At 67.9% G+C, this 57,671-nt stretch carries 51 protein-coding genes and 1 tRNA gene (1 of these 52 running past the window's edge); 33 read left to right on the top strand and 19 right to left on the bottom strand.

Annotation, left to right across the window (positions count from 1 at the left end; translation table 11 throughout):
- The 5 genes from FXO18_RS15240 to FXO18_RS15220 form a co-directional block, all read right to left on the bottom strand.
- Window positions 1-2,172: the 5' portion of a multifunctional oxoglutarate decarboxylase/oxoglutarate dehydrogenase thiamine pyrophosphate-binding subunit/dihydrolipoyllysine-residue succinyltransferase subunit gene (locus FXO18_RS15240; RefSeq protein ID WP_149362002.1), read on the bottom strand. It extends 1,506 nt beyond the left edge of the window; only the first 2,172 of its 3,678 coding nucleotides appear in the window; it begins with the start codon at window positions 2,170-2,172; the stop codon falls past the left edge of the window.
- Window positions 2,173-2,303: 131 nt separating this feature from the next.
- Window positions 2,304-6,059 carry an ABC transporter ATP-binding protein gene (locus tag FXO18_RS15235; RefSeq protein ID WP_235900714.1) on the bottom strand — a complete coding sequence of 1,252 codons (3,756 nt, stop codon included), beginning with the start codon at window positions 6,057-6,059 and terminating at the stop codon, window positions 2,304-2,306.
- 20 nt (window positions 6,060-6,079) lie between these two features.
- Window positions 6,080-7,096, bottom strand: a complete 1,017-nt coding sequence (locus FXO18_RS15230) for a glutathione S-transferase family protein (RefSeq protein ID WP_149362098.1) — start codon at window positions 7,094-7,096, stop codon at window positions 6,080-6,082.
- A gap of 123 nt (window positions 7,097-7,219) precedes the next feature.
- Window positions 7,220-7,927, bottom strand: coding sequence for a GNAT family N-acetyltransferase (locus FXO18_RS15225; protein WP_149362001.1), 708 nt, complete (start codon window positions 7,925-7,927; stop codon window positions 7,220-7,222).
- A 13-nt stretch (window positions 7,928-7,940) separates the two neighbouring features.
- Window positions 7,941-9,086: an acyl-CoA dehydrogenase family protein gene (locus tag FXO18_RS15220; RefSeq protein ID WP_149362000.1), complete on the bottom strand. Its 1,146-nt coding sequence runs from the start codon at window positions 9,084-9,086 to the stop codon at window positions 7,941-7,943.
- Between the two features lie 61 nt (window positions 9,087-9,147).
- Between FXO18_RS15220 and FXO18_RS15215 the strand changes: the two genes are divergently transcribed.
- Window positions 9,148-9,951, top strand: coding sequence for an enoyl-CoA hydratase/isomerase family protein (locus tag FXO18_RS15215; RefSeq protein ID WP_149361999.1), 804 nt, complete (start codon window positions 9,148-9,150; stop codon window positions 9,949-9,951).
- Here FXO18_RS15215 and FXO18_RS15210 read toward each other — a convergent pair.
- The 4 genes from FXO18_RS15210 to FXO18_RS15195 all read right to left on the bottom strand — a co-directional run bounded on the left by FXO18_RS15210 (window position 9,934) and on the right by FXO18_RS15195 (window position 13,463).
- Window positions 9,934-10,722 (bottom strand): hypothetical protein, encoded by a 789-nt coding sequence (locus tag FXO18_RS15210; RefSeq protein WP_149361998.1) that lies wholly within the window; start codon window positions 10,720-10,722, stop codon window positions 9,934-9,936. The two genes, FXO18_RS15215 and FXO18_RS15210, sit on opposite strands and share 18 nt — an antisense overlap.
- A 91-nt stretch (window positions 10,723-10,813) precedes the next feature.
- Entirely contained in the window at window positions 10,814-11,728 is a 915-nt protein-coding gene (locus FXO18_RS15205; RefSeq protein ID WP_187774396.1) for a patatin-like phospholipase family protein, read from the bottom strand.
- Window positions 11,729-11,855: 127 nt separating this feature from the next.
- Window positions 11,856-12,521: a phosphoribosyltransferase gene (locus tag FXO18_RS15200; RefSeq protein WP_149361996.1), complete on the bottom strand. Its 666-nt coding sequence runs from the start codon at window positions 12,519-12,521 to the stop codon at window positions 11,856-11,858.
- A gap of 174 nt (window positions 12,522-12,695) precedes the next feature.
- On the bottom strand, window positions 12,696-13,463 hold the full coding sequence (locus FXO18_RS15195; protein WP_149361995.1) for a hypothetical protein: 768 nt from the start codon (window positions 13,461-13,463) through the stop codon (window positions 12,696-12,698).
- A 201-nt stretch (window positions 13,464-13,664) separates the two neighbouring features.
- Between FXO18_RS15195 and FXO18_RS15190 the strand changes: the two genes are divergently transcribed.
- Entirely contained in the window at window positions 13,665-15,422 is a 1,758-nt protein-coding gene (locus FXO18_RS15190; RefSeq protein WP_149361994.1) for a DEAD/DEAH box helicase, read from the top strand.
- A gap of 53 nt (window positions 15,423-15,475) precedes the next feature.
- Here the strand turns inward: FXO18_RS15190 and FXO18_RS15185 are convergent, their stop codons facing one another.
- Together FXO18_RS15185 and FXO18_RS15180 are read right to left on the bottom strand one after the other, a co-directional pair.
- Window positions 15,476-16,591 carry a glycosyltransferase gene (locus tag FXO18_RS15185; protein ID WP_149361993.1) on the bottom strand — a complete coding sequence of 372 codons (1,116 nt, stop codon included), beginning with the start codon at window positions 16,589-16,591 and terminating at the stop codon, window positions 15,476-15,478.
- A 75-nt stretch (window positions 16,592-16,666) separates the two neighbouring features.
- Window positions 16,667-17,449: a hypothetical protein gene (locus FXO18_RS15180; RefSeq protein WP_149361992.1), complete on the bottom strand. Its 783-nt coding sequence runs from the start codon at window positions 17,447-17,449 to the stop codon at window positions 16,667-16,669.
- A 164-nt stretch (window positions 17,450-17,613) separates the two neighbouring features.
- On the opposite strand from FXO18_RS15180, the gene FXO18_RS15175 reads away from it, so the two are divergent.
- Entirely contained in the window at window positions 17,614-19,308 is a 1,695-nt protein-coding gene (locus tag FXO18_RS15175; protein ID WP_149361991.1) for a hypothetical protein, read from the top strand.
- Window positions 19,309-19,330: 22 nt separating this feature from the next.
- Here the strand turns inward: FXO18_RS15175 and FXO18_RS15170 are convergent, their stop codons facing one another.
- From FXO18_RS15170 to FXO18_RS15160, 3 genes are all read right to left on the bottom strand, one after another.
- Complete coding sequence (locus FXO18_RS15170) at window positions 19,331-19,954, bottom strand: Type 1 glutamine amidotransferase-like domain-containing protein (RefSeq protein ID WP_149361990.1); 624 nt, start codon at window positions 19,952-19,954, stop codon at window positions 19,331-19,333.
- Between the two features lie 27 nt (window positions 19,955-19,981).
- Window positions 19,982-20,704 (bottom strand): AMIN-like domain-containing (lipo)protein, encoded by a 723-nt coding sequence (locus FXO18_RS15165; protein WP_149361989.1) that lies wholly within the window; start codon window positions 20,702-20,704, stop codon window positions 19,982-19,984.
- A 77-nt stretch (window positions 20,705-20,781) separates the two neighbouring features.
- Window positions 20,782-21,645: a DUF4349 domain-containing protein gene (locus FXO18_RS15160; RefSeq protein WP_187774395.1), complete on the bottom strand. Its 864-nt coding sequence runs from the start codon at window positions 21,643-21,645 to the stop codon at window positions 20,782-20,784.
- 97 nt (window positions 21,646-21,742) lie between these two features.
- Here FXO18_RS15160 and FXO18_RS15155 point away from each other — a divergent pair, with 97 nt between their 5' ends.
- The 7 genes from FXO18_RS15155 (at window position 21,743) to FXO18_RS15125 (ending at window position 29,673) form a co-directional block, all read left to right on the top strand.
- Window positions 21,743-22,822 (top strand): CobW family GTP-binding protein, encoded by a 1,080-nt coding sequence (locus tag FXO18_RS15155; RefSeq protein WP_235900712.1) that lies wholly within the window; start codon window positions 21,743-21,745, stop codon window positions 22,820-22,822.
- Window positions 22,819-24,324: a hypothetical protein gene (locus tag FXO18_RS15150; protein ID WP_149361986.1), complete on the top strand. Its 1,506-nt coding sequence runs from the start codon at window positions 22,819-22,821 to the stop codon at window positions 24,322-24,324. Before FXO18_RS15155 ends, FXO18_RS15150 begins: the two co-directional genes overlap by 4 nt.
- 549 nt (window positions 24,325-24,873) lie before the next feature.
- Window positions 24,874-25,209 carry a Clp protease/crotonase-like domain-containing protein gene (locus FXO18_RS15145; protein WP_149361985.1) on the top strand — a complete coding sequence of 112 codons (336 nt, stop codon included), beginning with the start codon at window positions 24,874-24,876 and terminating at the stop codon, window positions 25,207-25,209.
- Between the two features lie 249 nt (window positions 25,210-25,458).
- Window positions 25,459-26,592, top strand: coding sequence for a Re/Si-specific NAD(P)(+) transhydrogenase subunit alpha (locus FXO18_RS15140; protein WP_235900711.1), 1,134 nt, complete (start codon window positions 25,459-25,461; stop codon window positions 26,590-26,592).
- A gap of 30 nt (window positions 26,593-26,622) precedes the next feature.
- Window positions 26,623-26,940, top strand: coding sequence for an NAD(P) transhydrogenase subunit alpha (locus tag FXO18_RS15135; RefSeq protein ID WP_149361983.1), 318 nt, complete (start codon window positions 26,623-26,625; stop codon window positions 26,938-26,940).
- A complete protein-coding gene (locus FXO18_RS15130; protein WP_149361982.1) occupies window positions 26,940-28,373 on the top strand; it encodes an NAD(P)(+) transhydrogenase (Re/Si-specific) subunit beta in 1,434 nt (477 codons plus the stop codon). The genes FXO18_RS15135 and FXO18_RS15130 overlap by 1 nt, the downstream gene beginning before the upstream one ends.
- A 79-nt stretch (window positions 28,374-28,452) precedes the next feature.
- Window positions 28,453-29,673: an MFS transporter gene (locus tag FXO18_RS15125; protein ID WP_149362097.1), complete on the top strand. Its 1,221-nt coding sequence runs from the start codon at window positions 28,453-28,455 to the stop codon at window positions 29,671-29,673.
- A gap of 25 nt (window positions 29,674-29,698) precedes the next feature.
- Here the strand turns inward: FXO18_RS15125 and FXO18_RS15120 are convergent.
- From FXO18_RS15120 to FXO18_RS15110, 3 genes are all read right to left on the bottom strand, one after another.
- Window positions 29,699-29,771, bottom strand: a tRNA-Arg gene (locus FXO18_RS15120).
- Between the two features lie 137 nt (window positions 29,772-29,908).
- Window positions 29,909-30,574 carry a DUF305 domain-containing protein gene (locus tag FXO18_RS15115; RefSeq protein WP_235900710.1) on the bottom strand — a complete coding sequence of 222 codons (666 nt, stop codon included), beginning with the start codon at window positions 30,572-30,574 and terminating at the stop codon, window positions 29,909-29,911.
- On the bottom strand, window positions 30,571-31,464 hold the full coding sequence (locus FXO18_RS15110; protein ID WP_149361981.1) for a DUF3105 domain-containing protein: 894 nt from the start codon (window positions 31,462-31,464) through the stop codon (window positions 30,571-30,573). The genes FXO18_RS15115 and FXO18_RS15110 overlap by 4 nt, the downstream gene beginning before the upstream one ends.
- A 229-nt stretch (window positions 31,465-31,693) precedes the next feature.
- Here FXO18_RS15110 and argS point away from each other — a divergent pair, with 229 nt between their 5' ends.
- The 8 genes from argS (at window position 31,694) to prfA (ending at window position 42,163) form a co-directional block, all read left to right on the top strand.
- Window positions 31,694-33,346: an arginine--tRNA ligase gene (argS, locus tag FXO18_RS15105; RefSeq protein ID WP_149361980.1), complete on the top strand. Its 1,653-nt coding sequence runs from the start codon at window positions 31,694-31,696 to the stop codon at window positions 33,344-33,346.
- A complete protein-coding gene (gene lysA, locus FXO18_RS15100; RefSeq protein ID WP_149361979.1) occupies window positions 33,343-34,764 on the top strand; it encodes a diaminopimelate decarboxylase in 1,422 nt (473 codons plus the stop codon). Before argS ends, lysA begins: the two co-directional genes overlap by 4 nt.
- The gene (locus FXO18_RS15095) at window positions 34,761-36,089 is read left to right on the top strand and encodes a homoserine dehydrogenase (RefSeq protein WP_149361978.1); all 1,329 of its coding nucleotides are present in this window, start codon (window positions 34,761-34,763) and stop codon (window positions 36,087-36,089) included. The genes lysA and FXO18_RS15095 overlap by 4 nt, the downstream gene beginning before the upstream one ends.
- A complete protein-coding gene (gene thrC, locus FXO18_RS15090) occupies window positions 36,089-37,189 on the top strand; it encodes a threonine synthase (protein WP_187774394.1) in 1,101 nt (366 codons plus the stop codon). The genes FXO18_RS15095 and thrC overlap by 1 nt, the downstream gene beginning before the upstream one ends.
- 8 nt (window positions 37,190-37,197) lie before the next feature.
- Complete coding sequence (thrB, locus tag FXO18_RS15085) at window positions 37,198-38,145, top strand: homoserine kinase (RefSeq protein WP_235900709.1); 948 nt, start codon at window positions 37,198-37,200, stop codon at window positions 38,143-38,145.
- A gap of 393 nt (window positions 38,146-38,538) precedes the next feature.
- Window positions 38,539-40,614: a transcription termination factor Rho gene (gene rho, locus FXO18_RS15080; RefSeq protein ID WP_235900727.1), complete on the top strand. Its 2,076-nt coding sequence runs from the start codon at window positions 38,539-38,541 to the stop codon at window positions 40,612-40,614.
- Window positions 40,615-40,743: 129 nt separating this feature from the next.
- Window positions 40,744-40,971 carry a 50S ribosomal protein L31 gene (rpmE, locus tag FXO18_RS15075; protein ID WP_149361975.1) on the top strand — a complete coding sequence of 76 codons (228 nt, stop codon included), beginning with the start codon at window positions 40,744-40,746 and terminating at the stop codon, window positions 40,969-40,971.
- 112 nt (window positions 40,972-41,083) lie between these two features.
- Window positions 41,084-42,163, top strand: a complete 1,080-nt coding sequence (gene prfA / locus FXO18_RS15070) for a peptide chain release factor 1 (protein WP_149361974.1) — start codon at window positions 41,084-41,086, stop codon at window positions 42,161-42,163.
- Window positions 42,164-42,257: 94 nt separating this feature from the next.
- On the opposite strand, the gene FXO18_RS15065 is transcribed toward prfA, so the two are convergent.
- Window positions 42,258-42,728, bottom strand: coding sequence for a hypothetical protein (locus tag FXO18_RS15065; RefSeq protein ID WP_149361973.1), 471 nt, complete (start codon window positions 42,726-42,728; stop codon window positions 42,258-42,260).
- A 108-nt stretch (window positions 42,729-42,836) separates the two neighbouring features.
- On the opposite strand from FXO18_RS15065, the gene prmC reads away from it, so the two are divergent.
- The 14 genes from prmC to FXO18_RS14995 all read left to right on the top strand — a co-directional run bounded on the left by prmC (window position 42,837) and on the right by FXO18_RS14995 (window position 55,495).
- A complete protein-coding gene (prmC, locus tag FXO18_RS15060; RefSeq protein WP_149361972.1) occupies window positions 42,837-43,721 on the top strand; it encodes a peptide chain release factor N(5)-glutamine methyltransferase in 885 nt (294 codons plus the stop codon).
- A 66-nt stretch (window positions 43,722-43,787) separates the two neighbouring features.
- Window positions 43,788-44,453 (top strand): L-threonylcarbamoyladenylate synthase, encoded by a 666-nt coding sequence (locus FXO18_RS15055; RefSeq protein ID WP_149361971.1) that lies wholly within the window; start codon window positions 43,788-43,790, stop codon window positions 44,451-44,453.
- Between the two features lie 16 nt (window positions 44,454-44,469).
- Window positions 44,470-45,789 (top strand): serine hydroxymethyltransferase, encoded by a 1,320-nt coding sequence (locus FXO18_RS15050; RefSeq protein WP_149361970.1) that lies wholly within the window; start codon window positions 44,470-44,472, stop codon window positions 45,787-45,789.
- 101 nt (window positions 45,790-45,890) lie between these two features.
- Window positions 45,891-46,982 (top strand): glycosyltransferase family 4 protein, encoded by a 1,092-nt coding sequence (locus FXO18_RS15045; protein WP_187774405.1) that lies wholly within the window; start codon window positions 45,891-45,893, stop codon window positions 46,980-46,982.
- A 43-nt stretch (window positions 46,983-47,025) separates the two neighbouring features.
- Window positions 47,026-47,571 (top strand): hypothetical protein, encoded by a 546-nt coding sequence (locus FXO18_RS15040; RefSeq protein WP_328593445.1) that lies wholly within the window; start codon window positions 47,026-47,028, stop codon window positions 47,569-47,571.
- A 291-nt stretch (window positions 47,572-47,862) separates the two neighbouring features.
- Window positions 47,863-48,648, top strand: a complete 786-nt coding sequence (atpB, locus tag FXO18_RS15035) for a F0F1 ATP synthase subunit A (protein ID WP_149361968.1) — start codon at window positions 47,863-47,865, stop codon at window positions 48,646-48,648.
- 99 nt (window positions 48,649-48,747) lie between these two features.
- Entirely contained in the window at window positions 48,748-48,990 is a 243-nt protein-coding gene (locus FXO18_RS15030) for an ATP synthase F0 subunit C (protein ID WP_149361967.1), read from the top strand.
- A gap of 2 nt (window positions 48,991-48,992) precedes the next feature.
- Window positions 48,993-49,553, top strand: a complete 561-nt coding sequence (locus FXO18_RS15025; RefSeq protein ID WP_149361966.1) for a F0F1 ATP synthase subunit B — start codon at window positions 48,993-48,995, stop codon at window positions 49,551-49,553.
- A 5-nt stretch (window positions 49,554-49,558) separates the two neighbouring features.
- Window positions 49,559-50,377: a F0F1 ATP synthase subunit delta gene (locus FXO18_RS15020; RefSeq protein WP_149361965.1), complete on the top strand. Its 819-nt coding sequence runs from the start codon at window positions 49,559-49,561 to the stop codon at window positions 50,375-50,377.
- Window positions 50,378-50,489: 112 nt separating this feature from the next.
- Window positions 50,490-52,130 carry a F0F1 ATP synthase subunit alpha gene (gene atpA, locus FXO18_RS15015; RefSeq protein ID WP_149361964.1) on the top strand — a complete coding sequence of 547 codons (1,641 nt, stop codon included), beginning with the start codon at window positions 50,490-50,492 and terminating at the stop codon, window positions 52,128-52,130.
- 47 nt (window positions 52,131-52,177) lie between these two features.
- A complete protein-coding gene (locus FXO18_RS15010; RefSeq protein ID WP_149361963.1) occupies window positions 52,178-53,152 on the top strand; it encodes a F0F1 ATP synthase subunit gamma in 975 nt (324 codons plus the stop codon).
- Between the two features lie 5 nt (window positions 53,153-53,157).
- Window positions 53,158-54,606: a F0F1 ATP synthase subunit beta gene (atpD, locus tag FXO18_RS15005; RefSeq protein WP_149361962.1), complete on the top strand. Its 1,449-nt coding sequence runs from the start codon at window positions 53,158-53,160 to the stop codon at window positions 54,604-54,606.
- A 6-nt stretch (window positions 54,607-54,612) separates the two neighbouring features.
- Entirely contained in the window at window positions 54,613-54,981 is a 369-nt protein-coding gene (locus FXO18_RS15000; RefSeq protein WP_187774393.1) for a F0F1 ATP synthase subunit epsilon, read from the top strand.
- A gap of 67 nt (window positions 54,982-55,048) precedes the next feature.
- Complete coding sequence (locus FXO18_RS14995) at window positions 55,049-55,495, top strand: DUF2550 domain-containing protein (RefSeq protein ID WP_149361961.1); 447 nt, start codon at window positions 55,049-55,051, stop codon at window positions 55,493-55,495.
- Between the two features lie 18 nt (window positions 55,496-55,513).
- On the opposite strand, the gene FXO18_RS14990 is transcribed toward FXO18_RS14995, so the two are convergent.
- A complete protein-coding gene (locus FXO18_RS14990; RefSeq protein ID WP_149361960.1) occupies window positions 55,514-56,113 on the bottom strand; it encodes a cob(I)yrinic acid a,c-diamide adenosyltransferase in 600 nt (199 codons plus the stop codon).
- Between the two features lie 50 nt (window positions 56,114-56,163).
- Here FXO18_RS14990 and murA point away from each other — a divergent pair, with 50 nt between their 5' ends.
- Window positions 56,164-57,420, top strand: a complete 1,257-nt coding sequence (gene murA, locus FXO18_RS14985; protein WP_149361959.1) for a UDP-N-acetylglucosamine 1-carboxyvinyltransferase — start codon at window positions 56,164-56,166, stop codon at window positions 57,418-57,420.
- Window positions 57,421-57,671 lie beyond the last annotated feature (251 nt).

Here is a 57,671-nt window from a genome sequence, read left to right as displayed (position 1 = left end):
CGCGAGCTTGGCCACCCACACGCACGCCTCGGGATCATCGCCGTTGACGTGGAAGATCGGGGCGCCGATCATCTTCGCCACGTCGGTGCAGTACTCGCTGGAGCGGGAATGCTCCGGGCGGGTAGTGAAGCCAACCTGGTTGTTGACCACGATGTGCACGGTGCCGCCGGTACGGTAGCCGCGCAGCATCGAGATGTTGAGCGTCTCCGCGACCACGCCCTGCCCAGCGAACGCGGCATCGCCGTGCAGCATCAGCGGGACGACCGAGAAGCGGTCCGAGGACTCGCCCTCGTTGATCAGGTCCTGCTTCGCCCGCACGATGCCCTCGAGAACCGGATCGACGGCCTCGAGGTGCGAGGGGTTCGCGGTGAGCGAGACGGTGATGTCGTTCTCGCCGAACATCTGGATGTAGGTGCCCGATGCGCCGAGGTGGTACTTCACATCGCCGGAGCCGTGCGCCTGCGCCGGGTTCATGTTGCCCTCGAACTCGGTGAAGATCTTCGAGTACGGCTTGCCGACGATGTTGGCGAGCACGTTCAGCCGACCACGGTGCGGCATCCCGATCACGACCTCGTCGAGCGCATGCTCGGCCGACTGATCGATCACCGCATCCATCATGGGGATCACCGACTCGGCGCCCTCGAGGGAGAACCGCTTCTGCCCGACGTATTTGGTCTGCAGGAACGTCTCGAACGCCTCGGCGGCATTGAGCTTCGACAGGATGTACTTCTGCTCGGCGACCGTGGGCTTCTGGTGCTTGATCTCCACCCGGTCCTGCAGCCACTGCATCTGATCGGGCTCGAGGATGTGCATGTACTCGACGCCGATCTTGCGGCAGTACGAGTCGCGCAGCACCCCGAGGACCTCGCGGAGCTTCATCTTCTCCTTGCCGGCGAACCCGCCGACGGTGAAGTCCCGGTCGAGATCCCACAGGGTGAGCCCGTGGGTGCGCACGTTGAGATCGGGGTGGCTCTCGAGGGTCTCGACGTTGTAGCGCAGCGGATCGGTGTCGGCCATCAGGTGGCCACGGTGCCGGTAGGCGCCGATCAGCTGGAGCACCCGGGTGTTCTTGTCGATCGCGCCGGGCGGGATGTCGCGGCTCCAGCGGACCGGCTCGTAGGGGATGCCGAGCGCGGTGAAGATCTCGTCGTAGAACTCATCGGCGAGCATCAGCTGGTGGATCTTGCGCAGGAACTCGCCGGACTCGGCGCCCTGGATGATCCGGTGATCGTAGGTGGAGGTCAGCGTCATGAGCTTGCCGACGCCGACCTCGGCGATCTTCTCCTCGCTGGCGCCCTGGAACTCGGCCGGGTACTCCATCGCGCCCGCGCCGATGATCGCGCCCTGGCCCTCCATGAGGCGCGGGACGGAATGCACCGTGCCGATCCCGCCGGGGTTGGTCAGCGAGATCGTGACGCCCTGGAAGTCCTCGGCGGTGAGCTTGCCGTCCCGGGCGCGCCGCACGAGATCCTCGTAGGCGTGCCAGAACTGCAGGAAGTTCATCGTCTCGCACTTCTTGATCGCCGCGACGACGAGGGTGCGGGTGCCATCCTTGCCCGGCAGATCGATGGCGAGGCCAAGATTGGTATGAGCTGGTGTGACCAGATTCGGCTTGCCGTCGGTCTCCGCGTAGTGGCGGTTCATGCTCGGGTAGCTCTTGACCGCCTGGATGATGGCGTAGCCGAGCAGGTGCGTGAAGGAGATCTTGCCACCGCGGGTGCGGGCGAGGTGATTGTTGATCACCTGGCGGTTGTCGATCATCGCCTTCGCCGGCACCGCGCGCACGCTCGTCGCGGTCGGCATCGTCAGCGAGGAGTTCATGTTGCGCGCCACGGCTGCCGCGACACCACGCAGCACCTTGGTCTCCTCGCCGGACTCGGCGGGCTTGGACGCAGCGGGCTTGGATGCGGCCGGCTTGGTCGTGCCGGCCGTCTTCGGCGCTGGCTTCGATGCGGCTGGCTTCGAGGGAGCGGGCTTGGCTGGCTTGCTGGGCGCCGTGGACGCGGCGCCGGACGAGCTCGACGGTGCCTTGTTGTTCCCGCCTGGCTTGTAGTCCTTGAGGATGTCGTGCCATGCCGGGTCGACCGAGGAAGGGTCATCCTGGAATCGCTGGTACATCTCCTCGACCAACCACTCGTTCTGGCCGAACTGTGATAGTGAACTGCTGGTCACGGCCGTGCTCGCCTCGTTTCCCTTGTGGTCACCGAACTCGTCGCCCCCTGTATGGAGGGTAGTACCTTGCCGGGGCGCCTGCCTGATGGGCCCGCTGTTCGTGCCGTGCTGCGCACGCTAGTCCTTCCGTGCTACGCCGGGGTTACCGACTCCTCGATCGCATTGTCGTCCGCTGGTGAGGATCGTGCGGTTGATTGCGCGGATTCCCAGAGATCAGCGTAGTAGCCATGTGCTTGCAGGAGCTCGTGGTGGGTACCGGACTCGACGATCCGCCCGTCGTGGATCACCACGATCCGGTCCGCGCGGGCGGCCGTCTCGAGGCGGTGCGCCACGATGACGGATGTCCTCTCCGAGGTTAGCTGCTTGCTCGCCGTGATGACGAGGTGTTCGGACGCTGGATCGAGGGAGGCCGTGGCCTCATCGAGGAGCATCAGGTCGGGCCGGGCGAGGGCCGCGCGAGCGAGCGCGAGCAGTTGCCGTTCCCCGGCCGAGAGCCCGCGGCCCCGCTCGCCCACCGGCTCGCGCATGCCGCGGGGCAGCCCCGAGATGAAGCCGAGCGCGCCCACTTCCGCGGCGGCCGCCTCGATCTCGGCTGGTGATGCCGAGGGCCTCGCGAACGCGATATTGGTGGCGACGTCCCCGGTGAACAGGTGCGGCTCCTGCGGGACTATCCCGATCCGGGACCGGTACTCGGTGACATCGAACTCGCGGATGCTGGTGCCACTGGCACGCACCGTTCCGCTAGTGGGGTCATGGAAGCGCGCGAGCAGCTTGACGATGGTGGACTTGCCCGCGCCCGTCGGCCCTACCAGGGCCACCGTGGAGCCAGGCGTGATCTCCAGGTTGATGTCGTGGAGCACCTCGACCGGAGGATCGCTGCCGCCGTAGGCGAAGCTCGCATGTTCCAGCTCGAGGGCGCCCGCCAGGGCCTGCCCCACCGGCCGTGCCTGCCCGGGCGATCGCATCGGCACCGAAGGGGCGGTGGCGAGCAGGTCCCGGATGCGGACGAGGCCCACGCGAGCCTGCTGGTAGCTGTCGAATACCTGCGACAGTTGCTGGATCGGCCCGAACAGCAAGTTGAGGTACAGCACGAAAGCGGCGAGCGCGCCCGCGCTGAGGCTGCCATCGGCCACGCGCTGCGCCCCCACGAGCAGGACCACGGCGAGCGCGATATCGCTGAGGAAGGCGATGCCGGGGAAGTAGGTGGCGATGGCCCGCTGCGCCCGCATGCGCGACTCCACGTAGGCCCGGGACGACTGCTCGAACCGGGCGGCGGCAGCTTCCTCCTGCTGGTAGGCCTGCGCGGTGCGGATGCCCATGATGTTCTCCTGGAACTCCGCATTGACCCGGGCGATGCGCTCGCGCGAGACGCTGTACGCGGCGGAGGAGATGCGCCGGAAGACGACCGTCGCGGCGATCACCACGGGCAGGACGAGCAGAATGAGCCCGGCGAGCGAGGCATCAGTGATCACCAGCGCTACCGAGACCCCGCCGAGGGTCAGCAGGCTGACCGCCGCGGTGACCAGGCTCGTCTGCAGGAACGAGGAGAGCGCATCGATATCAGTGGTCATGCGGGTCATGATCCGGCCGGATCGCTCGCGCTCGTAGAAGTCGAGGCCCAGCCGCTGCAAGTGCGCGTAGCTGCGCACTCGCAGCCCGTAGAGCACGCTCTCCCCGGCGCGCGCGGCGAGCACCGCGACAGCGTGGCCCGCGGCCCAGCCGATGCCGACGAGCACGGATGCCCCGAGGGCGATGCCCAGCACGGTCGTGGCGCTGCCGGCGATGATGCCCTCGTCGATCGTCAGCCTCGCTACCGTCGGCAGCAGCATCGTCGCTGCCGAGTCGATGGCGAGCGCGATGGCCGCGGCGACGAGCAGCCATCGCACGGGCCGCAGCTGGTTGCCCAGCCGGAACGGTGGTTCGGTCGCGGTCACCTCGCCGAGGGCCTGCGGCAGCGGGGGCGGCGGGTCCGCGGGAGCGGGCAGGTCGGCGAGCGCTGCGGCGAGCTCGGGCCGGATGCGTGTGGCATCCGCGCCGCCGATCGGCTCGGGCCAGAGCTGGTGCTCGCTGGTGGCATCGCTCGGGCGATCAGCTAGCTCGTGCGCCATGAGCTGGCGGTAGCGGGCGCAGCGGGCCTCGAGCTCGGCGGCCGTCCCGACGTCGATCAACCGGCCCTTGTCGAGCACGGCAATGCGGTCGGCGAGGCGCAGCGATGAGCGCCGGTGGGTAATCGTGACGACAGTCCGCTGGCCGCCCCTGGTATCGAGCTGGTCGAGGATCTCGCGCTCGGTGACGGCGTCGACGGCGGACAGCGCGTCATCGAGCACGAGGATACGGGGCCGCGCGAGGAGCGCCCGGGCGAGGGCGATGCGCTGGCGCTGCCCGCCGGAGAGGGTGAGCCCGCGCTCGCCGATGGAAGTGCCGTAGCCCTCCGGCAGCTCCCGGATGAACGCATCTGCGCGCGCCAGCCGCGCGGCAGCGATGATGTCCTCATCGGAGGCATCCGGATCGCCCAGGCCGATGTTGCGACCGACGGTATCGGAGAACAGGAAGGGCTCGTCGAACACGATCGCCATGTGCTCGCGCAGCTCGCTGGTGGAGACCGTGGTCAGTCCAGCGGCTTGACCATCGGTGCTGGCCAGGGTGATCGTCCCCGTGGTGGGGTCGTAGAACCGGGGCAGCAAGGCGGCGAGCGCGGACTTGCCCGAGCCCGAGGCGCCGATGATGGCGAGCGTCTCGCCGGGGCGGACGTCGAGGGTGATCCCGTGCAGCACCGGTCGCCGGGGATCGAACCCGAACGTCACCGAGTCCATCCGGATGCCGAGCGGCCCGTCGGGCAGCGGCACCGGCCGCGCGGGCTCCGTGACGTGGGGCGCGGTGTCGATGACATCGAGCACGCGCTCGATTGCGGCGCGGGAGAGATGCACCATGACGAGGAACCCGCCGAGCAGCCGCGCGATGCCCGCGAGCGCCGAGAGGTACGCGGCGAAGGCGATGAGAGTGCCAATGGTGAGGGCTCCGTTGGCGGCGAGCAGCCCACCGGCCGCGAGCACCGCGACGAGCCCGAGCTGCGGGATCGCGGCCACGGTGGGGGAGAGGCGCGCGTTGAGGCGGGCCGCCCGCATCCGCTCGCCGTAGAGGCGCCCGCTGATCCCGCGAAGCCGCTCGACCATGCGCTGCTCCTGGCCGAATCCCTTGACCACCCGGACCCCGGTGACGGTCTCCTCGACGTGCTGGGCCACGTCGGCGGCGCGCTGCTGGGCCGACCAGGTCGCGGCGTAGAGCCGCAGCCGGTAGGCGCGGATGGCCAGCCAGGTGGCGGGCAGGATCGCCACTGCCACGAGGGTGAGCGGGATGGAGAGGTAGATCATGGCGCCGATGGAGAGGACGAGCTGCAGCAGTGCTCCGCCGGAGAGCGGGGCCATCGCGAGAAGCCCCTGCACCTGCTGGAGATCGCTGATCGAGCGGGAGACGAGCTGCCCGGTGCGGACCTCGTCCTGCCGCCTTCCGTCGAAGCGCTGGATGCTGCCGAGCAGATCACGGCGGAAGTCCTGCTGGACCTCCAGGGAGAGCCGGCCCGCCAGCACGCGGCGGGCGAACTGCGCCACGAAACGCACCGTGGCGAGGGCCAGGAGGGCTACGACGAAGGTGGCCAGCAGGGCTGTCGTGCCCTCGATGGCCCGGTCGATGACGTTCTTCGCCACGAGCGGCACCGCGACCTCGATGGCAGTGGAGATCGCGGTGGCCGCGGCGGCGCCGGCGACGAGGCCTGGATGCTGCAGGCATTGGCGCAGCAGGCGCCGCAGCCAGCCGGGCGCGCTGCCGGGAGCGGAGGGTGCGGTGGGGTTGCCCATATCAGGATCAAGGCTAGCGGGGGGTGCCGACATTCCCTGACCGTCGGGGATGCCTAGCCGATCGCGGGCACGCGCTCGGCGGCGCGCGGCGGGGGCGGCGGGGTGCCGTCGCCGAACGGCTGCCCGCCGAGCTGCTCGCGGTGGTGCGGCGACAGCCAGGAGGCCAGCTCGGGCCCCTTCGGCACGATCCGGGTGGGGTTGATGTCGGAATGGACGATGTAGTAGTGGTCCTTGATCTGGCCGAAATCGATGGTGTCGCCGAAGCCGGGGGTCTGGAAGAGGTCTCGCGAGTAGGCCCATAGCGCGGGCATCTCGGTGAGCTTGCTGCGGTTGCACTTGAAGTGCCCGTTGTAGACGGGGTCGAAGCGCACGAGCGTGGTGAAGAGCCGGACGTCGGCCTCGGTGATGGTGTCGCCGACGAGGTAGCGCTGCCGGGAGAGTCGGTCCTCGAGCCAGTCGAGGCGGGCGAAGAGACGATCGTAGGCCTTGTCGTAGGCGTCCTGCGTGCCAGCGAAGCCACTGCGGTAGACCCCGTTGTTGACGTCGCGGAAGACGAGGTCCATGACTTCCTCGAGCTCGTCGGCGTGGGCGGCGGGCAGCAGGTCGGGCGCGCCTTCGCGGTGGTGGGCCGTCCATTCGCGGGAGAAGTCGAGCGTGATGGTGGGAAAGTCGTTGGTGACGACCTGCCCGGTGGTGGTGTCGACGATCGCGGGGACCGTGATGCCACGGTCGTAGCCGGGGAAGCGGGCGAAGTAGGCCTCTTGCAGCCGCTCGATGCCGAGGACGGGGTCGACACCGCCGGGGTCGAGGTCGAAGGTCCAGCTGCGGGCGTCGTGGGTGGGGCCGCACAGGCCGAGGGAGAGGGCGTCCTCGAGGCCGAGGAGGCGGCGCACGATCAGGGTGCGATTGGCCCAGGGGCAGGCTCGCGCGGCGACGAGCCGGTAGCGGCCGGGCTCGACGGGGTAGCCGCTGCTCCCGTCCGCGGTGATGCGCGTGGCGATGTAGCGCATGTCGCGGCTGAACTCCTGGCCGTCGACGACGTATGTCGCGGCTGGCTCATCGGTGTGCATCGAGGTGCTGGCTGGTTCCGTACCCATTGCGGGACCTCTAACTGATTGAGCGGTCAACTAGTTGAATGGTACTCCGGAACCGGCCAGGGCGTCGACGCCCGAGCCTGGCAGCAGGCGCTGCGGCTAGCCGAGCTCGACGGTCGCCAGCGTCCCGAACTTGTCATAGCCGAGCGCCTCGGCGAGGTGCCATGCGTTCGCATTGGTCCGGTGCGCGCGCCACTGCGGCACGAGCCCGGCATCGAGCGCCACGTTCGTCGCGATCAACGACACCGTCTTGCTATAGCCACGCTGCCGGGCCTCGGGGATCGTCAGCGACGTCATGTTCGCCACGAAGCCCTGCCACTCCTCGTATGCCGCGCAGGACACCGGGCGCATCTCGTTGTCGAGCAACGTGAACCACTCCGAATGCTCGGAGAGCTCGGCCGCCTCCACATCGTCCGGCGGGCACGCCCGCACGACCTCGTTCACCATCTCCCGGTCGCGCGAGATCAACGGCGCCTCGCTCGGATGCATCGGCGGCGGCGGCAGGTAGTCCGGCGTGAACAGCAGCGTCTCCGCCCGCGCGCGCCGGGCTCCGCGATCCTTCGCGATCGAGAGCATGCCGCGCTCGCTGCCGAGCTGCTCGTCACTGAGATCGCGGGCCCGCTCGACAGCCCACTCCGGGCCGAGGAAGACGCTCTCCCCGAACACGGAGAGAAACGTCAGGGACCGCGCATCCGATGCCAGTGCGACATGCGATCGCCCGGGCGCGAGATCACGATCGCCGATGCCCAGCGATCGTGCCCACGCCACCTTCAGGATCGAGGCAACATGCGCAGAGGTAGCATCCATGGCTTCCATATGATCACAACCCGATGTCGCGTCCGATGAGTTCCTTCATGATCTCGTTGGTCCCGGCCCAGATCTTGGTGACGCGCGCATCCATCCACGCCCGCGCCACCCGATACTCGCGCATGAACCCGTACCCACCGTACAACTGCACGCAGTGATCGAGGACCTCGTTCTGGATTTCCGCCGACCACCACTTCGCCTTCGCCGCATCGATCGGCGTCAGCTCCCGCCGGGTGTGCGCGTCCACGCAGGAATCCACGAAGGCCTGCGTCACCTCGAGCTTCGTGGTGATCTCGGCGAGCAGGAACTTGTTGTGCTGGAAATGCCCGATCGGCTGCCCGAAGGCCTTGCGCTCCTTGACGTACTCGAGCGTCTCGTCGTAGATGCCCTTGGCATGCGCGGTGTTGCACACAGCGGCGCTGAGGCGCTCCTGCGGCAGCAGCTGCATCATGTGGATGAAGCCATTGTCGACCTCGCCGATGACGTTCGCCGACGGTACCCGGACATCGTCGAAGAACAGCTCCGCCGTATCTGACTCGGGCTGGCCGACCTTGTCGAGCTTGCGGCCCCGCTCGAAGCCCGCCGTGCCCGACTCCACGCCGAACAGGGTGATGCCCCGTGCCTTCTTCTCCGGGCTGGTCCGGGCCGCGACGATCACCAGGTCCGCGCTGTAGCCGTTGGTGATGAATGTCTTCGAGCCGTTGATGATCCAGTCATCGCCATCGCGGACCGCCGTGGTCTTGAGCGCCGCGAGGTCCGAGCCGCCCGACGGCTCCGTCATGCCGATCGCCGTCACCATCTCGCCCGTGCAGAACCGGGGCAGCCAGCGCTCCTTCTGCTCATCGGTCGTCAGCTCGACCAAGTACGGCGCGCAGATGTCGGAGTGGATCCCGAAGCACGACGCCATCGCCGCGCTGTGCCGGCTCAGCTCCTCGCCCAGCACCGCGTTGAAGCGGAAATCGCCCGCCTCGCCGCCGCCGTACTGCTCCGGCACCTCCAGGCCCAGCAGCCCGGCCTTGCCTGCCTCGAGCCACACCTCGCGCGGGATGGCCTTGTTGTCTATGAGCTCCTCGCTGCGCGGCTGGACGTAGCGAGCCACGAACTCCCGCGCCGACTCGCGGAAAGCCTCATGGTCCTCGTTATAGATCGTGCGCTTCATCTGGATCCTCCGTGCGGCTATGCTCCCGCCCACTCTACCCAAGGCATGCGACGATCAAGCGATGAGTGAGCATTCCCCCGAGCGAAGCGTCCAGCTGGCCATCGAGCACACCGCGAAGGGCGCGCACGTAGCCGTGCTAGCCCTCGACAACCCACCCCTGAACCTGTTCGAGCAGAAGGTGTTCGACGATCTCGCGGCACACATCGCGCAGCTCGTCGCCAGCCCGCCGCGCGCCGTCCTCATCCGCGCCGAGGGCAAGGTCGTCTCCGGCGGCGTGGACGTGCACCTGTTCGACGGCTTGTCCCCGGACGAGGCCGAGCAGCTCTGGACCCGCAGCTTCGCGAGCCTCTCCGCGCCGCTCGAGGCCCTGCCCTGCCCCGTGGTGTTCTGCGCCCACGGGCTCACCCTCACCGCAGCATTCGAGATCGCCCTGGCCTGCGACATCATCGTGGCCGGCCCCCGGGCGAAGTTCGGGCTCGTGGAGAAGGTCGTGGGCCTCACCCCCTCGATGGGCGGCCCCCAGCGCATCGCCGAGCGTGCCGGATCCGGCCGCGCCCGCGAGCTCGTGATGACCGGTGATCTCTACGACGCCGCGACGCTCGCCGAGTGGGGGGTGGTCAACATCGTCGATGACGAGCCGCTGCAGCGAGCCCGCGAGCTCGCGCACCAGCTCGCCGACGGCCCCACCCGGGCGCACGCGGCCACCAAGCAGATCATCTCCGCCTGGCGCGAGCGTGGCATCGAGCACGCGGACGCCGTCACCCCCCGGATCTCCGGGGAGCTGTTCGCGACCACCGACCTGCGCTCGGCCGTGCGCAGCTTCCTCGAGGACGGACCGGGAAAGGCTTCATTCCTCGGCGAGTAGCTCCCGGAGCGCCTCGTCATCGACGACCTCCATGTCGATGACCGTGTCAGCGGGCGGAGCGGGCCAGTGCCGCGGTGCTGGCCCGAACGCGCGATGCGCATGCACCACCAGGGACTTGCCCAGCGTGCGGTTCGTCGCCGCGCCGATCGCCGCGCCGATGCCGAACGGCGCGATGCGCCCGATCGTCATGAAGCCCCGGGTCTGGGCGAGCCGCATCAGCAGCCGCCGCGCGAGCGCCGCGTTCAGCTTGCCGATCGATGGCGCCGGGATGTAGTTCGCTACCGAGTCGGCCCACGAGCGACCCTTGCGCACCGCGGCCTTCTCCGCGAGGACCGATGAGGTATTGCCCAGCGCGATGCTCATCACCAGCGCGCGGCGCCGCTCGATGTCCTCGATGGGCATGCCGTGGACCTCCGCGAGCGCGAGCGTGTAGAAGGCGCTCGTCGCGAAGAACACCGCCGTCTCCCCGCCAGCGGCGGCCAGGGCCGCGATCGTGCCAACCCCCGGAACGGCCGCGGTAGCGCCCACGGCAGCGCCCGTGCCCGTCACCGTCCGCAGGTAGTGCTTGTCGATCCGGCCGATTATCTGGGCGGGGGTCTCGTCGGGATGCCGCTTGCGCAGGGTATTGACGAAGCTGGACACCACCGGGCCCGGCACGTGCACGCCCTTGTCCACGACCTTCATGGCGATGCGGCCAGTGATGCCGTCCGGCTTCCCCGGCGGCTCGATCCCATCGGGCAGGCGATCAGTGCGATCAGCACGGTCGTTCACCGTTGCTGCTCCTTCCATCCCAGGCCATCACCAGCAGTCCCTACACGGTATGCCAGTGCTCGCGGGGCCGCGAGCAGAACAGTGGCGCTGCTCAGGCGCCCGAAGGTCCAGCGGCGGGGGATGGTGATCCCGCCTGCTCCGCGACGGCTGGCCGCGCTGTGCCCACGAGCGCCCGGATCTCGTCGGCGACAGCCTCGGTGGCCTCCCGCCCCGCTTCGATCAACGCAGGGACGCCCGCGGCCTTCCAGCGCGAGTGCTTGGTCGTGTCCGGCATGATCAGCACATCCGGGGCCTCATCGTCGAAACCGCCCATGGCCTGCCGCAGCAATGCCATCGGCCGCATGGTGCGCTCCGGGGTCAGGCGCACCGTGATCACGCGGTCCGCGCCCAGCAGGCGAGCGCCCCACGTGGGCACGTTCGAGCTGAAGGCGCCATCGATCAGCAGCGCCTCCCCGATCCGGACCGGTGGGAACAAGCCTGGCACGGCGATGGTGGCGAGCAGCGCGGTGGGCACCGGGCCGGTATCGAGCAAGTACGGGGCGAGCGTGCGCAGGTCCGTCGCCACCGCGGCGAAGCGACGGGGCAGCGCCTCGATGTCCCGATCCTCGGCGAAGCGCGCGATGGCACGCTCGAGCACCTCCGGATCGAGCACGCCCAGCTTGCGGGGCACCGTGACACGGCCGAAGTCCCGCCAGACGGCGCTGCGGATGATCTTGTCGAGCAGCGAGACGGGCAATCCTGCCGCGTAGCCCGCCCCGATCAGGGCTCCCGCGCTCGTGCCGACCACGACATCGATCTGCACGCCCAGGTCCTCGAGCGCGGCGAGCACGCCGACGTGCGCTGCCCCGAACGCCGCGCCGCCACCGAGCGCGAGGCCGATCACGGGCGCCGATCCGGGGGGCCGCGAGGCCGCCCGGTGCGCCGCTGGGCGTGGCAGCGCGGCCCGGTGCGAGCGCTCGGCGGCGCCGAACGGTGCCGGCCAGGCCGCAGTGATCGGATCGCTCATCGTGGTCGCTTGCCTGTCCAGGTCGAGGGTTCGGGCGGTCCACCCCCGCGAGCGCGGGATCGACCGCGCCAGGGAAATGGCTGTATCCAGCCTAGTGCGTCCTGATGGGCCAGGCGCGGGGATCCCCCTAGGTGCTGCCGCGCCCTCCGTGGCGCGCGAGCATCCGCTGCACGTCGTGCTCGGGAACCTGGTCGAACCGGTCATACCAAGCGCCCACCGCGTCCAGTTGATCCGTCACCAGTGGGCAGACCACTTCTGCCCGGGCACGCTCGAGCATCGGAATGGCCTGGGAGGCTGCCACCGGCGCGGCAGCGATCACGCGCCGAGCGCCCTGGCGCGCCGCGACCTGGCAAGCAACGAGCATCGTCGCGCCCGTCGCGATGCCATCGTCGACGATGATGACGCAGCGCCCCTCCAGGCCGGGCAGCCCGGCCGGGGCACTGGTCGCGGCGGGGCGACGGAAGAGCGCGGCCCGCCGCTCGAGCTCGGCGAGCTCGAGCTGCCGCACCGCATCGATCTCCTCGCCGGAGAGCCTCTCCCGGTCGATCAGCTCGTCGTTGAGCACCATCGTGCCGTCCTCGCCCAGGGCGCCGAATGCCAGCTCGGGCTGGCGGGGGAGACCTAGCTTGCGCACCATGAGGATGTCGAGCGGCAGGCTCGCGCGCTCGGCAACGATCGCCGCGACCGGGACACCACCGCGGGGCAGGGCCAGCACGATCGACGCGTCATCGAGCAGGGGGCGGAGGGCATCGGCAAGGACATGCCCGGCATGGTCGCGATCGCGGTAACGCATGACCACTTCCTCGACGGCTGGGGCTCGGCGATGGCCAGGGCTCGGCGTGCTGTGGGCGTTGCTGTGGCTCCTTCCACCGTACCGCCCCGGCAGGCGTGCCTCCAGGGCCTCATGGCCAGCATCGTGCCGCGCGCGATGCCAGGGACCCGCGGCAGGTAGGGGACGGGCGCGCAGCTACCGGGGGCCCGGGCAAGCGTGCCAGCGCACGAGCGCGTGATCGAGGCTGGCCGGCTCGGCGCCGAGCTCCGCGGCGACCTCGCCGAGCAGGTGCGCGAAGCTGGTCCCGTCGGTCCCGGGCAAGCAGTGGGCCCGGAATGCCTCGCGTGCCCGTGACAGCGCATCGGGGGCGGGCGAGGCCAGGGCGAGGCAGTGCGCGAGCGCCTGCTCCCCGGCAGCGCCGAGCTCGGCGAGCCAGATCGCGGCGAGGGGCGTCCATCCGCCCGGGGCCGACGCGGCGCGGGCGAGCTCGGTGCTCGAACCGATTCCGGAGGCGAGCAGCGCATGAGCGAGGTGCAGGATCTCGGCCGCGCGGACCGCGATGCCGCCGGAGTAGCGCCGCCGGTAGTGGCCGACCTTGCCGATCCAGATGGTGGGCCCGCCCACCATCTCGAAGGTGGCGAGGAGCTCAGCGAGCCCATCGTTATCGGGCGCGTTGCCAGGCAGTGCCGTGGCGCGACGGAACGCCTGGTACCGCGCGGCGAGGCCCGCCGCGGTGGCGAAGCCGGTGCTGGATGCCTGGACCGACTCGATGAGGCAGAGCGCGAGGCTGCCCGCGTGGCTGCCCGCGTGGCGCTGGGTGACGGACCAGCAGGCCGGATCGCCCAGGTGCTGGAGGCAGGCGGCGGACAGGGCCTCGGCGCTGCTTCGGGGATCGCTGGTGGCTGCTCGCGCGGCTTGCTCCCCGATGCGCGAGCGATGGCCTAGGACTGGTGCAGCACTCATGGTTCCTCCCCGGACATGTGCCGTGATGCGCTTATAGTGATGTATCGCACCCCGGTGGAAGAGTGTTGCAGGTATCACCAGCTAGGGAAAGATAAATATTCCTCACCGCGCGCGGCTGGGGCGGTGAATCCCTGTGCTTGGCACTTCGCCTGGTGGAGCGTGGTCATCGGCGCGCCCTGGAGGCAGTAGACTATGGCGATAATGAGTAACAATGAATCTGGCGATATCACGTTCGCCGATCTGGGAATCGACGAGCGTGTGCTGCGCGCACTGAGCGACGTCGGATATGAAACGCCTTCGCCAATCCAGTTGGCGACGATCCCGCACCTCATCGAGGGGCGGGATGTGGTCGGCCTGGCACAGACCGGGACCGGCAAGACAGCAGCCTTCGCGACTCCGGTCCTGTCCCGGATCGCTGAAGAGGACGCATTTCCTCAAGCGCTCGTGCTGACCCCTACCCGTGAGCTAGCGATCCAGGTCGCTGAGGCGTTCGGCCGCTACTCGGCGCACATGCCCGGTGTGCGGGTGCTGCCGATCTATGGCGGCCAGGCCTACGGTGTCCAGCTAGCGGGACTGCGCCGGGGCGCGCAGATCATCGTCGGCACCCCGGGCCGGGTCATCGATCACCTCACCCGAGGCACCCTCGACGTCTCCCGCTTGCGCTTCGTCGTGCTCGACGAGGCCGACGAGATGCTCAAGATGGGCTTCCAGGAGGACGTCGAGCGCATCCTGTCGATGGCACCGCGCGAGCGCCAGTCCGCGCTGTTCTCGGCCACCATCCCGCGCGCCATCCGCGACATCTCCCGCAAGTACTTGAATGACCCCGCCGAGGTCACGATCAAGTCGACGACGAAGACATCCGACACGATCAGCCAGCGCTGGGTGCTCGTGTCCCACCAGCGCAAGCTCGATGCCTTGACGCGCTTCCTCGAGGTCGAGCCGTTCGACGCGATGCTCGTCTTCGTCCGTACCAAGCAGGCCACCGACGAGCTCGCCGAGAAGCTGCGTTCCCGTGGGTTCGCCGCGACCTCGCTCAATGGCGACATCGCGCAGAATGTGCGCGAGCGCATCGTGGGCGAGCTGCGAGCCGGCAAGATCGACATCCTCGTCGCGACCGACGTCGTGGCGCGCGGGCTCGACGTCGAGCGGATCTCCCATGTCGTGAACTACGACATCCCCACCGACAATGACTCGTACGTGCACCGCATCGGGCGCACGGGCCGCGCTGGCCGCAGTGGCGAGGCATTGCTCTTCGTCACGCCGCGCGAGCGCCGCTTGCTCAAGTCGATCGAGCGCTCCACCGGGCAGCCGATCGAGGAGACGCGGGTCCCCACGGTCGAGGATGTGAACGCCCAGCGCGTCTCGCGGTTCGAGGAATCGATCACCGAGCATCTCTCCTCGCCGGATGTCGCCGTGTTCCGGCGCCTGATCGAGAGCTACGAGAGCGAGCACGATGTGTGCCTCGCTGACATCGCTGCCGCGCTCGCCGTGCAGAACGTCGACGGCGACAACTTTTTCCTCAAGCCGGATCCGGTGGAGAAGAAGGTCCGCGAGGAGCGCTTCGACGACCGGGGCGATCGCCGTGATCGCGACGACCGGCCCCGCAGCAAGCCGCGCGTGGATCGTCGCGCGAGCGGCGGAGGGGATTTCGCCACCTATCGCATCAACGTGGGCCGCAAGAACAAGATCGCGCCCGGCGCGATCGTGGGCGCCCTCGCCAACGAGGGCGGGCTGCAGCGCGGCGATTTCGGCTACATCGATATCCGTCAGGACTTCAGCCTCGTCGAGCTGCCCGCGAACCTCCCGCGGGATGTCTTCGACGCCCTTCGCGATACCCGCATCGCCGGTGTCAAGATCGGCCTGCGCCGCGACGAGGGCGGATCCGCTGGTGGCGGGAATGAGCGGCCGCCCAAGCGGGCAGGTCGCGACGACCGGCCAGCGCGCCGCTTCCGCGACTAGGAATTCCGCGAGAAGGATAAAGCGCCAAGGAACTACCACTGATCCCCGTGCGGCTAGGGCATGCTCCCGAGCGGCACGGGGATCAGTGCATCCAGCATGGCGCTCGCTGACCGGGACCAGGTGAACTCCTCGGCCCGCGCGCGGGCGCGGGCGCGGGAATCCCGCTCCAGCAGGGTACCGAGCGCTGCGGCGAACGCGGCGTCATCGTCGGCGGCCACCATGCCGCTGCCCCCGGTGAGGATCTCTCGCAGCGCCGAGGACTCGGACGCCACCACCGGCGTGCCCGAGGCCAGGGCCTCGAGCGCGGACAGGCAGAACGTCTCGTGCGGCCCGGGCGCGACCGCGGCATCAGCCGTGGCGAGCAGCGCGGCGAGCCGGGCTGGGTCGCTGACGAATCCGAGGAACTCGACGGGGAGGCCGCGCGCCCGTCGTTCCAGCGCGCCACGGCGCGGACCATCGCCGGCCACTACCAGCCGAGCATCCACGCCCGCGCCGAGCAGTATGCGCAATGCCTCGATGCTGCGCTCGGCGTGCTTCTCGATCGACAGCCGCCCGCTGTGCACGAGCAGGGTCTCATTGCCGGGAGCGAGGCGCGCGCGCAGCTCCGGATCGCGGTTGCGCGGATGGAACCGCTCCAGGTCCACTCCGAGCGGAATGCGCCGCACGTTGCGGGAACCGATGCGATCGAACTCGGTCGCGGCGAACGCCGTCGTGCACACCACAGTGTCGAAGCTCCGCGCCATCGCGCGGTTGCCGGCATCCGCGATGCGCTGCGCGGGCGCCGCGGGCAGGACCTGGCCGACCAGCCGGTCGAGCCGCTCGTGCGAGACGACGACGCTGGGGATTCCTCGATCCCGCGCCCACTTGCCGAAGCCTCTCAGGGTCAGCCTGTCCGAGACCTCGATGGCGCCGGGCCCGAGCCCGGCCAGCACGTCGGCGACACGGCGGGGGTCGGCGAGACGGTAGCCGCCTGATGCTGGTAGCCGGAGCGAGGCGAGCGTGATGCGTCGCACGCCGTTGTCCAGCGTCTCCTGCTCATCGCGGGGGCCGGGCACGACGAGCGCCACATCGAGCCCCGCGGCCCGGTACTCGCGGCCCCACTGGTGCAGCGCGGTGCGGAGCCCCCCGGAGCGGGGACCGTAGAAGTTCGCGAGCTGAGCGATGAGCACGTGGGGAGCATGGCACCTCCAGGCAACGCGCGGGCAACGGCTGCGCGCGCCTGGTCCAAACTCCTGAGGAACTGATCAGTTCGTGGCGTGCTCGGCCCAACCGGCGGTGGGGGCCGGGACAGCGAACGCGCGATGACCCGTGCTCCAGCGATTGATCGCGAGCACGAGCGCCGGGGTGGAGGTGCCCAGCCGCTCGGCGAGGACCTCCACGAGGTGCAGCACCATGCCGGGCTGCCGTGCCCGCGCTGCCACCTCGTTTCCTTCCGGTGGGAATGCTCCGGCGAGGAACCTGTGGCAGTGGCGGAGCGCGCTGGCACTGTCGGCGGCATGGATCCCGCTGAGCAGCAGCAGATAGTCCCAGCTGTCGGTGAAACTGTGGCCGGCTGCTCCCCGCCATGCATTGACCACGAGCGAGCGGGTTGCCGCATGAGGAATCATCGCAGCGAGATCCGCGGTCCCATCGATGCGCAGGTCGTGGAACGCCGAGGCGGCCCGGTGGATGGAGCGTGCCTTCACGGCCTGCGCGGGGCTGGCGTGGCGCGTCCGGTACATCGCGACCTTTCCCGACCACGCAGTGGCACCACCGCTTTCCTCGAATGTCCTCAGCAATGCGCGCGTACCGTCGGGAACGCCTGGGCAACAGTGGTCGGTGGCCTGCTGCCGGGCACGGTAGGCACTGAAGTGCTCGGTCACCGCCAGCGTGGTGGGGTAGTGGCCGGCCGTGCATTGCACAGCGTCGATCACGCAGAGGGCAAGGCTTGCCCGGAACGTCGCGGGCGCGGTCCACCGCGTCGGCGATCCGAGCCGCGTCGTGCAGGTGAGCTCGAGGTGGTCGAGCGCCACTGCGGGGATCTCCATGTGGCCTCGCTCTCCAGTGATCGGAACATTTCCTCCAGAGTACGGGGATCGGGCATTGGCTGGCGACGGCCAGGCAGCGGGCAATTCCAGAGGCATTTCCCGGGGCGTGCTGCCGCGGTGTGTCCCTGGCGTCCGCGCGGCGCGCGGCGCGGTAGTTTGAGCGCGTGCTTGTGAGAAGAGGCCCCTCCCGGACTGTTGCTATCGTCGCTGCCAGTGCCATCGGCCTGGTGGCTGCGGTCGGCTGCACCGTCGACCTCGATGAGGATGATGCCCCTGCCGGGCTCGTGCAGCCCGAGGCTCTGCCCGATGAGGCTGATCCAGGCCGCTCGTTGCCGATCGTTGTCGATGACAGCGAGGCTGGCCTGGCCCGCGGCACCGCCCAGCAGTTCTTCGCCCGGGCACCGTTCGTCGTGGCCGCGCCCTTCGATGATCCTGCCGCATTGGTGCGCGCGGCATCCCTGGCGGTCGCGACGTCCGTCCCGATGCTTCCCGTCGACCCGGCCGATGGGGCCGCGGTGCTCGAGGAGGTCGAGCGGCTCGGCGCGAGCCATGTCCTCGCTGTCGGCGCCGTGCCGGATCTCGGCACCGCATCCATCATCGAGGCACCCGCGGACAAGGCCGCGATCGAGGAGATGATCGAGCGCGATCTCGGCGAGAAGGAGGTTGCGGCGACTGCCGGCGCGCTGGACGCGATCGCTGCGATCGACAGCGACGACGCCACGCTGCTCTCCCTTGCCGACCAGCCTCTCGCTGGGCCCGGGCCGACCACCGAGCCGCAGGCACTGCCCGAGTTCGGACGCTCGCAGCTCGACCCGCCAGTGCTCGCCCTTGTCTCGGCCCCGGCGAGCGAGGAAGGCCGCGAGTGGGCCGAGCACATTGCTGCAACCGCGACAGCCCGCGCGGCGGGAGCGACAGTCGTGCCGCTCGCGGTGCCCGACCCCCGGGCGAGCGCTAGCTCCGTAGCGGCGATCCGCGACCACGAGGACGCCACCGTGGTCGCGCTGGGCAGCGGGTTCGGCACGGTCGCCGAGCTCAACGAGCGCGTGCGCGCAGCAGTCTCGGTGCCGGAGCTTCCCGGCGGCGGGCAACTGGTGTTCCCCGGCAGGCGGATGATCGCGCTCTACGGCCACCCCGGCGTGCCGGCGATGGGGCTGCTCGGCGAGCAGCCCGTCGATGAAGCGATCGCGCGCGCGGTGGAGCTCGCTGAGCAGTACGAGCCGTTCTCCTCCGAGCCGGTGATCCCAGCGTTCGAGCTGATCGTCACCGTGGCATCGGTCTCCGCGGGCGCGGATGGAAACTACTCGAACATCGCCGAGGTCGCGCAGGTCCGGCCCTGGATCGACGCGGCCGCCGAGGCAGGTGTCTATGTGGTGCTTGACCTGCAGCCGGGGCGCACGGACTTCCTCACCCAGGCGCGGATGTTCGAGGATCTCCTGCGCGAGCCGCACGTGGGGCTCGCGCTGGATCCCGAGTGGCGGCTCAAGCCTGGCGAGGTCCACTTGCAGCAGATCGGACAGGTCGACGCGGCCGAGGTCAACGAGGTCACGGACTGGCTCGCCGACCTCACCGCCGAGCACGATCTGCCCCAGAAGCTCCTGATCCTGCACCAGTTCCAGCAACGCATGATCCTTGACCGCGAGAGCCTCGACACGAGCCGCGACGAAGTGGTACTGCTGATCCATGCTGATGGTCATGGTGTTCCGGGCGAGAAGATGAGCACCTGGAATGCCTTGAAGACAGGGCTTCCGGATGGTGTCTGGCTGGGATGGAAGAACTTCATCGATGAGGATTTCCCCACCTTCACCCCCGAGCGGACCATGCAGATCGGTCCGGCGCCCTGGTTCGTCTCCTACCAGTAGGTCCTAGTAGTCCCAGGCGGTGCTAGTCGTCGATGACGATGACCTCGGAATCAGGCAGGGCCCGGAAATCGATGCCCGCCCGGGCGTAGTGCTGCGCGAGGGCCTCGATCCGCTCCGGGTTCTCATGCCCGGGGGAGCGGTAGTGCGGAACGATCCGGAAGGGCACCAGGCCCAGGCCCGACCATGCCGCCGGGATGCCGCATTCCTGCACCACTTCGGCCGGATCGTCGCACCACTCGATGCCCTCCAGCGACGGTGCGGCGATTGTCGCGCCCGCGCTGTAGCCGCCGTAGACGATGCTGCCGGAGCGCACCAGATCAGTGATGATGCTGTCCGCGCCGCTCTGCGCGAGCCGTGAGCGCAGCACGAACGTGTTGCCGCCGCGCAGCCACACCAGGCTGGAGCGATCGAGGATCTCGCGCACGCCGCCGGGATCGCCGATGTGCTCCCGCAGGTCCAGCTCGCGGGCGGTGATCCCGATCGTGGCCAGCATCTCGATCTCGCTGCGCACGGCCCACGCGCGCGCCGCGGCGGGCCAGGCGTCCGCGGCGTTGGCGATCACTACGGCGTGCCGCGGTGCGGGCACCAGGCGCGCGAGCGCGGTGCCCGCACCGCCGAGGCGGTACGAGGCGAGGAACAGCTTCATCAGGGCCGCAGGGGCACGTTGACGCGCCTAGTCGCTGATGTCGAGGACAACGCGGGGCGGGTTGGTCAGGGTCATGGCGGTGAACTCGCGCTGGCCGCCACGCACGCCCACGAACATCTGCGCGACGCCCTCGTTGAAGGTACCGACCTCGATCTCGGCGACCGATCCGCTGCCGGGCCCACCGATCGTCTTGGGACCGGAGTACGGGTCGACGCCAGTGTCGAAGGGGTAGCCCCAGCCCGTCACGTTGAACGCCAGGATGGCGTCACCGCTCACGGCGATGGGATCGCCCGAGCCTCCCGCGTAGGCCGCATCGACGTAGCGGATGTCGTAGCCAGGCTGGTTGCCCTGGCCCGCGAGGTCCACGACGATGCGGGTGTATCCGTCGTGCTCGCCCACCCGGATATCAGTGACGCTGAGGAAGGTGCCGCTGCCGGACTGCTTCGAGACAGGGCCGAGCGTGCCCGAGAACGAGCTGCCCGGGTCCGGGGATGGGGAGGAGTTGTCCTCGGGAGGAGTCGGCGCCGGTTGCAGCGGGGTCTCCTCGATCTCCGGGCTGGTTGGCACGTTCTCGGTGGGATCCGCGTCCTCGTCGGGCAGGTCCGCGCCGGTCGAGGCGCTCTGCGGTGACAGTCCGGGCGTGGGCACGCTTGCTGGCAGGTCTGCATCGTTGCTGCCGCAGCCTGCGATGCCCAGGATCAGGATCGCTGGGACCACCAGGGCGGAGCGTCGCATGTGCCGAAGGTTCATGATCCTCATCGTAGGTGCTCGCGCAGGGCCGGATCCTGCCCGGAAGATAACGTTTTGCACCCGGAACCGGCGGATGGCTAGCCGGAGCGCCGGGAGAGCAGGCGCACCCCGCCATAGATGATGCCCGCGCCCGCCGCGAGGAAGACCACCCAGGGCAGTGCCAGGCCGATGCCGATGATCGCGGATCGCAGCGCCTCGAGCAGGGTCTCCCACCCCTCGCGGAGCCCGCCCGCGAAACCGGACGCCGGATCGGTCGCGGGACGCTGCGCGAGGTACAGGTCAAGCGTGGACAGCTCTACCTGGTCCGCGAGGTGCTCGCGCTGGGAGCGCAGCCCATCGAGCTGGGCCTGCCGCTCCGCGAGCGCGGTCTCCGCCGCGATCAGGTCCTCCGCGGAGGACGCGGTCGCCATGATCTCCTGCAAGCGCGAGACCGAGGTGGCGAGCGCATCGATGCGGGCATCGAGATCCACGACCTGGATCGTGACGTCACTGCTCGAGATGGTCAGCTCGCTGACGGTACCGAGCGCGCGCAGCTCCTCGATCATCGTGTCGAGGGTATCGGCGGGCACGCGCAGGGTCAGGCTGGCCGAGCCCTGGGACTGCCCGGTGGGCGGACGCTCGGTGCGGTGATCGATGCGGCCATCCACCCGCTCCGCGGCCTCGGCGGCCTGGCGGGACGCGGTGGCCGGATCAGGCACGAGGATCGTCATGCTGGCGTGGCGAATGACCTGTCGCTCGACGGCATCGGGCGCTTGCCGGGGAGCGAGTGGCCCACCGGCCATGCTCTCCTCGCGGATCTCCCCGTCACCGACAGGGAAGGGGGCCGGCGAGAAGCTGTCATCGGATTGCCCCGAGCATCCCGCGGCGAGCGCGAGGAGGATCACGGCAACAAGGAGCGGCATGATTCGACGCCTGCGTCGCGGCAGCGGATTGCTGGTCATATCGAACACGTTACGTCTGGCATGCCGTGTCGACCACGATGCCTCGACCATGGCGCCCGGTACCATCCCGTATCCGGGACGAGGATCGAAGAGGGGAGTGGCCGAGGTGGGAGCGTCTATTCCTGTCGTGGTGGTGGCGGGGTTCCTGGGCGCCGGGAAGACGACCCTGGTCAACCATGTGCTGAGGTCGGCGGGAGACCTGCGGCTGGGAGTACTGGTCAACGATTTCGGGGCGATCAACATCGATGCTTTTCTCGTCGCTGGGCAGGTCGACAACATGATGACCCTGACCAACGGCTGCATCTGCTGCGAGGTCGATAGCGATGACATCGAGGAGTCCCTGGCCAGCCTGGCGGGCATCGCGCCGCGGCTAGACATGATCCTGGTGGAGGCGAGCGGGGTAGCCGAGCCGGCCGCGCTCGTCCAGGTGGTCCGGGCAGCCGGTGATGAGCGGTTTCATTGCTCGTCGGTGATCGTCGTCATCGACGCGGCCGAGCACGGGCGTGTCGATCTCGTCCGCCAGGCGGGCGTCGCTGATCTGGTGCTGCTGAACAAGGCTGATGTGCTTTCCAGCGCCGAGCGCGACGATCTCCTGGCGAGGATCGCGGCCGCGTCGCGTGGCGCACCGGTGATCCCCACTATCCGGGGCGCTCTCGATCTGGACCTGCTCATCGACGCGACCGAGCGGCACGGGCAGCAGGAGCGCCGCCCGGACCTTCCGGTGCAGCTGACGCTTGATGCGTTGCTGCGCGAGGAATCGGGCGATCAAGCGGAGCAGCATGATCACGGGCATTCCCATCAGGTGCAGAGCACAGCGTGGACCTCATCGGTGCCGGTGCACCCCCGCTGGTTCATGGATCTGCTCGAGCGGCGGCCCGCGGGCGTCTACCGTGTCAAGGGCTTGCTGGATTTCGGGAAGTTCGGTGATGGCGAGTGCTATGTGCTGCAGGTCGTCGGGCGGAGCATAGAGATCGAGCGGCGCCCCTGGCAGGCTGGCGCGGTGCGACGGACCGAGCTCGTCCTCATCGGGCATGGCATGGATGAGCCCGCGCTGCTCGAGCAGCTCGATTCCTGCACCGCGACCGAGCCAGGCCCCAGCGATGAGCACGCGATGCTGCGGGTGCTGCGCTTCACCGATGTCCGCTTCACCGATGTCAACGAGGCCGGTTGGCCATGAGCACCGCTACGGCGCGATGGTGGCCCACCCATGTGCTCTCCGCGGAGGAGATCGCATCGGCGTGCGTGCGGACAGTGCCGGACATCGAGCCGTTCCTTCCGTCGTCGGTGGAGCCCGGCGAGCACATGCATCTGCCAACCGGCGCCTTCGCGGGGATCTGCCCGGGCGAGCTGGTCGCGCTGCGGATCGATGCGGCCACGGTGTCGCTGGTGCCGGTCGATCGGAGCCTGCTCCCCGCGCCGCCACCGGCCCTGCGGACGATCATGCGCCGCTTCGCGCGCGATCATGCGGGCCAGCCCGGTGGCCTTGCCGCCCTCGTGGAGCATGCCAGCGAGCACTTGCCCGGCACGGGGGCCCATCGCACGTTGCCGCTCGGGGAGCTCCTGGCTCGGTACGGGATCGTCGCCGCGGGGGACCGGATCGCGCTGGAGGGGTTCGATTTCGCTGCCCACGACACGAGCGAGCAGATCCGACTGCTCGCGGTGGCGCACGATCTCGCGCGGGACGCGGCGTCAGCGGTGCATGAGTGGCGATCCTGCATGCTCGGTGGATCCACGGACGCCGCCCGGATCTCGGCCCTCGCCCGGACGGTGGACGAGCATGACGCGCTCGAGGCGCTCATCGAGCCGTGGGTGCACGATATTGCCACGGGCAGTCCACCCGTGCTCGAGCGGCGCGCGATCGTGGCTTCATGCATCGCCCTGGCTCCGTGCATGGAGGACGAGGCTGCCCGGGTGCTGCTCTGGGCCGTCGTGGTGCTCTCGGACATCGATGCGCCGCTAGGGGAGGTCGCCGGGCATGCGGAGCGGCTGCGATCCGTGGCCCACGGCTGGGCACCAGGCACGCAGCGTGTCGTGGAATGGGACTTTGATCGCGGATCGGGGGAGCGGGCGCGTGCGTTGCTCGGGTCGCTGCGTCGCAAGGATCGGCACAGGATGCCGGCAATAGTGGAACCGGACTATTCGACCGCGGTGGAGCGCGTGCTGGGAAAGGCGCTGCGATTCCTGGAATCGGATGGGCCAGCACGACTGGCATTGATGGGCGTGGTCGATGGGATCATGGCGGGCACGCTCGATGGCGCGATGGCCCGGCGGCTGGTCGAGGATGGGCGCGTCCGGATGGTCGCGCTCCGCGAGGGCGGTGTGATGGCTCGATTCGTCGAGCGCCGTGGCACGGTGCTGCCCCCGGAGGAGGCAGTCGTGGCAAGTGCCATGCGTGATTCCCCGGAGCATCGGATGCGTTGGGCGGTAACGCATGTGGCGGGCCGCGAGCAGTGCGTGACGCTGCGCGACGACGATGGGACGGTGATGCGGTGCCGTGTGCCGGCGGCAGGGCCGATGCCTGGTCCGGGGGCGCTCGTGCTGGCGTGGATCGTGGCCGACGATGTGGAGCCTTGGGCACTATCGCTCGTGGCTGTGCCGGGTGTCCTCGGCGGCGATGCCGGAACCGTTGATGCCATCGGTGCGCTCGGTGCGCTGGTGAGGTCCGAGCAGTTTCCTTGAGGGAATAACGCTGAGCGTTCCCGGCGCCACAGGGCGGGGCGCGGATTGAAAACCAAGCATTGTCATTCTGTTGTACTGGAATTGTGACGATCCTGTTTCCTGTTTTTCGCTGCTGTAGCGGCGCTCACAGTTCGCGGGAATTGCAGTACGCGTTATTACTTCGCGTCCGCGAAGTTGGGCGAGGATGACCCAGGGGGGCTGCAGATGCCCAGGTAGCAGTGTCTGGATTGCTCGGTGTGGGGCTGGAGCGAAGGCTGGGGCCCAAGGTCGCTGCTGTTCTGCCGGCGCAATTCCTAAAGATACTCTAAGGCAATTGTGGCGAACGAGACGTCTTTCCTCATCGTTATCTGTGCGTTCTGTAAACATCACTAAACAGAGGTGTTTATTGGTGGGCTCCGGGGATATGATCGAAATCAATCGATCCGGGAGCATGGTTGCTCCCTGGTCGACGGGCGCATCAGCCGCGAGCCAAGCCTGCTTCACGGACGGTCGCCCGGCAAAGCTGGCGCCCGGACGGCCCCAGGGCTGACTGAGCAAGGGAGAAGACACATGGCCACCATGACAACTGGCACCCGCGAACTGGTTAGGGCGATCCTCGCTTACGAGCGCGCCGACAACTCCTCCGACTGGGAGTTCATCGACGCGATCCGCAACGGCGACATCGACCATTGGATGGAAGCCATCGAGGCCTCCGCTCTGTTCGCGCCCGCCGAGCTCCGCCGCCTCCGCGATTCATTCGAAGCGGATCCCGAGCAGCTCGTGGCCGTGCTTCTCGAGGGCGCGGATGATGTCGCGGACCGCCGCGCGGCCACTGGTCGCCGTGGAAGCTGGGCCACCAGCATCGCCGCGCGCTCCGGGTGCACCGGCGGGACCCTCGCGGGCTGACGTCACCAGCGCCCCACGCTATCGGGACGCTCGTGCGCTCGCTTGTGGGCGAGCTCACAAACGCTACGTAACAGGGACGATCTGTCCCGGTGATTCGATTCAGATGAAGGCACGCCGACGCGGAGCGCCAACTCGGATGCGCATCTCGGTACGATCGATGCGCTGTGAGCAGACGGAAATCTCCAGCGCACCGGCAAGATGCCGGTGATTCTCACCGATCAGCGAGCCGTCTCGCGGAGAGTCACATCATTGGATAGCGCACACAACACTCAGCAACGGTCCACGACCGTGGGCGTGGTTCGGGAGACCGGCGAGGGGGAGCGGCGCGTAGCCCTCGTGCCCAAGGCAGTGAAATCACTCACTGCACGCGGGATCAACGTCGTCGTCGAGGCCGGAGCGGGCGACCGTGCCCACATCCCTGACGACGAATACATCCAGGCAGGCGCCACCGTCGGCAACGCATGGGACTGCGCGGTGATCGTCAAGGTCGCCCCGCCGTCCGCGGCGGAGATCAAGAAGATCCCGAAGGGCGCCACGCTCATCGGTTTCCTCGCGCCCCGCAACCAGGACAACTGCATCGACGCGCTCCGCCAGCGCGACGTCCACGGGTTCGCCATGGAAGCGATCCCTCGCATCTCCCGCGCGCAGGTGATGGATGCACTGTCCAGCCAGGCAAACGTCGCCGGCTACAAGGCCGTCCTTGTTGCCGCCAACGAGCTCACCCGGTTCTTCCCGATGCTCACCACCGCAGCCGGGACCGTCAAGCCAGCCACTGTGCTGGTCCTTGGCGTAGGCGTCGCGGGACTCCAGGCCCTCGCCACCGCGAAGCGCCTCGGCGGGCGGCCCACCGGATACGACGTGCGCCCCGAGGTGGCCGACCAGGTGCGCTCCGTCGGCGCGCAGTGGCTCGATCTCGGTATCAGCGCCGCGGGCGAGGGCGGGTATGCCCGCGAGCTCACCGAGGACGAGCGGGCACAGCAGCAGCAACGGCTCGAGGACGCGATCAAGGGCTTCGACGTCGTGATCACCACCGCCCTCGTGCCTGGCCGCCCCGCTCCGCGCCTTGTCACTGCCGCAGCAGTGGAAGGCATGCGAGAGGGCAGCGTCATCGTCGACCTCGCTGGCGAGACCGGCGGGAACTGCGAGCTCACCGAGCCGGGGCAGACCGTCAACAAGCACGGTGTGACTATCGCCTCGCCGCTGAACCTGCCCGCGACGATGCCCGAGCATGCCAGCGAGCTCTACGCGAAGAACGTCACCGCGCTGCTCGATCTGATGCTGGACGACGATGCCGCGCTGGCACCGGACTTCACCGATCAGATCCTCGCCGACTCCTGCGTCACCGGCGTTCCCGATGCCGCGTCGCGCCCCTCAGCCGGTTAACCCTAGCGGCAGGATGACAAGGAACCACCTATGTACACCGAACTGCTAGCCAACCTGGCGCTGCTCGTGCTCGCCGGATTCGTTGGCTTCACCGTTATCTCCAAAGTGCCCAATACCCTCCACACCCCGCTGATGTCGGGCACCAACGCCATCCACGGCATCGTCGTGCTCGGCGCGCTCGTCGTGCTCGGCAAGGTCGAGGACCCCAGCATCGCGATGCAGGTGATCCTGTTCATCGCGGTCGTGTTCGGCACGCTCAACGTCGTCGGCGGCTTCGTCGTCACTGATCGCATGCTTGGCATGTTCAAGTCCAAGTCGCCTGCCCGCGGCAAGGGAGGAGACGCCTGATGGACACCCTCGTCAATGTTCTCTACATCATTGCTTTCTCCCTGTTCATCTATGGCCTGATGGGCCTGACGGGCCCCCGCACCGCCGTCCGTGGCAACTGGATCGCCGCGGTGGGCATGGGCATCGCCGTCGCCGCCACCCTGCTCGCGGTGCGCGACACCGGCAACTGGATCATCATCGTCGCCGGCCTCCTCGTCGGCCTCGTCCTCGGTGTACCACCCGCCATCCGCACCAAGATGACCCAGATGCCACAGCTCGTGGCGTTCTTCAACGGCGTGGGTGGTGGCACCGTCGCCCTCATCGCCTGGGCCGAGTTCCTCGACACCGACGGATTCACCAACTTCCACGGCTACGAGGGCCCCGTCGTCCACATCATCGTCGGCTCGCTGTTCGCCGCGATCGTCGGCTCGGTGTCGTTCTGGGGCTCCCTGGTGGCATTCGCGAAGCTCCAGGAGCTTCTCAACAAGAACCTCGAGAAGAAGCTCGTCGCGAACGTCAAGACATTCCAGGTCGCCAACATCATCCTCGCGCTCGCCTCGCTGGGAATCGCGATCTACATCGGGATCAACGCCGACCCGGCCAACGATCCCACCGCGGCCATCTGGATCCTGGCGCTTCTGGTCATCGCCGGGACGATGGGCCTGTTCGTGGTGCTGCCCATCGGTGGCGCCGACATGCCCGTCGTGATCTCGCTGCTCAACGCCCTCACCGGCCTCTCGGCAGCCTCGGCCGGACTCGCGCTCAACAACACCGCGATGATCGTCGCCGGCATGATCGTCGGCGCGTCCGGCTCCATCCTCACCAACCTCATGGCCAAGGCCATGAACCGGTCGATCCCCGCGATCATCTTCGGCTCGTTCGGCGGATCCACCAGCGCCGCCGCCGTCGACGACGCGGGCGGCACTGTCAAGGCCACCTCCGCGGCCGACGCGGCCATCCAGATGGCCTACGCGAACCAGGTCATCGTCGTGCCCGGCTACGGCCTCGCTGTCGCCCAGGCGCAGCACGCCGTCAAGGAGCTCGCCGACCTGCTCGAGGAGAAGGGCGTGGAGGTCAAGTTCGCCATCCACCCCGTGGCCGGCCGCATGCCCGGGCACATGAATGTGCTGCTCGCCGAGGCAGAGGTCAGCTACGACGCCATGAAGGAGATGGATGACATCAACGGTGAGTTCAACCGCACCGATGTCACCATCGTCATCGGCGCCAACGACGTCACCAATCCGGCCGCGCGAAACGACCCGAGCTCGCCCATCCACGGGATGCCGATCCTCAACGTCGACCAGTCCAAGTCGGTCATCGTCCTCAAGCGGGGCATGTCGTCCGGCTACGCCGGCATCGAGAACCCCCTCTTCTTCCTGGACCAGACCTCGATGCTCTTCGGGGACGCCAAGAAGTCGGTGACCCACGTCATCGAGGAGCTCAAGGCCCTCTAGCCAGGCAGCTACCTCGACCCGGGGTCTGTAGCCTCGAACCGTGGGGAACACCAGAACAAGCGGCAGCCACCAGCACGCCATGCGGCAAATCCATGTGCTGGTGGCTGCCGCGTTCGTCATTGCCGTCGGGTACGGCCTGATCGCCCCCGTGCTGCCGCAGTACGCGAGCAGCTTCAACGTCGGCTACACCGCCGCCTCCGCGATCGTCAGCATCTTCGCCGTCGCCCGGCTGCTGTTCGCCCCGGCCAGTGGCCAGCTCGTCCAGAAGCTCGGCGAGCGACGCATCTATCTCTCCGGGCTCGTGATCGTCGCGGTCTCCACCGGCGCGAGCGCTGCCGCGCAGAGCTACTGGCAGCTCATGGTCTTCCGCGGCCTCGGTGGCATCGGCTCCACCATGTTCACCATCTCCGCGATGGCGCTGATCATCCGGCTCTCGCCTCCCGACCGGCGCGGCAAGGTCAGCAGCCTCTACAGCACCGCGTTCCTGCTCGGCGGCATCACCGGGCCACTGCTCGGCGGACTGCTTGGCAGGTTCGGGCTGCGCGTGCCCTTCATCGTCTACACCGTGGCGCTGGTCATCGCCATCATTGTCGTCCGCACCAGGCTTGATGCCGAGGCCGGCGGGAAGGGAAGCGCACGATCCGCGCCCCGCCGGGAATATCATCTGGGCGAGGCGCTGCGCGAGCCCGCCTACCGGGCCGCGCTGCTGACGAACCTGGCCCACGGCTGGGCCACCTTCGGCGTGCGCGTGGCACTCATCCCCTTGTTCGTGACCGTCGCCTTCACGATGGGCACCGAGCTCGGTGGTTTCGCGCTCGCCGCGTTCTCCATCGGCATGGCGATCGTGCTGACTACATCCGGCAAGCTCTCCGACCGCATCGGGCGCAAGCCGCCGACCATCATGGGCCTGGCCATCACCGGATCATCGACCATGGTGCTCGGGCTTCCCAGCAATCCCGTGGTCTTCCTCGTGCTGTGCGTGATCGCCGGCGCGGGCATGGGCTTCGTGATCCCCAGCCAGCAGGCCGCGGTGGCCGATCTGATCGGATCGGACCGCAATGGCGGCAAGGTCCTCGCGGCGTTCCAGATGACCGCCGATCTCGGAGCGATCGTCGGGCCGCTGCTCGGTGGCTGGATCGCCGAGAACTATTCCTTCGAGGTTGCTTTCCTGCTCACTGGAGCACTGCTGCTGCTCGCTGCCGTGTACTGGATCGTGGTGCCCGAGACGAGCAGGGCGCAGGACGCAGGAGACCGGAGTGATGCAGCAGAAATAGCTGAGACCGGGAACGACACCGATTGATCGGGGAAACCCCAGCGGAAATGTGTGCCCTCGGCAGGATTCGAACCTGCGACACCTGCCTCCGGAGGGCAGTGCTCTATCCCCTGAGCTACGAGGGCTTGCCACGTTCATGCCACGGCCACGCTTGCGCGGTGGGCGGAGCTAGCCTAGCGCATTAGCGCCATCAATGCGGAATCGCCAGGCCAGGCGCGTGTCTGGCGTTCCCGCGCTAGCTCGCCCACCGTCGACGGAGCTGCTAGTTGAACGGCAGGGGCTCGGCGCCACGCTCGGCAAGCAGATCGGTCATCAGGTCGATCTCCTTCTTCTGCCCGTCGAGCATCCGCTGGGCGATGCCCGTCACGAGTGGCGTGCTGGCCTGGTCGATCGCGGCCTGGGCCATGGGCAAGCCACCCTCGTGGTGCCGGAGCATTAACTGGAGGAAGTACACGTCCTGCTCGCCCCCGTCGAGGCCGCGCAGCCGCGCCATCTCCTCGGAGGTCGCCATTCCGGGCATGAGCGCGCCGTCGGTCATTGGCATGCTGGGCATCTCGTGGTTCTCATGCTCAGCACCAGCCATCCATGCCATATGGGCGCCGGAGGCGAACCGTGGCTCGTCCCACGCCTGGAGCCAGCCCTGCATCTGGCCGATCTGGTTTTCCTGCGCGGTGAGGATATCGAAGGCGAGAGTCCTGATACTGGGATCGCTCGTGGTGGTCAGGACCGCAGCAGCCATCTCCACGGCCTGGAGGTGGTGCGCGGTCATGTCCTGGCTGAAGCCGATATCGGCGGCATTCGGGTCGGCATTCACGGGCAGCGCGGCGTCATCGTCGCCAGTCGCTGCGCCGAGCAGGAAGCCGAGCGCCATCCCGAGCGCGCCGACGATGACCAGCAGGGGGATCAGTCGTCGTCCGGCGGTGCTCACTCAGTGGTCTCCTCGTCAGCGGGCGCGGGCTCCGCTGGGATCCCGGCGGCGGGATCGTCGCCAGCGGGCGCCTCGCCGACTGGTCCGGGATCGAGCGGCGCGCCCATCTCGGCCGCCTCCGGTGCTGCTCCGGCCCCGTCCATCGCGACGGCATCAGGCCCGGGCGGGGCTGGATCGAACGGGGGCGGGTTCTCGGGATCGAAGTAGCCGGGCACGTTCGAGCAGCTCGCGCCTGGCTCCGGGCTGTTGAACTGGTTGAGGCGCAGTGCTCCGATGAACTGATTGATCCGCTCGTCCTCCGCGGAATCGAGCTTCAGCTGATGGCCCCATGCCTGCAGCGAGATGGGCGACTCCTGGCCGGGGAACGGCGACATGAACATATAGGCCTGCCCGTCGACGCGGCTCTCGAGCGCGGCGATGTCAGCTGCCGAGGCATTGTCCGGGGAATAGGTGATCCAGACGGCGCCATGCTCGAGGGAGTGCACCGCGTTCTCCGTGCGGATGGGCTCGTCGTACACGATGCCCGTGCAGGTGGCCCAGGCCTCGTCGTGCGGACCGCCGAACGGTGGCATCGGCTCGTAGGCGACGCGCTGGCCGGCGAGGACATGCGCGTTGCTCAGGTCCTCGACGATCTCCACGCCGTCGATCCGCGTGGACGGATCCGGATCCTCGACCGAGGGCGTCCAGCGCTCCATGGCCTGCTCGTCACGAATGCTCGGCGCCAGGCTCCAGGCGATCACGCCGATGAGGACCACGACGCTCACGATGGCGCCGATGCTCAGCCAGGGGATGCTTGGTCCCGCCTTGAGCCCGGTGGCGCTGCCGCCGCGTGATTTCTTCTTCGCGGCCCGCATGGCCCTGGCTGTTCTATCGTTCTTGCTGCTTGCCATTGGTGGTGGATCTTTCCGCGCCGTAGTGACAGGACCGCGTGCGCGCGCCCCATGCCGCGTGCACCGAGCATTGCGGGCGCACCCGGTGCTGCCGGTGGCAGCGCTGGTCGCGGGGACACGCGCCGCGCGCTGGCCCCAACTGTACGTACCGGCGGGCAGCGATGCCGCTACCGGCGCGGCGAGGCTCGCATTTAGCAGTTGATCCCGCAGGGCCATAGGATAGGTGCCTGTGACCCCAGCAGACCTTTCCCAGCTGCTCCGCGATGCCACGGTCTCCGTGCTCGCGAGCCACGATCTCGATACCTCCGTCGTCCCCGATCGGCTGGTCGTCGAGCGACCGCGGAACCCCGAGCATGGTGATTACGCCACCAACGTGGCGCTGCAGGTGGCCAAGCGCGCCGGCACCACCCCGCGCGAGCTCGCGGGCTGGATCGCGAGCGCGATCGCCGATGATGACGGCATCGACTCCGCCGAGATCGCGGGGCCCGGCTTCCTCAACATCCGTCTCGCGGCGGCCGCGCAGGGAAAGATCGTCGATCACGTGCTCGCCGCGGCCGAGGGCTACGGCCGCGGGGAAGCCCTCGCGGGCCTCGAGATCAACCTGGAGTTCGTCTCCGCGAACCCGACCGGTCCCATCCACCTCGGTGGAACCCGCTGGGCCGCGGTGGGGGACTCGCTGGGACGCGTGTTCGAGGCGCAGGGCGCGAAGGTCACCCGCGAGTACTACTTCAACGATCACGGCGCCCAGATCGATCGGTTCGCCCGCTCGCTGGTCGCGGCCGCGCTGGGCGAGCCAGCCCCCGAGGATGGCTATGCCGGGGCCTATATCACGGAGATCGCCCGCACGATCGTCACCGAGGCGCCCGGCGTGATGGAGATGCCGCAGGACGAGCGCCACGAGGCATTCCGCGCCGCTGGCGTCGCCATGATGTTCCAGCACATCAAGCGCACCCTGCACGAGTTCGGCACCGACTTCGACGTCTACTTCCACGAGAACTCGCTGTTCGAGTCGGGCGCGGTCGCGGCGGCGATCGAGGAGCTCAAGGCCAATGGCAACCTCTACCACCAGGATGGGGCCTGGTGGCTGCGCAGCTCCGACTACGGCGATGACAAGGATCGGGTCGTCATCAAGTCCGACGGCAACGCCGCCTACATAGCGGGGGACATCGCCTATCTCCGCAACAAGCACGAGCGCGGCTTCGGGCTGAGCGTGTACATGCTCGGCGCCGACCACCACGGCTACATCGCCCGCTTGAAGGCCGCCGCCGCCGCGCTCGGCTATGACCCCGACTCGGTGGAGGTGCTCATCGGCCAGATGGTCAGCCTCGTCCGCGACGGCAAGCCGCTGCGCATGAGCAAGCGCGCGGGGACAGTGATCACCCTTGATGACCTCGTCGAGGCGATCGGCGTCGATGCCGCGCGCTACGCCCTCACTCGCTCCTCCTTCGACAACACCCTCGACATCGACCTCGAGCTGTGGGCGAGCGCGAGCAACGAGAACCCCGTCTACTACGTGCAGTACGCGCATGCGCGCCTCTGCTCGATCGCGCGCAACGCCGCCGAGCTCGGCGTGACCGCCGAGGATCCGCAGCTCGAGCTGCTTGTCCATGAGCGCGAGGGCGACCTCATCCGCACCCTCGGCGAGTTCCCGGGCGTGGTGGCTGCCGCGGCGAAGCTGCGCGAGCCGCACCGGGTGGCCCGCTACCTCGAGGACCTTGCCGGCACCTACCACCGCTTCTACGATCAGTGCCGCGTGCTGCCCCAGGGCGACGAGGAGCCCGCCCCGCTGCACACCGCGAGGCTCGCGCTCTGTGGCGCGGCCCGCCAAGTCCTGTCCAACGGCCTGGCATTGCTGGGCGTGACCGCCCCGGAGCGAATGTGAGCGCCCACCCAGCCGGACCCAAGCATGCCGAGATCCCCCACGCCCCGGGGCTCAGCGAGCGTCCCGCCTCGCCGGAGGAGCTTGCTGCGCTCGCCCCCGTGGTGTGGCCGCGCAACGCCGAGCGCGATCCCGGCAGCGGCATCGTCACGGTGGCCGGGATCCCGGTTACCGAGCTCGCGGCCGAGTACGGCACCCCCCTCTTCATCCTCGACGAGGACGACTTCCGGTCACGCTGCCGGGAGATGGCGGCAGCGTTCGGTGCCCCCGACCGGGTCCACTACGCCTCGAAAGCATTCCTCTCGAGCCACATCGCGCGCTGGGTCGCCGAGGAGGGCCTCTCGCTCGACGTGGCGTCCGGGGGCGAGCTCGCCGTCGCCCTGCACGGTGGCTTCCCTGCCGAGCGGATCGCGCTGCACGGCAACAACAAGTCCGAGGCCGAGCTCGATGCCGCTGTCCATCACGGGGTAGGCCACGTGGTGCTCGACTCCATGATCGAGATCGACCGCCTTGATAGCATCGCGGGGCGCCACGGCGCCGTGCAGGATGTACTGATCCGCGTCACCGTCGGCGTGGAGGCACACACCCACGAGTTCATCGCCACCGCGCACGAGGACCAGAAGTTCGGGTTCTCCCTCGCTGATGGCTCGGCGATGGAAGCCATCCGGCGCGTCTTCGCTGCCGACAACCTGCGGCTCGTGGGCCTGCACAGCCATATCGGCTCGCAGATCTTCGAGCCCGACGGCTTCGAGCTCGCCGCGCATCGCGTCATCGGGCTACTGCGCGACGTCATCGCCGAGTTCGGCACCACCAAGACCGAGCAGCTCGGCACCATCGATCTCGGCGGCGGGTTCGGGATCGCCTACGTGCCCAGCGATGATCCGCCTCCTATCGCGGAGCTCGCGGCCAAGCTGCTCGCGATCGTGGAGAGCGAATCGAAGCAGGCTGGAATCGCTGTGCCACGCCTGACCGTGGAACCGGGCCGGGCCATCGCGGGGCCGGGAACCATCACCGTCTATGAGGTCGGTACCGTCAAGGATGTCCGGCTCGGCTCCGCAGCGCGCCGCACGTACGTCAGCGTGGACGGGGGAATGAGCGATAACATCCGCACGTCGCTGTACGACGCCGAATACGATGTTCGTGTCGTGTCGCGGCGCAGCGAGGCGGAGCCGACGGTGTCGCGCATCGTCGGCAAGCACTGCGAGACGGGAGACATCGTCATCAGGAACACCTGGATGCCCGCGGACATCGCGGCCGGGGACCTGCTCGCTGTCGCTGCCACGGGTGCCTATTGTTATTCGATGTCGAGCCGCTACAACATGCTGGGCCGCCCCGCGGTGGTGGCCGTGCGCGATGGACAGTCCCGGTTGCTGCTGCGACGGGAAACGGTGGAAGATCTGCTCAGCTTGGAGGTCGAATGAGTAGCGAACAGGCTAGCGGCGTGATGCCCGAGCGGACTCTCGGAATCGCCGTGCTCGGATTGGGCAACGTCGGTAGCGAGGTGGTGCGGCTGCTCTCCGAGCATGCCGACGACTTCCAGGCCCGCGTTGGTGCCCGCCTCGAGCTCAAGGGCATCGCCGTGCGCAACGTGACGCCGGACCGCGGGGTCCCGGTGGAGCTGCTCACCGATGATGCCGCCGCGCTCGTCGCCCGCGACGATGTCGATATCGTCGTCGAGGTGGTGGGCGGCATCGAGCCGGTCCGCACCCTCATCCTCAATGCCCTCAACACGGGCAAGTCCGTGGTCACCGCGAACAAGGCCCTTCTCGCCGACTACACCGGTGAGCTCGCGGCGGTCGCCGATGCCGCGGATCTCGACCTGTACTTCGAGGCAGCCGTGGCCGGCGCGATCCCCGTCGTCCGGCCCCTCATGCAGTCGCTCGCCGGGGACCGCGTGGATCGTGTCGTGGGCATCGTCAACGGCACCACCAACTACATTCTTTCCGCGATGGGCGAGACCGGCGCGGACTACGCGGACATGCTCGCCGAGGCGCGCAAGCTCGGCTACGCCGAGGCTGACCCCACTGCCGATGTCGAGGGATACGACGCCGCCGCCAAGGCTGCCATCCTCGCATCGATCGCCTTCCACACCCGGGTCACGGCCTCCGATGTGTATCGCGAGGGCATCAGCAACATCACCTCCGAGGACCTCGCCTCCGCCGCTGACCTCGACTGCACCATCAAGCTGCTCGCCATCTGCGAGCGCGTCACCGACGACGAGGGCAAGCAGCAGGTCTCTGCCCGCGTCTACCCGGCGCTGGTGCCGCTTGAGCATCCGCTGGCCGCTGTGAACGGTGCGTTCAATGCTGTAGTGGTCGAGGCAGAGGCTGCCGGGCGCCTCATGTTCTACGGGCAGGGCGCCGGGGGCGGCCCGACCGCCTCCGCAGTGCTCGGCGATCTCGTCTCCGCCGCGCGCAACAAGGTCCATGGCGGCAAGGGGCCTGACGAGTCCATCTACGCCAAGCTCCCGATCATGTCGATCGGCTCCACGCCCACTCGCTACTACGTGCGCATGGAGGTCGCTGACCGCACCGGCGTTCTCGCCGCGGTCGCCCAGGAGTTCGCCAACCACGGCGTGAGCATCTCCACCGTGCGCCAGACCGGCAGCGAGGAAGCAGCCTCGCTGGTCGTCGTGACGCACCGCGCCTCGGATGATTCGCTGTCGAAGACCGTCGCAGCGCTGCAGGGCCGGGAATTCGTCCATGCTGTGACCAGCGTGATCCGACTGGAAGGTACTTCTGAATAATGACCGGAGCAATCACCGACGCATCTTCCGGCCCCGTCCATAGTGGCTGGCCAGGGCTCATCGCGGCATACCGGGACCGGCTCGCGGTCGGGGACGACTGGCAGGCAGTGACCCTGCAGGAGGGTGGCACGCCGCTGCTGCCCGCGGAGCATCTCTCCGAGATCACCGGGTGCGAGGTGTACCTGAAGGTCGAGGGGCTCAACCCGACCGGCTCCTTCAAGGACCGGGGCATGACCATGGCTGTCACCGATGCGGTCGCTCGGGGCCAGCGGGCCGTGCTGTGCGCCTCCACCGGCAACACCTCGGCCTCCGCTGCCGCGTACGCCGCCAAGGCCGGGATCACCTGCGCGGTACTCATTCCCGCCGGCAAGATCGCCATGGGCAAGCTTGCTCAATCGGTCATCTACGGGGCCACCATCATCCAGGTCGATGGCAACTTCGATGACTGCCTCGAGCTCGCGCGCAAGGCCACCAGCGAGTTCCCGGAGATCGCGCTCGTCAACTCGGTGAACCCTGCCCGCATCGAGGGGCAGAAGACCGCCGCGTTCGAGATCTGCGATGTCCTGGGCAGGGCGCCGGACGTGCATGCGCTGCCCGTGGGCAATGCCGGCAACATCACCGCGTACTGGCGGGGCTACAAGGAGTACCACGCGGACGGCATCACGAGCAGCCTGCCCCGGATGCTGGGCGTGCAGGCCGCCGGTGCCGCGCCACTGGTGCATGGCGCGCCCGTGAAGAACCCCGAGACCATCGCCACGGCCATCCGGATCGGTGCCCCGGCCTCGTGGAACGGCGCGGTCGCCGCGCGCGACGAATCGAACGGCCAGTTCCGGGCCGCCACCGATGAGAAGCTCCTCGAGGCGTACCGGCTGATCGCCTCGCGGGAAGGCGTGTTCGTCGAGCCAGCCTCGGCGGCGAGCGTGGCGGGCTTGCTGGCTGCCCACGAGGATGGCTGGCTCGAGCCTGGCCAGACCGTGGTCTGCACCGTGACGGGCAACGGGCTGAAGGATCCCGACACGGCACTGCTGGGCATGCCCGAGGTCCAGGCCATTCCCGTCGATCCCGTCGCCGTGGCACGTGCGCTCGGACTGGCAGAATGATCCGAGCCGTGACGCCGCCACAGGCATGCGTGGAACTGCCCGAGGGAACCACGGCAACCGTCCGGGTCCCAGCCTCGAGCGCGAACCTGGGAGCTGGGTTCGACTCGCTGGGCCTCGCTCTGGGCATGCACGACCAGGTATCCGTGACCGTGGCGCACTCCGGACTGGAGATCACTGTTGATGGCGCGGGCCGCGGCGAGGTTCCTCTGGACGGCAGCCACCTGGTCGTCCGCGCGATCCGGAAGGGCCTCGATGCCGCGGGAGTCGCGGTGGGCGGCCTGCGGATCTCGTGCGCGAACACCATTCCTCACTCGCGTGGCCTCGGCTCATCCGCATCGGCAGCGGTGGGGGGCCTGGTCGCGGCGAATGGCCTCATTGCGCAGGTGGCGCCGGATCGGGTGCTGGACGCTGGCGCGCTCGTCCAGCTCGCCGCGGAGTTCGAGGGCCACCCCGATAATGCCTCGGCGAGCGTTCTCGGTGGTGCCGTGGTCTCCTGGACCGATGCCCCGGCTGACGGGGACGGTGGCTGCCGCTACTACGCCACGCGCCTCGACGTGCACCCCGATGTCCGCGCGTTCGTCCTGGTACCGGAGACGCGGTCCTCGACCTCGCAGACCCGCGGACTGCTGCCCATGCATGTGACGCACAGCGATGCTGTGTTCAATGTCAGCCGGGCTGCGCTCGCTGTCGTGGCGCTGACGCGGCGGCCCGAGCTGCTCATGGCCGCGACCGAGGATCGCCTGCACCAGCAGCAGCGCGCCTCGGCGATCCCGATGACGAGCCGGTGGGTCGCGGAGCTGCGCGCAGCGGGGATCCCGGCCATGGTGTCGGGCGCGGGGCCCGCCGTCCTGGCGCTCACCGTGGACGAGATTCCGTCGGCACTGGCCAGCCGGGCGAGCGACGAGGGCATGGTTGTGGCTGAGCTTGGCATTTCCGAGGGAGCATCGCTGGTGTGACCGCCGGTGAGTCCGGTTTCGGGGCCTGTACTGATCTGTTATTGTTCGAAGAGGATTCACCTCGCACATCGCCGCTCGGGAATATGTTCCCTGCGCATGTGCGTTGCTAGCAAGGCAATCGCCTGCACGCTCTCTGTGGCATGTGGGGCAGAGGCCCGTCGCCGTTGTGCGAGTGCTGAGCTATCTGCCCGGAAACCCAGGCATGGCGATGGTGATGACAGCAAGTCCTTCCCAAGCGCGCACGAGATGTGACCGCGAATCAGCAGGAATTTCCACATGGTGAACGTGTGGCACCTCGGATCCCAGATCACACGCTGGGTTTCGGGAAGAACCTCCACGACCCCGCGGGGCGTTCGGAGGAACGAAAGGAACTCCGTGACAGAAACGGACCTCATGACCAGTCCAGAATCCGACCCCGCCGTTGCTGCCGCGACCAAACGAGCCCAGTCGAGGCGCAAGGAGGGACTATCCGGCATGCTGCTTGCCGAACTGCGCGCGCTTGCCGGAAGCCTAGGGATCCGGGGCACCTCGGGGATGCGCAAGGGCGAGCTGATCGCCGCGATCGAGGAACGCCAGCGCGGGGGCTCGGGCCCGGCCGCGGCGAAGACGCCCGACGACAAGCCGGCGAAGCAGGACAAGCCCGAGAAGGCCGAGAAGCCCGCGGCTAGCCAGGAATCCGAAGCGCCGAGCGGAACCGGTTCCACGGTGAGCGGCGAGAGCGATACCGCCCGTGGCAGGTCGCGGCGCGCGACCAGGGCCGCTGGGCCGGAAGCCTCTCCGGGCCCGGACGCGGAGCAAGCGTCGCCGCGCGGCGATGCCAGCGAGGGTGGTGCGCGGGAGAAGAACGACACCGACCCCTCGGCCCAGTCCCGCGAGGCGCAGTCCCGCGAGCAATCCGCCCAGTCCCGCGAGCAGGGTGGTGCTCCGCAGCGCTCTGGCGAGGGCCAGCAGCGTTCCGGTGACCAGGGCGGGGAGCGCGGCGAGTCCGGCTCCCGGCGTCGGCAGCGCGGGGGAGACCGCCGTGATTCCGATCAGAACCAGCGCTCCGACCAGAACCAGCGCGGCCAGCAGGACGGCTCGCGCCAGGGCGACAACCAGCAGCGCGACGAGGGCCAGCGCGGCGGCAACCAGCAGCGCGGCGGAAACCAGGGCCAGAACCGCGATCAGGGCCAGAACCGCGATCGCGACAACGGACCGCGCGACCAGGATGATGACGAGTCCGGGCGCGGCGGGCGGCGTGGCCGCAGGTTCCGCGAGCGTCGCCGCAACCGCGGCAGCGACCGCGGACCTGATTCGAACGACGCGGAGCTCCGCGACGACGATGTCCTCCAGCCGGTCGCTGGCATCCTCGACGTGCTCGACAACTACGCCTTCGTGCGTACCTCCGGGTACCTGGCTGGGCAGAACGATGTCTACGTCTCGATGAACATGGTCCGCAAGAATGGCCTGCGCCGTGGCGATGCGATCACGGGCGCGGTCCGGTTGCCCAAGGACGGCGAGCAGGGTGGCCAGCGGCAGAAGTTCAACCCGCTGGTGCGGCTCGATACCGTCAATGGGGTATCGCCGGACCAGGCGCGCAAGCGTCCCGATTTCAGCAAGCTGACGCCGCTGTACCCGAACCAGCGACTGCGCCTCGAGACCACCCCGAACATCCTGACCACGCGCATCATTGATCTGATCATGCCGATCGGCAAGGGACAGCGCGCACTGATCGTGAGCCCGCCCAAGGCCGGCAAGACCACGATCCTGCAGGATGTGGCGAACGCGATCGCCGTGAACAACCCCGAGTGCTACCTGATGGTGGTCCTGGTCGATGAGCGGCCCGAGGAAGTCACGGACATGCAGCGCTCCGTGAAGGGCGAGGTCATCGCCTCGACCTTCGATCGTCCACCGTCGGACCACACCTCGGTGGCGGAGCTGGCCATCGAGCGGGCCAAGCGATTGGTGGAGATCGGCAAGGACGTCGTTGTCCTGCTTGACTCGATCACCCGGCTCGGGCGTGCGTACAACAACTCCTCGCCCGCATCGGGGCGCATCCTCTCCGGTGGTGTCGATTCGACCGCGCTGTATCCCCCGAAGAGGTTCCTCGGCGCGGCGCGCAACATCGAGGAGGGCGGCTCGCTCACGATCATCGCGACCGCGATGGTCGAGACCGGCTCGCAGGGCGATACGGTCATCTTCGAGGAGTTCAAGGGCACCGGCAACGCCGAGCTGAAGCTTGATCGGCGCATCGCGGAGCGCCGGGTGTTCCCGGCGGTCGATGTGATCCCGTCCGGCACGCGGCGCGATGACCTGCTCCTCGGGGCGGACGAGTTCGCGGTCCTGCACAAGCTGCGGCGGGTGCTGTCCGGGCTCGACTCCCACCAGGCGATCGACCTGCTTGTCGATCGGCTCCGGAAGACGAAGAACAACGTCGAGTTCCTCATGCAGGTGGCGAAAACCGCGCCAGGCATGGGTGACGCTGACTAGCCGGGACTATAAATGCCAGCTTCCTTGTTGACGGGACTGTCTGGCATACTTGGTCGACCCCGATGAGTTCCGGTTCACGGTTCCGCTCCAGGCGGATCCGACCCGGCGGCTCGAGACGAAAGAGGAACAATGAAGAAGGACATCCATCCCGAGTACTCCGCCACCACGGTTCTGTGTGGCTGCGGAAACACCTTCGAGACCCGCAGTGCCGCAGGGCGCGCGCAGATCACCGTCGAGGTGTGCTCCGAGTGCCACCCGTTCTACACGGGCAAGCAGAAGATCCTCGACACCGGGGGCCGCGTCGCTCGCTTCGAGGCTCGCTACGGCAAGCGCGCGCGCAAGACCGCAGCAAACTAGCTCTTCCCACCACGCCCGTTCCGTGCAGATGCATGGATCGGGCGTGGTGCTTTTTGATCGGACCACTTTCCCGCGCTGCACCAGAGGCAGCGAAACGGACAACGGTGAGGCAATGAGCACGGTGAACAAGCCATCGGCGATCGACGACGTCATTGCCGAGTACGAGGGCCTCGAGCAGCAACTGGCCGACCCCTCCCTGCATGATGATGCTGTCGCCGCGCGCAAGGCGGCCAAGCGCTATGCCCAGCTCGGCCCTGCCATGGCGACGTACCGGAAGCTCACCGCTGCCGAGGGTGATCTCGCGGCCGCGCGGGAGCTCGCTCGCGAGGATTCCAGCTTCGCCAGCGAGGTGACCGAGCTCGAGGAATCCGTCAGCGCGCTCCAGCATGAGCTCACCGACATGCTCGCTCCCCGTGACCCGCACGACGCGGACGACATCGTTCTCGAGGTCAAGTCAGGCGAGGGGGGCGAGGAATCCGCGCTGTTCGCTGCGGACCTCGCTCGGATGTACCTCAAGTATGCCGAGCGCCAGGGCTGGAAGGCCGAGGTCCTCGATTCCGTCGAGTCCGATCTCGGTGGCTACAAGGACATCACCTTGTCCATCAAGTCCCGCGGCGATGGGCCCGATGGCGTCTGGTCGCGGCTCAAGTTCGAAGGTGGCGTGCATCGGGTCCAGCGGGTGCCGGTCACCGAGTCGCAAGGCCGGATCCATACCTCGGCGGCAGGCGTGTACGTCATCCCTGAGCCAGAGGAGGCGGAAGCCGTGCAGATCGACGAGGGCGATCTGCGCCTCGATGTGTTCCGCTCATCGGGCAAGGGCGGGCAGGGCGTCAACACCACTGACTCCGCGGTGCGCCTGACACACCTTCCGACGGGCATCGTGGTGAGCTGCCAGAACGAGCGGTCCCAGCTGCAGAACAAGAATCGTGCTATGCACGTCCTCGCGGCCAGGCTGCAAGCGCTCGCCGAGGAGGAGGCAGTGGCCGAGGCCTCGGCCGGGCGCAAGAGCCAGGTTCGGACGGTCGACCGATCGGAGCGGATCCGCACCTACAACTTCCCCGAGAACCGGATCGCGGATCATCGCATCGGATTCAAGGCGCACAATCTCGACACCGTGCTCGATGGCGAGCTCGACGCCGTCGTCGGTGCGCTGCGCGAGGCTGACCGGCAGGCCCGGCTCGAGGCTGAATAACGGTGCAGCCCTTGGCTGCTGGACCAAGCAGCCCGCCCCGGTGCACCACGAGTGGCTGGCGCGGGCTGCTCGATCCGGACTGGGTGGGTGATCCCTAGTCGGCGGCCGGGGCGCCCGGCACGTCGTCGCTGGTGAAGCCGGGCAGCAGGATGCATGTCTCGCCCTGGGCGTTCTCGTACGCCCCGAGCATCGCGGACAGGACGGTCCCTTCACCGGTCTCGACCACAGCGATCGGGGCCATGGCCTCGTCGCCGATCGGGGTGGGCTCGAGCTCGGCGGTGCCGAATCGCAACTGCCCCGTCTGGACGCTATCGACGTTGACCCACGCCACCATCGCGCCGCTGCCGCCCTGCTCATTGATCACGTAGGTGATCGTGCCGGGCGGCAGCGAGTTCGCGGCGTCCTCGACGAAGGTCTGGGGGACAGCGATGCCACTGGCGCAGAGCGCGGGGCTCGGCGGCGTGTCGAAGGGCTTGGCGGTGGCGCCCTGCGCGGCCGCCACCGCGATGATCGTGGCGCCGGTCAGTGCTAGCCCGGCGCGGCGTACTGGTGCCTGGAGCATCATGTGTACCTCCCGTAGATGTGCGTCCGTGCCTAGGCTATCCGAGGCACGACCAGAAATTGAGAGTGTCATCGTTCTGTTGCGCAACTCCTGGCATGCGAACCTAGAGGGGTGACTCGACAACCTGTTCGTTCCGTTATCTCCTCCACCGCCGCGACGCTCGCATGCGCTGGGGTGCCAAGCCCCCGGGTGGATGCCGAGCTTCTGCTCGCTCACGTGCTCGAGGTGGACCGGGGGAGGATCGCGTTCATCCCGTTCCTGACGGACGATCAGGCATCGAGGCTGCAGGATCTCGTGGTCCAGCGCTCGGAACGTGTTCCGCTGCAGTACCTCACCGGGACCGCGCTGATGGGCGAGATCGATGTGGCGGTCGGGCCGGGGGTATTCATACCGCGCCCCGAGACGGAACTGATGTATGCGTGGGCGCTCGGCTACCTCGAGATGTGCGGCATGCATCCGCCGGTGGTGGTGGACCTGTGCGCCGGCTCGGGGGCGCTGGCGCTGGCGATCGCCCATGCGCGCCCCGATGCGCTCGTCCACGCGGTGGAGATCGACAAGGACGCTCTGCCGTGGCTGCAGCGCAACGCTGGCGCCCGGCAAGCGGCTGGCGACACGGCGATCACGCTGCACGAGGCCGACGCCACCGCGCCGGGCCTGCTCGCGGACCTTGACGGCACGGTGGACCTCGTGATCTCCAATCCGCCATACGTGCCCGAGCGCAGCGAGGTCGCGGCCGAGGTGTCGCGGCACGAGCCACGCAGGGCGGTGTTCGCGGGGGAGGATGGCCTGGATGTCATCAGGCCCCTGGTGCGCAACGCTGAGCGGTTCCTCCGGCCCGGAGGGGGTCTGGTGATCGAGCATGACGACAGCAACGGTGCCGGGGCGATCGGTATCGTGGAGGCCACCAAGGGCTTCCGCGAGATCGAGCAGCATCTGGACCTCGCGGGGCGGCCCCGGTTCATCTCGGCTATCCGTACGATCGGGGCAGCGGGGTGAGGGGCAGCGGGGTGGGCCACCAGGCATGCCCATCCGGGGGAACGACGCGGCGGGAGATGAGGGATCGTGCGTACGGTTTTTGATTGCGGCAGGGCCGATTCCCGGTCGGCGGGCATCGAGGCCGCGGTGCAAGCCATCAAGGCTGGCCGGCTCGTGGTGATGCCCACCGATACGGTGTATGGCATCGGATGCGATGCGTTCGACTCGCACGCGGTGGGATCGCTGCTCGAGGCGAAGGGACGCGGGCGGGAGATGCCCGTCCCCGTGCTCGTGGGCTCGTGGAACACCATCGACGGCCTGGTGTACTCCGTGCCGACGACGATGCGATCGCTCATCGAGGCGTTCTGGCCCGGCGGGCTCAGCCTTGTCGTCGAGCACGCTCCCTCGTTGTCGTGGGACCTGGGATACACCAGGGGGACGGTGATGCTGAGGATGCCCTTGCACCCGGTGGCGCTCGAGGTGCTCGGCGAGGTCGGCCCGATGGGCGTGTCGAGCGCGAACAGGTCCGGGCAGCCCGCAGCGACCAACGCCGCGGACGCCGAGGAGCAGCTCGGGGACGCGGTCTCGGTGTATCTCGACGGGGGCGACTCCCCGCACGGGGAGGCTTCGACGATCGTTGATCTCACCGGGAGCCGCCCACGGATCCTGCGCGCGGGAGCGGTGCGCGTGGAGGAGGTCGCGGAGGTGCTCGGCATGAAACCGGGCGAACTAGCCCCCGCGGACGTGCCGTGATGAAAGGATCTCGCCCGTGAGCACAACACCGTCCTGGGTGCCGGAATGGGAAGACCTCGCCGCTGCCGATCCCGAGATCGCCGAGATAGCGGACCGGGAAGCGGCACGCCTGGCCGCGGGCCTGCAACTGATCGCGAGCGAGAACCACGCCAGCCCCGCGGTGCGGGCAGCGCTAGCGAGCCCCTTGTCGATGAAGTACGCCGAGGGCTTCGTGGGGCAGCGCTTCTACCCGGGCTGCGAGCATGTCGATCGGGCCGAGGAGCTCGCGGTGCAGCGCGCCCGGAACCTGTTCGGAGCCGAGCATGCGAATGTGCAGTCGCACTCGGGGACGAGCGCCAATCTCGCGGTCTACGCGGCTTTCGCCAAGCCCGATGATCCGGTGATGGCGCTGAGCCTCGCGCACGGTGGCCACCTGACCCATGGCGCGCGCATCAGCTTCTCGGGGGCCTGGTTCACGCCCGTGCCCTATGAGGTGGACCAGGCGAGCGAGCGGATCGACTATGAGGCGGTGCGCGAGATCGCGCGCATCCACGCCCCCCGCATCATCGTTTGTGGCGGGACCTCCTACCCGCGGAACATTGACTACCAGGTCTTTCGCGAGATCGCGGACGAGATCGAAGCAATACTCTGGGTCGATGCCGCGCACATCATGGGCCTCGTCGCGGGTGGCGCGGTGCCCGATCCCGTGCCGTTCGCGGATGTCGTGACGACCACGACCCACAAGACCTTGCGGGGACCACGCGGCGGCATGATCCTGTGCCGCAACGAGCATGCTCGTGCTATCGACCGAGCGGTTTTCCCGTTCAGCCAGAGCGGGCCCGCGATGCACGCGATCGCGGCCAAGGCGGTCGCGCTGCGCGAGGCATCGCTGCCAGCCTTCACGGACTACGCGCGGGGCATGGTCGAGAACGCGCAGGCTCTCGCTGAGGCCCTGGCTGGTCATGGCGCGCGGATCGTCACCGGCGGCACGGACACCCATATGGTGGTGGCGGACCTGCAGCCGCTCGGCGTCGATGGCGCGCGGGCCGAGGAACTGTGCGCGAGCGCGGGCATCTACCTGAACAAGAGCGCGATCCCGTTCGATCCGCTGCCGCCGCGCGCGCCGTCGGGCATCAGGGTGGGGACCGCGGCGTTGACGACGCAAGGCTTCGGGCCTGCTGACATGGCCGAGGTGGCGGGGCTTATCGCTCGCGCGTGCCGGGGCGAGGATCCTGGCCGGATCGCTGCTGACGTCGCTGGGCTCGTCGCGCGCTATCCGGCGTTTCCCGCTGGGCACGCCGAGCCTGGCGGGCGCGATCGGGGCAGCAGGATACGTCGTGGCGGTTCGTCAGCCTGAGCAGAGCCACGGTAGCGTTGCCGTCTGTGAGCGTCCCTGACCCGACGATCCTGCTCCTCGCGCAAGATCCGCGGGGCGCGGGCGTGCCGATCCGCGAGCTGATGCTCATTTGCCTGACGGCGGCAGTCATCACCTTCCTGGCTACAGGAGTGGTCCGTGTGCTGGCCATCCGCTTCGGCGCGGTCGCGTATCCGCGCGATCGGGACGTGCATGTGGCTCCGACGCCCCGGCTCGGTGGGGTCGGCATGTTCCTCGGCCTTCTCGCGGCCCTCTTCCTCGCCGGTCAGCTGCCCGCGCTGACCCGCGGGTTCGAGTTCTCGTCGGACGTCCAGGCCGCGCTGCTCGCTGGGGCGGTCATCGTCCTGGTGGGCGTGATCGATGACCGATGGGGCCTTGACGCGCTCACGAAATTCGTCGGGCAGATAACCGCGGCAGGAATGCTCGTCCTGCTCGGTGTCTCCTGGTATGTGCTCTACCTTCCGGGCACGACGCTGGTGCTCGATCAGTTGCAGTCGGCGGGCCTGACGGTGTTCCTGACCGTGCTCATCGTCAATGCGATGAACTTCGTCGATGGCTTGGATGGGCTCGCTGCGGGACTCGGCCTGATCGCTGCGATCGCGCTGGCCGCGTTCTCGGTGGGGCTGCTGCTGGACCAGGGCGGGGACGTCAGCGTCTATCCGCCCGCCATGCTCGCCGCCGCCCTCGCGGGGGCATGCCTCGGGTTCCTGCCGCACAACTTCCAGCCGGCCCGCATCTTCATGGGGGACTCCGGCTCGATGCTGATCGGGGTGATGCTCGCGGCCATCTCGACGAGCGCCTCGGGGAAGATCAGCCTGGATCTCTACGGCCCGCGCGATCTGCTGGGTCTCTATGCCCCGCTCATCCTGGTCCTCGCGGTGTTGTTCGTGCCGTTCCTAGACCTGTTGCTCGCGGTGATCAGGCGGACCCGCGCGGGGCGGAGCCCCTTCAGCCCCGACAAGATGCACCTGCACCACCGGCTGCTCGAGATCGGTCATTCCCACCGGAGGGTCGTGCTGGTGATCTACAGCTGGGTGGCGCTGCTCGCGTTCACCGCCGTGGGCAGCTCGTTGCTGGCCTGGCAGCTCGTGGTGCCGGTGGCGGGGGTCATCGCTCTCGTGCTGGTGGTTCTGACGTTTGTTCCCCGGTTCTCGCGACGGGCCCGCTCGTTGTAGCTGGCTAGGCGTGGTGACGTGGTAGCCGCTACCCTCGGTTGCTGTGACTTCTCCGATGGATGATGACTTCAGCCCCGTGCCAGAGCGGACGAGCGGCAGTTCTCCTGCCCCTGGCGCCGAGGACGCGCCACGCTTGACCAACCCTCCGGTCGATCCATCCAAGCCCATGCGCGCGGCGGTGCGCTATGGCACGTACGGGCTGGTGGCCCTCGCGATCGTCGGTGTGGTCGCGGGTTATCTGTTCGCCGGCCTTCCGGGCGTGTGGGGCGCTCTGCTCGGTGCGGGCCTGGGCGGGGGCTTCATCCTCTTCACAGCGGTGAGCGTGCTGTTCTCCGAGCGGCTGCCGATGGTGCAGGGCGGCGCAGTGGTGCTGGGGGGGTGGGCGATCAAGATGCTGCTGGCGCTGATCGTTTTCGCCACGGTGTCGCGGTTCACGTTCTACAGCCAGCCGGTGATGGCGATCGTGGTCATCGGTGCGCTCGTTCTGGTGCTGGGCGCGGAGACCTACGGGGTGCTCAAGCACCGTGTCCCGTATGTCCAGCCGGAGGCAGAGGCTGTGAATCCAGCCACAAAATACGACGATGCGTAGTACTACACCTGGTCATTAATGACGAAAGGCGCGCCCTGCTTGCACGAACTCGGTGAGAAGTTGATAGTGTCACCGACTAGCAGGAGCGGTGTGGCTGCCAGTGCAACCCCACGACCAGTTGGCCGCGATCTGCAGGATCTCGGGTCGATGCACTGCCCACCGGCAAAGTTGCGCCCAGAGAGCCGGGCTGTGTGATGCAATCAGTCATCGAGATTCGCAGCTCCGAGATCGTTACTGTCCGATCACGCCGCGCACCGCGTGGCCAAACAACGGAAGAGACCGCTGAGCGTCATGAACCTGGCTGCCGGTGAATTCAATCCGCCGTCGCTGAAAGACTTCTTCCCGCCCGCGATCCTGTTCGAGGGCACCCCGTTCGAGCTCGACCGCCTTATGCTGATTCGCATCGTGGTCGCCGTGCTCATCGCGGTCTTCTTCGCGTTTGCCATGCGCAGTCCGAAGATCGTCCCCCGGGGCGTCCAGAACTTCGCCGAGGTCGCGATCGACTTCGTCCGGCTCCACATCGCCGACGAGATCCTTGGCAAGACACAAGGCAAGAGATTCCTGCCGCTCATCGCGACGATCTTCTTCCTCGTCCTCGGGTTGAACCTCACGGCGGTCATCCCGTTCGTGAACATTTCATCGAACGCGCGGATCGGAATGCCCCTCGTCCTCGCCGCACTCGCCTACATCGTCTTCAACTATGTCGGCATCAAGAAGTACGGCGCGTTCCGCTACGTCAAGAGCAGCATCGTCGTCCCCGGCGTGCCGTGGATCCTCCACTTCCTGCTCATCCCTATCGAGTTCATCTCAACCTTCGTGCTCCGGCCGTTCACCCTCATGGTGCGACTCATGGCCAACATGCTCGCTGGGCACGTCATGCTCGTGCTGTTCTTCAGCGCGACACACTACTTCCTCTTCAGCTCCGAAGGCTTCATGAAGGTGTTCAGCGCACCCGCGCTCGTCGTGGGCGTCGCTTTCACTTTCTTCGAGCTCCTCGTGGCATTCCTGCAGGCGTACATCTTCGCCCTGCTGACGGCTGTGTACATCGATCTCGCGCTGCACGCTGAAGAGCACTAGAGCCACCGTTCCCGCGCTGCCACGGCAGGGCGGGAACGCTTCTGAACACGACCTGACCCGCCACGATCGTGGCAGGGCCAACAGAAAGGGAACACAACCATGAGCATCGCTTACCTGGCGCAGGAAGCAGCAGAGGTCTCCGGCTCCGGATACGGCGCGATCGGCTACGGCCTCGCCGCGATCGGCCCCGGCATCGGCATCGGCATCGTCGTCGGCAAGACGATCGAGGGCGTCGCCCGCCAGCCTGAGATGGCCGGCCAGCTCCGGACCCTCATGTTCCTCGGTATCGCCTTCACCGAGGCCCTCGCCCTCATCGGTATCGTCGCCGGCTTCATCTTCTGATCATGAATACAGCGAACATCGTCCTTCTAGCCGCGGAAGGGGAGCCGAACCCGCTCCTCCCAGCGGTCTATGACATCGTCTGGTCGATCGTCGCTCTCGCTGTCGTCGGCCTCGTCTTCTGGAAGTTCGTCATCCCGCCCTTCCAGGAGCTTCTCGAGCGCCGATCGGAAGAGATCGAGGGCGGCATGAAGCGGGCCGAGGCCCTGCAGGCCGACGCCAAGAACGCGCTCGAGCAGTACCGCGCGCAACTGGCAGAGGCTCGTTCCGAGGCCGCGAAGATCCGTGAGGAAGCCCGCGGCCAGGGCCAGCAGATCATCGACGAGATGAAGCAGCAGGCACAGGTGGAGTCCGACCGCATCGTTGCCAACGGGCAGTCGCAGCTCGAGGCCCAGCGCCAGCACATCGTCGCCGACCTGCGAAGCGATCTCGGTCGCACCGCGGTCGATCTCGCCGAGAAGATCATCGGGCAGTCCGTCGCTGACGACGCCAAGCGCGCCGCCACGGTCGACCAGTTCCTCAACGAACTCGAATCGATCAACGCAGACACGGCGACAGGGAAGTGAGCAGCATGTACGCAGCGAGTCGTGAGGCGCTAGCCCACACCACGTCAGCGCTGGAATCCAGCCTTGGCGAGGCCAGTGGCACCGCCGCCGCAGCGGCGCAAGCCGGCGAGCAGTTGCTTGCCGTGGTTGATCTGCTTGATACCAACCGGGATCTCCGGGTCCAGTTCACAGACACCTCAGCCACGCCCGAGCGTCGCGCCAGCCTGGTCGACACAGTCTTCGGGGGCAAGATCTCCCGCGAAGCACTCGACACCCTCAAGGCCGCAGTGAGCCAGGATTGGTCATCCACGTCCGATCTCCTGAACTCGCTCGTCCACGTCGGTCGGATCGCCTTGCTGCGTGCAGCTGCTGAACAGGACCAGCTCCAAACGGTGGAGGACGAGCTCTTCCGCCTGGGACGGATCACTGCGTCCAGCCCGGAGCTGGAGCAAGCCCTCTCCGACCGGACACGCCCGGCCTCAGCAACGCGTGACCTCTTGCGTCGTCTGCTCTACGGCAAGGCCACCGCCATCACCGAGACGCTCGCGGCGCAGGCCGTCAGCCGTGCTCGGCAGGCCCCCGCCAATGAGTTCGCGAGTCTCTCGCAGCTCGCTGCCGAGCAGAGCGACCGCACGGTCGCCCACGTTCGCAGCGCTGCACCGCTGACCGATGGCCAGCACGACAGGCTAGCGAGCGCCTTGACGCGGATCTATGGCAAGCCCATCGCTATCCACTCCGAGGTCGAGCCAGGGCTGCTCGGCGGGCTTGTTGTCAGCGTCGGTGACGAAGTCATCGACGGAAGCGCGCAAGGACGCCTGACCCAGCTGCGCAAGGCTCTAAAGTAGGGCACCGAAGGATCTTCGGCGACCTCGCACAGCGCACCGCGCGGCCCAACCACACAGACAACGAGAGGCTATCCGAAGCGATAGCCCGCAGACGACCGAGAGCAGGAAGAACATGGCGGAGCTGACGATCTCCTCCGATGAGATCCGTAGCGCGATCCAGAACTACACCGCGAGCTTCACACCGGAATCCTCCCGCGAGGAGGTCGGCCAGGTCATCGATGCGAGTGACGGCATCGCACACGTATCCGGCCTTCCCTCAGCAATGGCAAACGAGCTCCTTGAGTTCGCCGGGGGAGTACTCGGTGTCGCGCTGAACCTTGATGACCGCCAGATCGGCGCCGTCATCCTGGGAGATTTCGACAAGATCGAGGAAGGCCAAGAGGTCAAGCGCACCGGCGACGTGCTCTCTGTCCCCGTTGGCGATGGATACCTCGGGCGCGTCATCGACCCGCTGGGCGACCCCATCGACGGCCTCGGCGAGATCGAGTCCACCGGCACCCGCGCCCTCGAGCTGCAGGCCGCATCGGTGCTCGAGCGCCAGCCGGTCGGCGAGCCGCTGCAGACTGGCATCAAGGCCATCGACGCGATGACCCCGATCGGTCGCGGACAGCGCCAGCTCATCATTGGCGACCGCAAGACCGGCAAGACCGCGGTCTGCGTCGACGCGATCCTCAACCAGAAGGCGAACTGGGAATCCGGCGATCCCAGCAAGCAGGTGCGCTGCATCTACGTGGCGATCGGCCAGAAGGGCTCGACCATCGCTGGCGTCAAGACCGCTCTCGAAGAGCGTGGCGCCATGGAGTACACCACCATCGTCGCTGCCCCGGCCTCGGATTCCGCCGGCTTCAAGTGGCTCGCGCCCTACACCGGTTCCGCCATCGGCCAGCACTGGATGTACGAGGGCAAGCACGTCCTCATCGTGTTCGATGACCTCACCAAGCAGGCCGAGGCATACCGCGCGATCTCCCTGCTGCTGCGTCGCCCGCCGGGCCGCGAGGCCTACCCCGGTGACGTCTTCTACCTGCACTCCCGTCTCCTCGAGCGCTGCGCCAAGCTCTCCGATGAGCTCGGAGCAGGATCGATGACCGGACTGCCGATCATCGAGACCAAGGCCAACGACGTCTCGGCCTACATCCCGACCAACGTCATCTCCATCACCGATGGACAGGTCTTCCTCGAGTCCGACCTGTTCAACAAGGGCATCCGCCCGGCGATCAACGTCGGTATCTCGGTGTCCCGCGTTGGTGGCGCCGCGCAGACCAAGGGCATGAAGAAGGTCGCCGGCACGCTGCGCCTCGAGCTGGCCCAGTTCCGCGAGCTCGAGTCGTTCGCGGCCTTCGCCTCCGACCTCGATGCGGCATCCCGGTCGCAGCTCGAGCGGGGCCAGCGCCTCGTCGAGCTGCTCAAGCAGGACGAGTACTCGCCCGTCTCCGTCGAGGATCAGATCATCACGATCTTCGTCGCGGGCCAGGGAGTCTACGACAGCGTCCCCGTGGGCGACGTTCGTCGCTTCGACACCGAGATGCTCGAGGACCTTCATCGCAACGCGAAGTCGGTGTACGAGTCCATCGACGGGGGCAAGGCGCTCTCCGAGGATGACATCTCCACGTTGATGGCCGCGGTCAACAAGTTCAAGGATGGCTTCATCGCCTCCGACGGCAGCCGCGTGGTCAACGAGGCCGAGGCTGAGCCGCTCTCCGAGGACGAGGTGGACCAGGAGCAGCTGACCGTCAAGCGCAAGGTTCGCCGATGACGCAGACCTCCGCTGCCCCACTATCGATGAAGGAGCGTGACTGATCGATGGGAAGCCTGAGAGAGATTCGGTCACGAATCAAATCGGTCAACTCGACCAAGAAGATCACCAAGGCCCAGGAGCTCATCGCGACCTCCCGGATCGTCAAGGCACAGGCTCGCGTGACCGCGCACACCCCGTACGCGGCTGAGATCACCAAGGTGATCAGCGAGCTGGCCAGCGCCTCCCAGTCGCTGGACCACCCGTTGCTGTCCGAGCGCAACAACCCCACCCGGGCCGCTGTGCTCGTCGTGACCAGTGACCGTGGAATGTGCGGCGGTTACAACTCGAACGTCCTCAAGGAAGCGGAAGAGCTCATCCAGCTGCTGCGCCGTCAGGGGAAGACTCCAGTCCTCTACGTGCTCGGCAACAAGGGCCTCATCTACTACACCTTCCGTGAGCGCGAGGTGGCCGGAGCGTGGACCGGGTTCTCCCAGGCCCCCGGATACAGTGACGCCGCCAAGGCGAGCAAGCATCTCGTTGAGCTGTTCACGGCTGGCTCGGGCTCCGAGGTTGCCGCGCCCGACGGAGAAGGGACGGTCGAAGGGGTCGACGAGCTCCACATCGTCTACACCCGATTCGTCTCGATGCTCACCCAGACCCCCGTGGTGCGTCGCATGGCGCCCATCGAGGTCGACATCGAGGAGGAGGAGCTGCAGCTCGGCGACGACATGCTCAGCGCCTCTCCCGAGGCAGGGGAGTCCAAGGCGGGCTGGAGCTTCGAGCCCGACGCCGATTCACTGCTTGCCGCGCTGCTGCCGAAGTACTTGAGCACCCGCATCTACGCGGCCCTGCTCGAAGCGGCAGCATCGGAGTCGGCGTCACGCCGCACCGCGATGAAGTCGGCCACGGACAACGCCAATGAACTGGCGAACTCCCTTACCCGGCAGATGAACCAGGCCCGCCAGGCCATGATCACCCAGGAAATCAGCGAAATCGTCGGCGGCGCGAACGCGCTGGCCTCGAGTGCAGGAAGTGACTGATCCACATGACCGCCGCAGTAACCGAAGCAACCAAGAACGGCGCATCCACAAGCGACGGCCGCGTGGTTCGAGTCATCGGCCCCGTCGTCGACGTCGAGTTCCCCCGCGGAGCCGTCCCGAGCCTGTTCAACGCGCTGAACACCGACATCACCCTCAAGGCTGTCGCCAAGACGCTCACCCTCGAGGTGGCACAGCACCTTGGTGACAACCTCGTGCGCACCATCTCGATGCAGCCCACCGATGGCCTCGTCCGTGGCACCCCGGTGCGCGACACCGGCAAGCCCATCTCGGTCCCCGTCGGCGATGTCGTCAAGGGGCACGTGTTCAACGCGCTCGGCGACTGCCTCGACGCGCCCGGCACCGGCCGTGACGGCGAGCAGTGGGGCATCCACCGCAAGCCACCCGCGTTCGACGAGCTCGAGGGCAAGACCGAGATCCTCGAGACCGGCATCAAGGTGATCGACCTTCTCACCCCGTACGTCAAGGGTGGAAAGATCGGTCTCTTCGGTGGTGCAGGTGTCGGCAAGACCGTGCTCATCCAGGAGATGATCACCCGTATCGCCCGCGAGTTCTCCGGCACCTCGGTGTTCGCTGGCGTCGGCGAGCGCACCCGTGAGGGCACCGACCTCCACCTCGAGATGGAGGAGATGGGCGTGCTGCAGGACACCGCGCTGGTGTTCGGGCAGATGGACGAGCCGCCTGGAACTCGTATGCGCGTGGCCCTGTCGGCCCTGACCATGGCGGAGTACTTCCGCGATGTGCAGAAGCAGGACGTGTTGCTCTTCATCGACAACATCTTCCGCTTCACCCAGGCCGGCTCCGAGGTCTCCACGCTGCTCGGTCGCATGCCGTCCGCCGTGGGCTACCAGCCCACCCTCGCGGACGAGATGGGCGAGCTGCAGGAGCGCATCACCTCGACGCGTGGCCGGTCCATCACCTCGATGCAGGCCATCTACGTGCCTGCTGATGACTACACCGACCCCGCCCCGGCGACCACCTTCGCCCACCTTGATGCGACGACCGAGCTTTCCCGCCCGATCTCGCAGATGGGCATCTACCCGGCCGTCGATCCGCTCACGTCCACCTCGCGGATCCTCGAGCCATCGGTCGTGGGCGCGGAGCACTTCCGCGTGGCGAACCAGGTCAAGCAGATCCTCCAGAAGTACAAGGAGCTGCAGGACATCATCGCCATCCTCGGCATGGACGAGCTGTCCGAAGAGGACAAGATCGTCGTCGGCCGTGCACGCCGCATCCAGAAGTTCCTCGGACAGAACTTCATCGTCGCCGAGAAGTTCACCGGCGAGAAGGGCTCGGTCGTGCCGCTGACCGACACCATCGAGGCATTCGACAAGGTGTGCAAGGGCGACTACGACCACCTTCCCGAGCAGGCCTTCAACAGCTGCGGCGGTCTCGACGATGTCGAGAAGGCTGCCAAGAAGCTCGCTGGGAAGTGATGACGCGTGTCTGAGATGTCAGTGGACCTTGTGGCTGTCGAGCAGCGGTTCTGGTCAGGAAAGGCCAAGCTCGTTGTCGCGCAGACCACAGAGGGCGAGATCGGTGTCATGCCGGGTCACGAGCCAGTCCTCGGCCAGCTCATCGAAGGCGGCATCGTTGCCATCACCACGACCAACGGCGAGCGCTTCGTCGCCGCGGTCGACGGTGGATTCATGTCGGTGACCGCGAGCACGGTGACCGTGCTCGCGGAATCCGCGGAGTGGGCACAGGACGTCGATGCCGACGCGGCGCGCCGCCAGCTCGAATCAGCGGGCGACGACCTCGAGGCAGCTGCTCGTGCACGCGGACGCCTCCGCGCCATCGAGCGCATGTGATCGATCCACAAGAAAACACGCTAGGCTAAGGAAGTCTCAATACCGCGATAGCGAAGGATGGTCCCGAGTGGACGGTGGAATGCTGCTGGCGCTCATTCTGCTACTTCTCATCCTCGCTATCGCCGGTGTTGTCTACCGCCTCTACCAGCTGCGCTCAGCTGGTGCCGGAGCCGTGATCCGAGCCCTTCCCGCGCGGGAAGGGCTCGGTTGGCGTTATGGAGTGATCCGGTACAGGGACGAGGACCTCAACTTCTACCGGTTGTCCCGCTTGATCCCGGGACCTAGCTTGCGGATCGACCGGCAGGATGCCGAGGTCAGTGCACGCCGCGCCCCATCCAGCGGGGAACGAGATCTGCTGGAACCGGGAAGCACCGTGATCAGGGTCAGCGTCGGTGACGCGGACTACGAGTTCGCCTTCGACAAGGACACCCTCACCGCCTTCTTGTCATGGCTCGAGTCCAGGCCGCCCCGTCGTGCCCGGAGGCGCACCAGATGGACCCCGCGCAAGCGATAGGGGCTAGAACGATAGTGGCTAGGAATCCTTGCCCGGGCCGTCGCCGCGCGAGCCGCCGCCTGGTGCCCACAAGACGTCGCTGCCGTCGTTCGCCGCTCGCGACAGGATGAAGAGCAGGTCCGAGAGCCGGTTCAGGTAACGAGCAGGCAGCACCGACGTCGCTTCGGGCTCCTCGTCCAGCAGTTGCCACACTGATCGCTCCGCCCGTCGCGCTACCGTGCGAGCCACATGCAACTGGGCCGCCAGCGGTGAGCCGCCCGGCAGTATGAACGAATGCAGGGGCTCGAGATTCGCGTTGAACTCGTCGCACCAGGCCTCGAGCTGATCGATGTATGAGCTCTCGATCCGGAGCGGGGGATGCTCGGGCTCGGCCTGCACCGGCGTGCAGAGGTCGGCGCCGACATCGAACAGATCATTCTGGACCTGGTGCAGCACGTCGCGGATGCGCTCCGCGGACGCGCAGGAAGCCACTGCTACGCCGATGGCCGCGTTGGTCTCGTCCACGTCGGCATAGGCGGCGATGCGGGCGGAGTTCTTTGGCACGCGGGAGAAATCACCGAGGCCAGTCGTGCCATCGTCGCCGGTCCGCGTATAGATTCTCGTCAGATGCACGCTCATGTGAGCACCGTACCCGCGAAACCCCCGGTGTACCGATAAGCTGATGCACTGTGAGCGAGAGATTTGTCGTAACTGGTGGTGGTCGGCTCGAGGGCGAGGTGGTGGTAGGCGGCGCCAAGAACAGCGTGCTCAAGCTGATGGCAGCGGCATTGCTCGCGGAGGGCACGACGACGTTGACGAACTGCCCCGATATCCTCGATGTCCCGTTGATGGGCGATGTGCTCATGGGGCTCGGGTGCGAGGTCGAGCTCGACGGCAGCACAGTTCGTATCACTACCCCCGCTGAGCTGAAGTATCACGCCGATTTCCCTGCTGTCCGTCAGTTCCGGGCCTCTGTCTGCGTGCTGGGACCGCTTGTTGCCAGGTGCCACAAGGCAATCGTCGCCCTGCCCGGCGGTGACGCGATCGGCTCGCGACCGCTCGACATGCACCAGGCAGGATTGCGGCTGCTCGGAGCGACGAGCACGATCGAGCACGGCTGCGTCGTCGCGGAAGCCACGGAGCTCCACGGCGCCGACATCCGGCTGGCCTTCCCCTCGGTCGGCGCTACCGAGAACATCCTCATGGCCGCGGTGCTCTCCAAGGGCCGGACGATCCTCGACAATGCGGCGCGCGAGCCCGAGATCGTGGATCTGTGCATCATGCTCAACGACATGGGCGCGCGGATCGAGGGGGCGGGGTCGAGCACTCTCACCGTAATCGGGGTCGAATCGCTGCGGCCGGTCGAGCATCGCGTGATCGGCGACCGGATCGTTGCGGCAACCTGGGGCGTCGCTGCCGCGATGACGCGGGGGGACGTGACCGTGAGAGGCATCAACCCCGCTCACTTGCAGCTCGTGCTCGACAAGCTCCGGGAAGCCGGTGGCGAGGTCACGCATGGCAAGGACTGGTACCGCGTGGTGCAGCGGGAGCGGCCCAGGGCAGTGAACTTCGCGACCCTCCCGTATCCGGGCTTTCCCACTGACCTGCAACCGATGGCGATAGGCCTGGCGGCAGTGGCGGACGGAACCTCGATGATCACCGAGAACGTGTTCGAGGCCCGTTTCCGGTTCGTCGAGGAGATGGTGCGGCTGGGCGCCGATGCGAAGACAGATGGACACCATGCGGTGATCCGCGGCGTCGAGCAATTGTCGAGCGCGCCCGTATGGTCCTCGGACATTCGCGCCGGTGCTGGTCTCGTCCTTGCGGGCCTCGTCGCTGACGGTCAGACCGAGGTCTACGACGTCTACCACATTGATCGCGGCTACCCGTCCTTCATCTCGGACATCCAGGGTCTGGGCGGCGATGTGCGAAGAGTCAAGGACTAGCGTCCTGTTTTTCCTTATGTGAGCTGGTGGTTTGTGCTGGGGGCGCGGGGGGTGTAGGTTTTGTCCTCGCTGCCGGGAACGGTCGGCGGGATCGGCGGGGCCCCGGGAACGGGGCGCGCGGATCGTCGCTGGTCGGCCTGCCTGGCCGCCGAGGGCACGGGATTTGACGCGCTGGCGGTGGTGGGGTTAGTCTTGGTGGCTGTGCCTGGGGGAGCTTCCCCGCCGTGTTCGGCGGGGTGCCTGGTGGGCGT

The sequence above is a fragment of the Lolliginicoccus suaedae genome, from assembly GCF_008312885.1.
Lineage (GTDB): Bacteria > Actinomycetota > Actinomycetes > Mycobacteriales > Mycobacteriaceae > Lolliginicoccus > Lolliginicoccus suaedae.
Note: the sequence above shows the minus strand (reverse complement) of the source record. Positions and strands in the feature narration are given on the sequence as shown.

Bases quoted from the DNA above. Each gene is read 5' to 3' on its own strand.
- FXO18_RS15235 (WP_235900714.1), bottom strand. From the start codon at position 6,059: ATGTCGGCACCCCCCGCTAGCCTTGATCCTGATATGGGCAACCCCACC.
- FXO18_RS15230 (WP_149362098.1), bottom strand. From the start codon at position 7,096: ATGCACACCGATGAGCCAGCCGCGACATACGTCGTCGACGGCCAGGAG.
- FXO18_RS15225 (WP_149362001.1), bottom strand. From the start codon at position 7,927: ATGGATGCTACCTCTGCGCATGTTGCCTCGATCCTGAAGGTGGCGTGG.
- FXO18_RS15220 (WP_149362000.1), bottom strand. From the start codon at position 9,086: ATGAAGCGCACGATCTATAACGAGGACCATGAGGCTTTCCGCGAGTCG.
- FXO18_RS15215 (WP_149361999.1), top strand. From the start codon at position 9,148: ATGAGTGAGCATTCCCCCGAGCGAAGCGTCCAGCTGGCCATCGAGCAC.
- FXO18_RS15205 (WP_187774396.1), bottom strand. From the start codon at position 11,728: ATGAGCGATCCGATCACTGCGGCCTGGCCGGCACCGTTCGGCGCCGCC.
- FXO18_RS15200 (WP_149361996.1), bottom strand. From the start codon at position 12,521: ATGCGTTACCGCGATCGCGACCATGCCGGGCATGTCCTTGCCGATGCC.
- FXO18_RS15195 (WP_149361995.1), bottom strand. From the start codon at position 13,463: ATGAGTGCTGCACCAGTCCTAGGCCATCGCTCGCGCATCGGGGAGCAA.
- FXO18_RS15190 (WP_149361994.1), top strand. From the start codon at position 13,665: ATGAGTAACAATGAATCTGGCGATATCACGTTCGCCGATCTGGGAATC.
- FXO18_RS15180 (WP_149361992.1), bottom strand. From the start codon at position 17,449: ATGGAGATCCCCGCAGTGGCGCTCGACCACCTCGAGCTCACCTGCACG.
- FXO18_RS15170 (WP_149361990.1), bottom strand. From the start codon at position 19,954: ATGAAGCTGTTCCTCGCCTCGTACCGCCTCGGCGGTGCGGGCACCGCG.
- FXO18_RS15165 (WP_149361989.1), bottom strand. From the start codon at position 20,704: ATGAACCTTCGGCACATGCGACGCTCCGCCCTGGTGGTCCCAGCGATC.
- FXO18_RS15160 (WP_187774395.1), bottom strand. From the start codon at position 21,645: ATGACCAGCAATCCGCTGCCGCGACGCAGGCGTCGAATCATGCCGCTC.
- FXO18_RS15150 (WP_149361986.1), top strand. From the start codon at position 22,819: ATGAGCACCGCTACGGCGCGATGGTGGCCCACCCATGTGCTCTCCGCG.
- FXO18_RS15145 (WP_149361985.1), top strand. From the start codon at position 24,874: ATGGCCACCATGACAACTGGCACCCGCGAACTGGTTAGGGCGATCCTC.
- FXO18_RS15135 (WP_149361983.1), top strand. From the start codon at position 26,623: ATGTACACCGAACTGCTAGCCAACCTGGCGCTGCTCGTGCTCGCCGGA.
- FXO18_RS15130 (WP_149361982.1), top strand. From the start codon at position 26,940: ATGGACACCCTCGTCAATGTTCTCTACATCATTGCTTTCTCCCTGTTC.
- FXO18_RS15125 (WP_149362097.1), top strand. From the start codon at position 28,453: ATGCGGCAAATCCATGTGCTGGTGGCTGCCGCGTTCGTCATTGCCGTC.
- FXO18_RS15110 (WP_149361981.1), bottom strand. From the start codon at position 31,464: ATGGCAAGCAGCAAGAACGATAGAACAGCCAGGGCCATGCGGGCCGCG.
- FXO18_RS15095 (WP_149361978.1), top strand. From the start codon at position 34,761: ATGAGTAGCGAACAGGCTAGCGGCGTGATGCCCGAGCGGACTCTCGGA.
- thrC (WP_187774394.1), top strand. From the start codon at position 36,089: ATGACCGGAGCAATCACCGACGCATCTTCCGGCCCCGTCCATAGTGGC.
- rho (WP_235900727.1), top strand. From the start codon at position 38,539: ATGACCAGTCCAGAATCCGACCCCGCCGTTGCTGCCGCGACCAAACGA.
- rpmE (WP_149361975.1), top strand. From the start codon at position 40,744: ATGAAGAAGGACATCCATCCCGAGTACTCCGCCACCACGGTTCTGTGT.
- prfA (WP_149361974.1), top strand. From the start codon at position 41,084: ATGAGCACGGTGAACAAGCCATCGGCGATCGACGACGTCATTGCCGAG.
- FXO18_RS15065 (WP_149361973.1), bottom strand. From the start codon at position 42,728: ATGATGCTCCAGGCACCAGTACGCCGCGCCGGGCTAGCACTGACCGGC.
- FXO18_RS15045 (WP_187774405.1), top strand. From the start codon at position 45,891: ATGCTCATTTGCCTGACGGCGGCAGTCATCACCTTCCTGGCTACAGGA.
- atpB (WP_149361968.1), top strand. From the start codon at position 47,863: ATGAACCTGGCTGCCGGTGAATTCAATCCGCCGTCGCTGAAAGACTTC.
- FXO18_RS15030 (WP_149361967.1), top strand. From the start codon at position 48,748: ATGAGCATCGCTTACCTGGCGCAGGAAGCAGCAGAGGTCTCCGGCTCC.
- FXO18_RS15025 (WP_149361966.1), top strand. From the start codon at position 48,993: ATGAATACAGCGAACATCGTCCTTCTAGCCGCGGAAGGGGAGCCGAAC.
- FXO18_RS15020 (WP_149361965.1), top strand. From the start codon at position 49,559: ATGTACGCAGCGAGTCGTGAGGCGCTAGCCCACACCACGTCAGCGCTG.
- atpA (WP_149361964.1), top strand. From the start codon at position 50,490: ATGGCGGAGCTGACGATCTCCTCCGATGAGATCCGTAGCGCGATCCAG.
- FXO18_RS15010 (WP_149361963.1), top strand. From the start codon at position 52,178: ATGGGAAGCCTGAGAGAGATTCGGTCACGAATCAAATCGGTCAACTCG.
- atpD (WP_149361962.1), top strand. From the start codon at position 53,158: ATGACCGCCGCAGTAACCGAAGCAACCAAGAACGGCGCATCCACAAGC.
- FXO18_RS14990 (WP_149361960.1), bottom strand. From the start codon at position 56,113: ATGAGCGTGCATCTGACGAGAATCTATACGCGGACCGGCGACGATGGC.